Origin of the sequence: Falsiroseomonas sp. E2-1-a4, assembly GCF_051433165.1 — a bacterium.
In the GTDB taxonomy this organism is placed as follows: domain Bacteria; phylum Pseudomonadota; class Alphaproteobacteria; order Acetobacterales; family Acetobacteraceae; genus Falsiroseomonas.
This window is the reverse complement of the sequence record NZ_JBHMFS010000013.1, coordinates 1-56,215: the sequence shown is the minus strand read 5'-3', so window position 1 is coordinate 56,215 and position 56,215 is coordinate 1. Positions and strand designations below refer to the sequence as shown.

49 protein-coding genes and 1 tRNA gene (1 of these 50 cut by a window edge) are annotated in these 56,215 nt (G+C 70.0%); 17 read left to right on the top strand and 33 right to left on the bottom strand.

The features are described 5' to 3' along the window. A protein-coding gene (locus ACFHNC_RS15205) for an HpcH/HpaI aldolase family protein (protein WP_304813413.1) crosses the window boundary here: on the top strand, window positions 1-723 show its 3' portion. Its footprint begins 33 nt before the window's first position; only the last 723 of its 756 coding nucleotides appear in the window; its start codon lies beyond the left edge, outside the window; the stop codon is at window positions 721-723. A 42-nt stretch (window positions 724-765) separates the two neighbouring features. Here ACFHNC_RS15205 and ACFHNC_RS15200 read toward each other — a convergent pair whose 3' ends face one another. The 3 genes from ACFHNC_RS15200 to ACFHNC_RS15190 all read right to left on the bottom strand — a co-directional run bounded on the left by ACFHNC_RS15200 (window position 766) and on the right by ACFHNC_RS15190 (window position 3,788). After that, window positions 766-1,767, bottom strand: coding sequence for an SMP-30/gluconolactonase/LRE family protein (locus ACFHNC_RS15200; protein ID WP_437170073.1), 1,002 nt, complete (start codon window positions 1,765-1,767; stop codon window positions 766-768). A gap of 181 nt (window positions 1,768-1,948) precedes the next feature. Continuing rightward, complete coding sequence (locus tag ACFHNC_RS15195) at window positions 1,949-2,893, bottom strand: ion transporter (protein WP_437170072.1); 945 nt, start codon at window positions 2,891-2,893, stop codon at window positions 1,949-1,951. A gap of 13 nt (window positions 2,894-2,906) precedes the next feature. Further along, window positions 2,907-3,788 carry a PfkB family carbohydrate kinase gene (locus ACFHNC_RS15190; RefSeq protein ID WP_437170071.1) on the bottom strand — a complete coding sequence of 294 codons (882 nt, stop codon included), beginning with the start codon at window positions 3,786-3,788 and terminating at the stop codon, window positions 2,907-2,909. Window positions 3,789-3,912: 124 nt separating this feature from the next. On the opposite strand from ACFHNC_RS15190, the gene ACFHNC_RS15185 reads away from it, so the two are divergent. Continuing rightward, window positions 3,913-4,614, top strand: a complete 702-nt coding sequence (locus tag ACFHNC_RS15185) for an RluA family pseudouridine synthase (protein WP_437170070.1) — start codon at window positions 3,913-3,915, stop codon at window positions 4,612-4,614. On the opposite strand, the gene pbpC is transcribed toward ACFHNC_RS15185, so the two are convergent. The 20 genes from pbpC to ACFHNC_RS15085 form a co-directional block, all read right to left on the bottom strand. Beyond that, window positions 4,559-6,514 (bottom strand): penicillin-binding protein 1C, encoded by a 1,956-nt coding sequence (gene pbpC, locus ACFHNC_RS15180; RefSeq protein WP_437170069.1) that lies wholly within the window; start codon window positions 6,512-6,514, stop codon window positions 4,559-4,561. The two genes, ACFHNC_RS15185 and pbpC, sit on opposite strands and share 56 nt — an antisense overlap. Then, window positions 6,514-11,637, bottom strand: a complete 5,124-nt coding sequence (locus ACFHNC_RS15175) for an alpha-2-macroglobulin family protein (protein WP_437170068.1) — start codon at window positions 11,635-11,637, stop codon at window positions 6,514-6,516. Before ACFHNC_RS15175 ends, pbpC begins: the two co-directional genes overlap by 1 nt. A gap of 116 nt (window positions 11,638-11,753) precedes the next feature. After that, on the bottom strand, window positions 11,754-13,820 hold the full coding sequence (locus tag ACFHNC_RS15170; RefSeq protein ID WP_437170067.1) for a putative bifunctional diguanylate cyclase/phosphodiesterase: 2,067 nt from the start codon (window positions 13,818-13,820) through the stop codon (window positions 11,754-11,756). 279 nt (window positions 13,821-14,099) lie between these two features. Then, a tRNA-Leu gene (locus ACFHNC_RS15165) sits at window positions 14,100-14,181 on the bottom strand. Window positions 14,182-14,270: 89 nt separating this feature from the next. Then, complete coding sequence (locus tag ACFHNC_RS15160; RefSeq protein WP_437170066.1) at window positions 14,271-14,876, bottom strand: GNAT family N-acetyltransferase; 606 nt, start codon at window positions 14,874-14,876, stop codon at window positions 14,271-14,273. Between the two features lie 18 nt (window positions 14,877-14,894). Then, entirely contained in the window at window positions 14,895-16,250 is a 1,356-nt protein-coding gene (locus ACFHNC_RS15155; RefSeq protein ID WP_437170065.1) for an aldehyde dehydrogenase family protein, read from the bottom strand. Further along, window positions 16,250-17,491 carry a hydroxysqualene dehydroxylase gene (locus ACFHNC_RS15150; RefSeq protein ID WP_437170064.1) on the bottom strand — a complete coding sequence of 414 codons (1,242 nt, stop codon included), beginning with the start codon at window positions 17,489-17,491 and terminating at the stop codon, window positions 16,250-16,252. Before ACFHNC_RS15150 ends, ACFHNC_RS15155 begins: the two co-directional genes overlap by 1 nt. Next, complete coding sequence (locus ACFHNC_RS15145) at window positions 17,488-19,098, bottom strand: squalene/phytoene synthase family protein (protein ID WP_437170063.1); 1,611 nt, start codon at window positions 19,096-19,098, stop codon at window positions 17,488-17,490. Before ACFHNC_RS15145 ends, ACFHNC_RS15150 begins: the two co-directional genes overlap by 4 nt. A gap of 82 nt (window positions 19,099-19,180) precedes the next feature. Beyond that, window positions 19,181-20,293: a glycosyltransferase gene (locus ACFHNC_RS15140; protein WP_437170062.1), complete on the bottom strand. Its 1,113-nt coding sequence runs from the start codon at window positions 20,291-20,293 to the stop codon at window positions 19,181-19,183. Window positions 20,294-20,296: 3 nt separating this feature from the next. Further along, entirely contained in the window at window positions 20,297-21,148 is an 852-nt protein-coding gene (locus tag ACFHNC_RS15135) for a lysophospholipid acyltransferase family protein (RefSeq protein WP_437170061.1), read from the bottom strand. A 7-nt stretch (window positions 21,149-21,155) separates the two neighbouring features. Continuing rightward, window positions 21,156-22,742: a phytoene desaturase family protein gene (locus tag ACFHNC_RS15130; protein WP_437170060.1), complete on the bottom strand. Its 1,587-nt coding sequence runs from the start codon at window positions 22,740-22,742 to the stop codon at window positions 21,156-21,158. A gap of 281 nt (window positions 22,743-23,023) precedes the next feature. Then, window positions 23,024-24,619, bottom strand: coding sequence for a phytoene desaturase family protein (crtI, locus tag ACFHNC_RS15125; RefSeq protein WP_437170059.1), 1,596 nt, complete (start codon window positions 24,617-24,619; stop codon window positions 23,024-23,026). A gap of 57 nt (window positions 24,620-24,676) precedes the next feature. After that, on the bottom strand, window positions 24,677-26,299 hold the full coding sequence (locus ACFHNC_RS15120) for an acyl-CoA dehydrogenase family protein (RefSeq protein ID WP_437170058.1): 1,623 nt from the start codon (window positions 26,297-26,299) through the stop codon (window positions 24,677-24,679). After that, complete coding sequence (locus tag ACFHNC_RS15115; RefSeq protein WP_437170057.1) at window positions 26,296-27,447, bottom strand: FAD-dependent oxidoreductase; 1,152 nt, start codon at window positions 27,445-27,447, stop codon at window positions 26,296-26,298. The genes ACFHNC_RS15120 and ACFHNC_RS15115 overlap by 4 nt, the downstream gene beginning before the upstream one ends. 49 nt (window positions 27,448-27,496) lie before the next feature. Further along, window positions 27,497-28,339, bottom strand: coding sequence for an aldose epimerase (locus ACFHNC_RS15110; protein WP_437170056.1), 843 nt, complete (start codon window positions 28,337-28,339; stop codon window positions 27,497-27,499). Window positions 28,340-28,466: 127 nt separating this feature from the next. Further along, window positions 28,467-29,309, bottom strand: coding sequence for an NAD-dependent epimerase/dehydratase family protein (locus ACFHNC_RS15105; protein ID WP_437170055.1), 843 nt, complete (start codon window positions 29,307-29,309; stop codon window positions 28,467-28,469). 12 nt (window positions 29,310-29,321) lie between these two features. Next, the gene (locus ACFHNC_RS15100; protein ID WP_437170054.1) at window positions 29,322-30,197 is read right to left on the bottom strand and encodes an SMP-30/gluconolactonase/LRE family protein; all 876 of its coding nucleotides are present in this window, start codon (window positions 30,195-30,197) and stop codon (window positions 29,322-29,324) included. Next, window positions 30,194-31,492: a TRAP transporter large permease gene (locus ACFHNC_RS15095; RefSeq protein ID WP_437170053.1), complete on the bottom strand. Its 1,299-nt coding sequence runs from the start codon at window positions 31,490-31,492 to the stop codon at window positions 30,194-30,196. Before ACFHNC_RS15095 ends, ACFHNC_RS15100 begins: the two co-directional genes overlap by 4 nt. Before the next feature lie 6 nt (window positions 31,493-31,498). Beyond that, entirely contained in the window at window positions 31,499-32,014 is a 516-nt protein-coding gene (locus ACFHNC_RS15090; RefSeq protein ID WP_437170052.1) for a TRAP transporter small permease, read from the bottom strand. Window positions 32,015-32,085: 71 nt separating this feature from the next. After that, the gene (locus tag ACFHNC_RS15085; protein WP_437170051.1) at window positions 32,086-33,093 is read right to left on the bottom strand and encodes a TRAP transporter substrate-binding protein; all 1,008 of its coding nucleotides are present in this window, start codon (window positions 33,091-33,093) and stop codon (window positions 32,086-32,088) included. 144 nt (window positions 33,094-33,237) lie between these two features. Here ACFHNC_RS15085 and ACFHNC_RS15080 point away from each other — a divergent pair, with 144 nt between their 5' ends. The 3 genes from ACFHNC_RS15080 (at window position 33,238) to ACFHNC_RS15070 (ending at window position 35,145) form a co-directional block, all read left to right on the top strand. Beyond that, window positions 33,238-33,393 (top strand): hypothetical protein, encoded by a 156-nt coding sequence (locus ACFHNC_RS15080; protein ID WP_437170050.1) that lies wholly within the window; start codon window positions 33,238-33,240, stop codon window positions 33,391-33,393. 82 nt (window positions 33,394-33,475) lie between these two features. Next, window positions 33,476-34,825 carry an amidase gene (locus ACFHNC_RS15075; protein WP_437170049.1) on the top strand — a complete coding sequence of 450 codons (1,350 nt, stop codon included), beginning with the start codon at window positions 33,476-33,478 and terminating at the stop codon, window positions 34,823-34,825. Beyond that, on the top strand, window positions 34,822-35,145 hold the full coding sequence (locus ACFHNC_RS15070) for a hypothetical protein (RefSeq protein ID WP_437170048.1): 324 nt from the start codon (window positions 34,822-34,824) through the stop codon (window positions 35,143-35,145). The genes ACFHNC_RS15075 and ACFHNC_RS15070 overlap by 4 nt, the downstream gene beginning before the upstream one ends. On the opposite strand, the gene eutC is transcribed toward ACFHNC_RS15070, so the two are convergent. Further along, complete coding sequence (gene eutC / locus ACFHNC_RS15065; protein WP_437170047.1) at window positions 35,127-35,864, bottom strand: ethanolamine ammonia-lyase subunit EutC; 738 nt, start codon at window positions 35,862-35,864, stop codon at window positions 35,127-35,129. The two genes, ACFHNC_RS15070 and eutC, sit on opposite strands and share 19 nt — an antisense overlap. After that, window positions 35,861-37,219 (bottom strand): ethanolamine ammonia-lyase subunit EutB, encoded by a 1,359-nt coding sequence (locus tag ACFHNC_RS15060; protein WP_437170046.1) that lies wholly within the window; start codon window positions 37,217-37,219, stop codon window positions 35,861-35,863. The genes eutC and ACFHNC_RS15060 overlap by 4 nt, the downstream gene beginning before the upstream one ends. An 85-nt stretch (window positions 37,220-37,304) precedes the next feature. Between ACFHNC_RS15060 and ACFHNC_RS15055 the strand changes: the two genes are divergently transcribed. From ACFHNC_RS15055 to ACFHNC_RS15045, 3 genes are read left to right on the top strand one after another with little or no spacing between them, the layout of a single operon-like run. Beyond that, window positions 37,305-37,856 (top strand): phosphonopyruvate decarboxylase, encoded by a 552-nt coding sequence (locus ACFHNC_RS15055; protein ID WP_437170045.1) that lies wholly within the window; start codon window positions 37,305-37,307, stop codon window positions 37,854-37,856. A 3-nt stretch (window positions 37,857-37,859) separates the two neighbouring features. Next, entirely contained in the window at window positions 37,860-38,453 is a 594-nt protein-coding gene (locus ACFHNC_RS15050; protein WP_437170044.1) for a thiamine pyrophosphate-dependent enzyme, read from the top strand. A gap of 10 nt (window positions 38,454-38,463) precedes the next feature. Further along, window positions 38,464-39,444: an NAD(P)-dependent oxidoreductase gene (locus tag ACFHNC_RS15045; RefSeq protein ID WP_437170043.1), complete on the top strand. Its 981-nt coding sequence runs from the start codon at window positions 38,464-38,466 to the stop codon at window positions 39,442-39,444. Between the two features lie 30 nt (window positions 39,445-39,474). Here the strand turns inward: ACFHNC_RS15045 and ACFHNC_RS15040 are convergent, their stop codons facing one another. Both ACFHNC_RS15040 and ACFHNC_RS15035 read right to left on the bottom strand, forming a co-directional pair. Then, window positions 39,475-40,446, bottom strand: a complete 972-nt coding sequence (locus ACFHNC_RS15040; protein WP_437170042.1) for a Bug family tripartite tricarboxylate transporter substrate binding protein — start codon at window positions 40,444-40,446, stop codon at window positions 39,475-39,477. Window positions 40,447-40,489: 43 nt separating this feature from the next. Further along, window positions 40,490-41,266, bottom strand: coding sequence for an enoyl-CoA hydratase/isomerase family protein (locus ACFHNC_RS15035; protein ID WP_437170041.1), 777 nt, complete (start codon window positions 41,264-41,266; stop codon window positions 40,490-40,492). A 93-nt stretch (window positions 41,267-41,359) separates the two neighbouring features. On the opposite strand from ACFHNC_RS15035, the gene ACFHNC_RS15030 reads away from it, so the two are divergent. Together ACFHNC_RS15030 and ACFHNC_RS15025 are read left to right on the top strand one after the other, a co-directional pair. Beyond that, a complete protein-coding gene (locus tag ACFHNC_RS15030; protein WP_437170040.1) occupies window positions 41,360-42,538 on the top strand; it encodes an enolase C-terminal domain-like protein in 1,179 nt (392 codons plus the stop codon). Then, window positions 42,538-43,674: a 2-methylaconitate cis-trans isomerase PrpF family protein gene (locus ACFHNC_RS15025; protein ID WP_437170039.1), complete on the top strand. Its 1,137-nt coding sequence runs from the start codon at window positions 42,538-42,540 to the stop codon at window positions 43,672-43,674. The genes ACFHNC_RS15030 and ACFHNC_RS15025 overlap by 1 nt, the downstream gene beginning before the upstream one ends. Before the next feature lie 3 nt (window positions 43,675-43,677). On the opposite strand, the gene ACFHNC_RS15020 is transcribed toward ACFHNC_RS15025, so the two are convergent. Then, window positions 43,678-44,730, bottom strand: a complete 1,053-nt coding sequence (locus ACFHNC_RS15020; protein ID WP_437170038.1) for a lysophospholipase — start codon at window positions 44,728-44,730, stop codon at window positions 43,678-43,680. A gap of 53 nt (window positions 44,731-44,783) precedes the next feature. On the opposite strand from ACFHNC_RS15020, the gene ACFHNC_RS15015 reads away from it, so the two are divergent. From ACFHNC_RS15015 to ACFHNC_RS15005, 3 genes are read left to right on the top strand one after another with little or no spacing between them, the layout of a single operon-like run. Beyond that, window positions 44,784-45,008, top strand: a complete 225-nt coding sequence (locus ACFHNC_RS15015) for a zinc-finger domain-containing protein (protein ID WP_437170037.1) — start codon at window positions 44,784-44,786, stop codon at window positions 45,006-45,008. A gap of 1 nt (window position 45,009) precedes the next feature. Further along, a complete protein-coding gene (polA, locus tag ACFHNC_RS15010; protein ID WP_437170036.1) occupies window positions 45,010-47,838 on the top strand; it encodes a DNA polymerase I in 2,829 nt (942 codons plus the stop codon). A 21-nt stretch (window positions 47,839-47,859) separates the two neighbouring features. Next, window positions 47,860-49,065: an MFS transporter gene (locus ACFHNC_RS15005; RefSeq protein WP_437170035.1), complete on the top strand. Its 1,206-nt coding sequence runs from the start codon at window positions 47,860-47,862 to the stop codon at window positions 49,063-49,065. A 45-nt stretch (window positions 49,066-49,110) separates the two neighbouring features. Here ACFHNC_RS15005 and ACFHNC_RS15000 read toward each other — a convergent pair whose 3' ends face one another. Both ACFHNC_RS15000 and ACFHNC_RS14995 read right to left on the bottom strand, forming a co-directional pair. After that, window positions 49,111-49,488, bottom strand: a complete 378-nt coding sequence (locus tag ACFHNC_RS15000; RefSeq protein ID WP_437170034.1) for a group III truncated hemoglobin — start codon at window positions 49,486-49,488, stop codon at window positions 49,111-49,113. Next, window positions 49,485-49,637, bottom strand: coding sequence for a hypothetical protein (locus tag ACFHNC_RS14995; protein ID WP_437170033.1), 153 nt, complete (start codon window positions 49,635-49,637; stop codon window positions 49,485-49,487). Before ACFHNC_RS14995 ends, ACFHNC_RS15000 begins: the two co-directional genes overlap by 4 nt. Window positions 49,638-49,719: 82 nt before the next feature. Between ACFHNC_RS14995 and ACFHNC_RS14990 the strand changes: the two genes are divergently transcribed. Further along, complete coding sequence (locus ACFHNC_RS14990; RefSeq protein WP_437170032.1) at window positions 49,720-50,151, top strand: Rrf2 family transcriptional regulator; 432 nt, start codon at window positions 49,720-49,722, stop codon at window positions 50,149-50,151. Window positions 50,152-50,242: 91 nt separating this feature from the next. Here ACFHNC_RS14990 and ACFHNC_RS14985 read toward each other — a convergent pair whose 3' ends face one another. Further along, window positions 50,243-51,010, bottom strand: coding sequence for an SDR family oxidoreductase (locus ACFHNC_RS14985; protein ID WP_437170031.1), 768 nt, complete (start codon window positions 51,008-51,010; stop codon window positions 50,243-50,245). 126 nt (window positions 51,011-51,136) lie between these two features. Here ACFHNC_RS14985 and ACFHNC_RS14980 point away from each other — a divergent pair, with 126 nt between their 5' ends. Further along, a complete protein-coding gene (locus ACFHNC_RS14980; RefSeq protein WP_437170030.1) occupies window positions 51,137-52,300 on the top strand; it encodes an oxygenase MpaB family protein in 1,164 nt (387 codons plus the stop codon). A 24-nt stretch (window positions 52,301-52,324) separates the two neighbouring features. Here ACFHNC_RS14980 and ACFHNC_RS14975 read toward each other — a convergent pair whose 3' ends face one another. Next, a complete protein-coding gene (locus tag ACFHNC_RS14975) occupies window positions 52,325-53,920 on the bottom strand; it encodes a phosphoenolpyruvate carboxykinase (RefSeq protein WP_437170029.1) in 1,596 nt (531 codons plus the stop codon). 149 nt (window positions 53,921-54,069) lie between these two features. Beyond that, window positions 54,070-54,783, bottom strand: a complete 714-nt coding sequence (locus ACFHNC_RS14970) for a HugZ family protein (RefSeq protein ID WP_437170028.1) — start codon at window positions 54,781-54,783, stop codon at window positions 54,070-54,072. Between the two features lie 94 nt (window positions 54,784-54,877). Between ACFHNC_RS14970 and ACFHNC_RS14965 the strand changes: the two genes are divergently transcribed. Both ACFHNC_RS14965 and ACFHNC_RS14960 read left to right on the top strand, forming a co-directional pair. After that, window positions 54,878-55,579 carry a response regulator transcription factor gene (locus tag ACFHNC_RS14965; protein WP_437170027.1) on the top strand — a complete coding sequence of 234 codons (702 nt, stop codon included), beginning with the start codon at window positions 54,878-54,880 and terminating at the stop codon, window positions 55,577-55,579. Between the two features lie 50 nt (window positions 55,580-55,629). After that, window positions 55,630-56,202: a hypothetical protein gene (locus tag ACFHNC_RS14960; protein WP_437170026.1), complete on the top strand. Its 573-nt coding sequence runs from the start codon at window positions 55,630-55,632 to the stop codon at window positions 56,200-56,202. Window positions 56,203-56,215: the final 13 nt, after the last annotated feature.

Here is a 56,215-nt window from a genome sequence, read left to right as displayed (position 1 = left end):
GGCAAGCCGGTGGTGAATGGGTGGCTTGCCATCCCGAGTGGCTTCACCGCCGAAGTGATGGCGCTCGCCGGCTGGGACAGCCTGACGGTCGACATCCAGCACGGCCTGCAGGACTACATGTCCATGGTCGCCTGTTTCCAGGGCATGCAGCCGCACGGCGTGACGCCGATGGTCCGCGTGCCGTGGAACGAGCCGGGCATCATCGGCAAGGTACTGGACGGTGGGGCCAAGGGCGTGATCTGCCCGATGGTGAACACCGAGGCCGAGGCCCGCGCCCTGGTGTCCTATTGCCGCTACCCGAACAAGGGCACGCGCAGCTTCGGCCCGATCCGCTCCGGCATGTATGGCGCCGCGGCCGATACCAACGCGGCGAATGAAGACGTGCTGGTGATCCCGATGATCGAGACCAAGACCGCGGTCGACAATCTGGAAGCCATCGTCAATGTGCCCGGCGTGGATGCCATCTATATCGGCCCGTCCGACCTCAGCCTGTCGCTCGGCATGGCGCCGCTGCAGGACCGGCAGGAGCCGGAATTCCTCGCCGTGCTGGACAAGATCCGCAACACCGCCCAGGCGGCCGGCGTGAAGGTCGGCATCCACACCATGACCGGCGCCTATTCCAAGCAGATGTTCGAGCGGGGCTTCAACCTGGCGACCATCATGAACGACAGCGGCCTGATGCTGACCGCCGCCAAGGCGCAGGTGGCGATCGCCCGCGGCTGATCCAGTGTCCCTCCCCCGCTTGCGCGGGGGAGGGACACTGGCTCACCCATACGGTGTGCCCTGCGTATTCACATAAAGGCTGTAGAGCGACTGGCTGGCCGGCATGAACAGCCGGTTGCGGAAACGCCCGCCAAAGGCGAGGTTGCCGCAGCGTTCCGGCAGCCGGATATGGCCGATCGGCACGCCATCCTTGTTGATCACCCGCACGCCATCCAGCTCCGCTGAGCCCATGCCCCAGCCGCACCACAGATTGCCGTCGACATCGACGCGGAAGCCATCCGGCGTCTCGCCTTCCTTGCATTGGTAGAAGACGCGGCTGTTGGACAGGCGGCCGTCATCGCCGACATCGAAGGCGCGGATCACCCGCGGCGTCGCCGCCGCCTCCACCACATACAGGATGCGTTCGTCGGGTGAGAAAGCTAGGCCGTTCGGCCGGCCGACATCGCCGGTGGCGACGCTGACGCGCCCATCGGGGGTTACGCGGTAGACGTTGGTCGGCAGCTCCGGGTCCGCCCGCTCACCCTCATAGAAGCCAAGGACGCCGAAGGGCGGGTCGGTGAACCAGATGCTGCCGTCGGACTTCACCACGATGTCGTTCGGGCTGTTCAGCCGCTTGCCGTCGTAGCGGTCGGCGATGACGGTAATGCTGCCATCGGGTTCGGTGCGCGTGACGCGCCGGGTCAGGTGCTCGCAGGTCAGCAGGCGGCCCTGGCGGTCGCGGGTGTTGCCGTTGCTGTTGTTGGAGGGCGCGCGGAACACGTCCACCTGGCCGGTCGTCTCGCTCCAGCGCATCATCTTGTTGGCGGGGATGTCGGACCAGATCAGGCAGCGCTGGTCACCGAGCCAGACCGGCCCCTCGCTCCAGCGGAAGCCGGTGGCCAGGCGTTCCACCGCGGCGAGCACCAGGCGGTAGCGGTTGAAGGACGGGTCGAGCACCTGGACGGCCGGATCGGGGTAGCGGCCGGGTGCGTCCCGTTGCGCGAAAGCGGGCGTGGCGAGCACGGCCCCGGCGGCGCCCAGCAGGGCGCGGCGGCTGGCTTGCATGATTCGAGTTTTCCTTCCCTTTGCCACCGGCCTCTGCGGGCGGGCCGAGAAGGCTGGCATGGGCGTGCGCGATGCGGCCACCCCGGCGCGGTGCCGCGGCCCTGCAACGTCGCGTGATGCTGCATGCCAAGACCCGCGGCGTGCGACCTGAACCCGCGGATGCGGGCGAATGGCGCAGCACTCAACTCTCGTTGGGCGAAGTCCGTTCCGCGCCGTGGGACTGCGGCGGTAGCAAGCGTTGAAGATCTTCGCGCAGCGCCGCGATGTCTGCGCGCAAATCGGCAATCTCCCGCGCGCCGCCGACCTCTCCGTCCGGCGCCGCCGCCTCCTGGCCAATGAAGAAGGTGGCGAAGCTGGCGGTGATGTAGCCGAAGACCGCCAAGCCGTAGATCGACAGCAGCAGCGCGAGCACCCGGCCTTCGGGCGTCACCGGCCAGAAGTCCGAACCCATGGTCGAGACCAGCATCGCCGTCCACCACAGCGCATCGCCGTAGCCGGAAAACCCGCCGCTGATCTCGCCCGCGGGTTCAAAGGTCAGCATCCCCCCGCCGCCGAGCAGGATGACGACGGCGGTCGTGGCAAGCACATATCCAAGCCCCCGCCGGTCGAAGCTTTTGCGCAGCGCGTTCAGGCCGCGATTGGCCGTGCCGACGATCCTGACGAGCCGCAGCCCGCGACCAAGCCGCAGGAAGCGCAGCACGCGCAGGAATCGGAACGCCGGCGCCGCCAGCGCGATGATCGTGATGGGATTGCGCCGCAGGAACTGGATCTTCTGCGGCGCCAGGGCGAAACGCAGCACGAATTCCAGGATGAAGATGATCCAGATGATCGTGCCCAGCAGTTCGAACACGCCCGAGGTCGTCCAGATCAATTCGACCAGAACCAGGCTCAGCCAGATGAAGGACAGCATCAGCATCGGCCGCTCGAGCCAGTCTTCCAACTGGCTCAGGACCCGCCAGCGTTCCTGTTCGGTTTCAGGCGCATCGACCTGCGGATCGGAGTTGTCTGTCATGGGCCTCTCCCTTTCCCGGGTATAAGAAGCCCCATCCCGGATCGTTGATCCGAAGTCTTCGCAACACATGGTGCGCTGCACTGATTTCTCGTGGGTGCGCGCGTGACGCACCATCGGGACGTGGGTATCAGCCGCGCAGCAATTCCTCGACCATCGCGCGCGTCGGCGTCGCGCCGTCCCGCGCCCGCAGGCCGCCGGCGGCGGAGGCGAAGCGCATGGCCTCCGCCACACCCTGGCGCTCCGCCATGGCCAGCGCATAGGCGCCGTGGAACACATCGCCGGCGCCGGTGGTGTTGGTGGCCTGGACGCGGAAGGCGGGGGTGACGCGCGGCTCCGGATCTTCGGCCGTCAGCCAAAGCGTGCCCTTCTCGCCGCGCGTCACCGCCGCGGTCCGGCAGCCGGCGGCGATCGCCTTGCGAAGCCCGTCCACCGGGCGGGCGCCGGGGGCGTAGTTGGTGAGGCCGGGCTGGGAGAAAATGGCGTGGTCGGCGCGGGGGATCAGGTCCAGCAGCAGGCGCGTCTCGCTTTTCTCGCCATCGATCACGGTCGGTACGCCACGCTGGCGCGCGTGGTCCAGGGCGCGTGCGCTGCCCTCCGGCCAACGCGGGTCGCACAGGAAGGCCTGCGCCGTATCCAGCAGATGCAGCGGCAGCCAGTCCGGCTCGGTGCCGAGGTTGTCGCCCCGATAGGAATAAATACTACGCTCCCCCACCGGGTCCACCAGCACCGCAGAAACCGGGGTCCGCGCCTGGCTCGCCACATGGCAGTGGGAGACATCGACCCCCTGCGCGCCCAGCGCCTCCAGCAAAGGTGGGCCGTTGAGGTCATCCCCCACCCGCCCCCAGAAGATGCAGCGCCCGCCCAGGCGCGCCACGCCGACGGAGGCATTGGCCGCCAGCCCCCCCGCGCCCAGGCTGTAGCCGGTGGCGCGGTTCTTGGACGGGGGCTGCACGATATCCTGCACGAGGAAAGTGTGGTCCATGACGACACTGCCGAGGCAGACGACCATCGGTCGGAAGTCAGGCGGTTGGAGATCAGGCGGTCGGAGATCAGGCTCGTTCATGCCACCCAGGGTTCCACCAGCCGGCAGGTTTCGCCAAGCGAAGAATGCTGCACCGCCCAATCTTCACCCAATGGATCTTCCCCAGTGGTTAAAAGCCCGCATCCTGCATCTGGGGCCGGAGCTGATGGTGCTGGACAAACCGGCGGGGCTGCCCGTTTCCGCGCGGCAGGGCGAGACGCTGGAAAAGTGGCTGCCGGCGCTCCGCCTCGGCAAGAAGCGCCTGCCACAGCCGGCGCACCGGCTGGACACCGACACCGCCGGCTGCCTGGTGCTGGGCCGCACTGCGCCCATGCTGGCGCGGGTCAACGCGCTGTTCGCGGCGCGGCAGGTCGGCAAGACCTATTGGGCGGTGGTGCGCGGCGGCCCGGCAGGCGACTCGGGCGTGGTGGAGGCGCCATTGGCGAAGGTCAGCAGCGCCGCGCGCGGCTGGCGGATGCAGGTGGATGCGAAGGGCGACCCGGCCCGCAGCGCCTGGCGCGTGCTGGGCCGCGGCGGGGGGCTGACCTGGCTGGAGCTGGTGCCGGAGACCGGACGCACGCATCAGTTGCGGGTGCATTGCGCGCATCTCGGCTGCCCGATCCTGGGCGATGCGATGTATGGCGGCGGCGATGCGGGCGGGCTGCATCTTCTGGCGCGGTCGCTGACACTGCCGTTGGAGCCGACGCTGCATGTGGAAGCGCCTGTGCCCGCGCATATGCAGGCGGCGATGGCGGCCGTCAGCGCACCCGCAACTCCGCCCCCGCCGCCACGCCATCCGCATCCAGCACGGTAACGCGGTAGAAGCCGGGCCCCGGCGGCACCCAGGCGGCCTCCCGCCGCGCCCGGTGATGGTCCAGCGGCGCGCCATCCACCAGGAAGACCAGGGGGCGGCGGCCGCCGGCGGCGCGCAGCGTCACGGGTCCGCCCTCCGCCAGCACAGCGCCGGGCATGGGGAACAGCAGCCGCAGCCGGTCCGCGGCCTCGGCGAAGGGGCGCGGCGTGGCGCGCACGGCCAGCGGCTGGCGCGGCGCGGCGGGCAGCCGGGCGAAGATCGCGGCCAGCGCCGGCAGCGCCGCGCCGCGCCCGGTCAGGCCCGGTATCGGCGTGCCATCCGGCCGCCCGACCCAGACGCCCGCGACATGCCGCGCATCCAGCCCCAGCGCCCAGCCATCCCGCCCACCCCAGGATGTGCCGGTCTTCCACGCCACCCCCTGCGGCCCGCCGCCCGGGAAGGGGTTGACCATGATGCCCGCCACCGCTGCCGCGGCGCGCGGCAGCACCACTTCCGGCCGCTCAGCCGGTGGCCCCGGCAGCGCCACCAGCGGCGCGGCGCGGCCGGCATCGCCGAGCAGCGCATACAGCGCCACCAGCTCCCGCAGCGTGGTCCCGGCCCCGCCGAGCGCCAGCGGCAGGGATGGCTCCGCCCCCCGCGCCAGCCGCGGCGGACTGCCGGCCAGCTTCAGCGCGGTGGCGTAGCGCAGCACGCCGAGTTCACTCAGCAGCGCCACGGCGGGCAGGTTCAGCGATTGGCGCAGCGCATCAGCGGCGGTGATACGGCCGACGAAATCGCGCGAGAAATTCTCGGGCGCATAGCTGCCGAAGCGGAAGGGCAGGTCCGCCACCAGCGTTTCGGGCCGCGCCACGCCCGCCTCGAAGGCCAGCGCATACAGGAAGGGCTTTTGGGCCGAGCCGGGGGACCGCACGGCGCGCGTCAGGTCCAGCATGCCGGCGCGGGTCTCCACACCAAAACTGCCGCCGACCAGGGCGCGGATCTCGCGGGTCTCGATCTCCGCCACCACCATGGCCATGGCGGCGTGGTCGGACAGGGCCAGCAGGCGGTCCTCGGCCAGTGCCTCCGCCGCACGTTGCAGGTCGCGGTCGAGCGTGGTGACGATGCGGGCACCGGGGGCGGCATTCCGCGCCAATTGGCGGGACAGGTGCGGCGCCAGGCGGGGCATCGGGTGGCGCGCGGTCGGCACCGGGGTTTCCAAAGCCAGTTCGCGCTCCGCCGGGCTGACCTGCCCGGCGCCGGGGGCGCGGTGGCGCAGCATCGCATCCCGCGCCGCGCGTGCGGCTTCCGGGTGCCGGTCCGGCCGCAATGCCTCCGGCCGCCTGGCCAGCGCCACCAGCAGCGCGGATTCCGCGGCATCGAGCTGGCCGGGCGCGCGGCCGAACCAGGCGAAGGCGCCGGCGCGCAGCCCCTCCAGATTGCCGCCCTGCGGCGCGAGGGTGAGCCAGATGCCGAGGATCTCGTCCTTGCTGAAGCGTGCCTCCAATTGCAGGGCGCGCAGGATTTCGATGGCCTTGCTGCGGAGCGTCCGCGGGCGCGGTTCCAGCAGGCGGGCCGCCTGCATGGTCAGGGTCGAGCCGCCGGAGACGATGCGGCCGGCACGGACCCACTGGAAGGCGGCGCGGGTCAGCGCCAGCGGATCGACGCCCGGGTGCCAGCGGAAGCGCGCATCCTCGGCGGCGACCAGCATGGCGACCAGATGCGGCGGGACGTCGGCCGTGGCGGTGGGCAGGCGCCAGATGCCGCCCGGCGCCGGCAGGGTGGAGAGGGTGCGGCCGTGGCGGTCCAGAACTTCCACGCCCGAATGCAGGCGGGAGAGGTCGGGGGGCAGGGCGCGGTCGAGCGCGAACACCCCGACCGCCAGCGCGCCGATCCCGAGAACCAGGCGCCCCGCGCGCCGCATCACTCGCTCGGCAGCACCGTGATGCGCGCTGCGTTCTGCCGCGCAAAAATACCGGGGCGGTACATGTCCTGCGCCTCCATCCCCGGCAGCTCGAAGCTGCCCGCCGTCACCGCCCGCACCCGCACGGCGAAGCGTGCCAGCGGCGCTTCCGGGGTCAGTTCCAGCGCCGCGGCATAGCGGTCATCCCGCGCCGGCTGCGCGTCCGGCTCCGTCAGCGTGCCGAGCCAGGGCATCCCCTGCACTTCGCCCGGGCCGAGCCGCCCGGCAATCTCCCACCCCGCCGGCAGGCCCTGGATCACCATGGCCAGGTGGCGTTCATTGCTGGTGGCCCGCGCTTCCATCAGCAGCACGAAGCCGGTGCCGGCGCGCAACGCATCGAGGTTCAGCGGCTGGCCATCCAGCGCGAAGAAGCGCCGCGCCAACCGCATGCCCTGGGACGCCGCGGGCAAAGGCGACGTCGGCACGCCGGCGATGGACACCGCCTGCACCACCGGCGCATCGCCGCGGTTGCGCGCCTGCCCGGCCGCCATCAACGGCGTGGTCACCACGCCCGCCACCGGCAGATCCCGGCCGTCCAGCGTGATCCGCGCCGGGCGTCCGTCACGCCCGAGCACGAAGGCCGCGGCGACGGCCCAGGCCTGTTCCTGGGTGTTGCTGACGGCCGGCGTGAACTCCGCCCCCGGCAGGCGGGCCAGCAGCGCTGGCAGCCGGTCCTGCGCCACGCCGGATTCGCGCAGCAGCAGGGCCGTGGCCAGCGCATCCCGCGCCGCGCTGCCGAAATCGGCGTGCCAGGTGTTGCGCGCCGGGCTGGACAGGCTGGCGGCGAAGATCGCCTCCGCCCGGTCGCGGTCCCCGGCACGGGCGAAGGCGCTGGCGAGCTGGGCCTTGGCGAGCGGCGTCGGCAGCTGGTCGAGCTGTTCCGCCAGCCGCCGCGCCGCGCCGAGCCGGTTGCGCCCGGCCAAGGCCAGCACATGCACGCGGTAGGCCTGGGCAGCGAGATACTCCGGCGAATTGCCGCTGTTCTCCAGGTCATCCTCCGCCGCCTGCAAGGCCGCATCCAGCGCCGCCTCCGGCACCGGGGCACCATTGGCGCGCGCCCGCAGCAGAGCCTCGGTGGCATACAGGCTGGCCCAATTCTGGACGTTGCCCTCGGCGCTCCAATAGCCGAAGCGGCCGGAATAGGTCTGCCGGTCGAGCACCGAGGCAATCGCCCGGCCGAGCAGCGCCGCATCCTCCTGTGCCGTATCCGGGTTGGCCGGCGCATAGGACAGCGCCAGCAGGCGAGACCCGGCCTGTTCCACACAATCCAGCGGGAAGCGGCGCAGGCCCGCCAAAAGTGCCTGCGGGTCATAGCGCACCGGCGCGCCCCAGCTTGCCGTGGCGCGCCAGCTTCCCCCCAGGAAGCGCGAAGACGGCAGCGCCACGGGGGCGGTGGCCCCCGGTGCGAGGGTGCTGATGGCGACCTCGCTGACCGCGGGGCGGGAAGATCGGACGGTGATCTCCGCCTCCCTTTCCGTCCGGAACCCGCCCGGCCCGGTGACGGCCAGGCGCAGCATGCCCTGCCCCACACTGACGCCACGCAGGATGGTCGCCGGCACCGCACGGGCGCCGGCGGCGAGCTTCACGTCCAGCGTATCCGGCCCGGCCAGCGCAATGGCGCCGGTCGCCGTCAGCGTGGCGCGGAAATCACCGGCCGGCAGTTCGACATTGTGCAGCAGCACAGGCAGCCGCACCTCATCGCCCGGGGCCAGGAAGCGCGGCAGCAGGGCTTCGGCCACCGCCTGTTCGCGGATGGTCATCGGCCTGGAGGCGCTGCCGATGCGGGCGCCGTCCCAGGCCACCACCATCAGCCGCACCTCCCCGGCGAAATCCGGCAGGTCGAGCGGGATGGTCGCGGTGCCGTCGGCGGCCACCGCCACCGGCCCCTGGAACAGCGCCACCACGCGCTGCGGCACCTGGAGCAGCGCGCCGGCCTCCATGCCGTCGCCACCCTGGCGCAGCACCGCCGCCTCGCCCTCGGCCGGCGCGATCAGACGGCCGTAATCGTCGCGGATATCGAGGCCCAGCCGGCGCCGCGCCAGGAAATGCGCCACCGGGTCGGGGGAGGCGAAGTTGGTAATTCGTAAAATGCCCTCATCCACCGCGGCCAGCGTCACCATGGCGGAGGCACCGGCGCCGGGGATGCGGACCGGCACCTCGATGCGCGTGCGCGGCCGGGCCAGCGGCGGCGTATCGATCGCCACCTCCAGCCGCCGTGCCGCCGGGTCCAGCCCGAGCCAGGCGAGGCCCAGCGCGCGACCCGGCCGCCCGGCCGCGGCGCCCGGCCGGAAGACGGTGACGGCGACATGCGCGCCGGGACCCCAGGCGGATTCCACCGGCACCTCGATGTCGGCGCCCGCTTCCGGCACCTCGATCTCGCGCAGCGACACCACGCGATCCGTCAGCACGGCGATGCTGGCCCGCCCGGCGAAGGGCGGGGTGATGCGCAGCCGGGCCGTGTCGCCCGCGCTGTAGGCTTGGCGGTCCGCGGCGACATCGACGCGGTCCGGCACCTCCGCCGATTCCGCCTGCGCCCAGCCGGCGCGGAAGCGGTAGCTGGCGATGCCGAGGCCGTTCGGCTCCGTCACCTCCAGCCGGTAGCGGCCGAAGGTCAGGCTGCGGGCGAAGCGGGCCGGCTGGCCGGGGGCCACCTGCACATCGGTGGAATCCACCGGCTCGTCGCGCCACACCGTCTCGTAGCGGGCCAGGCGCTCCCGGGTCACGATCCGCCAGTCGGGGCGCTCGCGCATCAGCCGCACGCGCAGCGTGCCGGCGATGGCGACGCCATCCGGGTTCACGGCGGCGATGTCGAAGGCGGCCTCGGCGCCGTCATTCACTGCGCCACCCTCAAAGGCCGGGCGGATGGCGAGCAGCGTGCCGCGCGCGCGCACCGGCAGGGACAGCCGCGTGCCGCTGGTCCGGCCACCCGGTTCGGCCATCAGCACCGCCACATCGGCGCGCAGCGGCCGCGTGGTGTCCGGTGCCTGGGGCAGCAGCAGGGCGAGCACCGCCTTACCCTCCGCATCTGTCTCCGGCACGTCGAACACCTGGAGGTCCGGGGTGAAGCTCTCGTCCATCAGGCCGAAGCGCCAGCCGCGCCAGGCCTCGAAGGGCTGCGGGTCGACGGACAGGCGCAGTTCCGCCGTCCCCGAAAGCCCGGCGCCGGGCGCGCCATACAGGAAGCGGGCGGCGACGGGGATTCGCATCTCCTGGCCCGGCACCAGCGTGCCGGGGGCAGGGCCGGCGATGACTTCCAACCGTTCCGGCACGAAGGCATCCACCCGGAAGCTTGTGGTGCCGATCGGCGGCGCGTTCGGGTCCGCCAGCACCTCCACCGTCCAGGCCCCCGCCGGCGCGCTGGCGGAGAGCGCCACGGGGGCGACGAAGGCCGCGCCCTGCACACGGTCTGGCACGCTCTCGAAAAACACCTGGCCGTTCGGCCGCTTCACCCGCAGCCGCACCGGCAAATCCACCGGCTGCCCTGCGCCATCGCGCAGCAACGCGCCCACCTGCACCACCTCCCCCGGCCGGTAGATGCCGCGGTCGAGCCACAAAAAGGCATCGAGCGGCCCCGGATGCGGCCGTCCCTCCGCCCCGCGATCGGTCAGGTCGAAGGCGGCGCTTTCCAGGTTGAGCGTGGCGAAATCCTCGCCCGAGAAGGCCTGCACCGCGACCGGCGCCAGATTGCCCGCACCGCGCAGCACCGCGGCGTTAAAGCGCGCCAGCCCATCCGCATCCGTCTGCGCTTCCGCCAGGATGTCGTTGTTGCGCGCCAGCAGCGCCACGCGCACGCCATCCCGCACCCTTGCGTCCGAAAATCCGCGAAGCTGCACCGCCAGCCCCTGCGGCCCGCGCCAGGCGGTGATGCCGAGATCGGTGGCGAGCACCGCCAGCGAGGCGCTGCGGCCACGCGGGGTGCCATCGCCGGGCCGCGCCACCAGCACATACATGCCAGGGCCGGCGCTGCGCAGCGCCTCCGGCAGCGGCAGGGCGGCGCGGGACATGCGGTTGGGCTCGGCCCGCGGCAGCTCCGCACGGCCTTCCCAGACCACGCGGCCGAGATCCTCGGACAGGTTCTCGCCGATCCATTCCTCCATCACCTGGCCCGGGCGCCAGTCGCGCATCAGCGGCACCAGGTTGCGCTCCGTCACCCGCACCAGCGTCAGGTTCAGCGCCGCGACATTGACGGTGGCGACCGTCACGCGCGGGTCCTGACCTTGCGGCAGCAGGAAGGCGCGGCTGTCGAAGGCGATGCGGGCCGGGCGGTTCGGCATGGCGATGCGGTAGCTGCGGTCGCGCTGCACGCGCAGCCCGTCCTCCCCCGGCATCCCGGCGCGCAGCACCAGCCGCGTCGTCTCGCCCCAGGGCAGGCCGGCGACGCACAGCACATCACCCTCCCGCGTCACAGCCATGCTCGGCATCGCCGGTTCCGCGCGCAGCCAGTCGGCGGGCTGCCAATCCGTGCGCCGCGCGGGGGCGGAGGTGAAGGCGAGGCAGGCGCGCGCCGGCTCGGCATCCGGCTCCGTCGTGATGCGGCGCACCAGCAGGCCGGCGCTGCGGCGGGCGCTGGCCAGCGCCTCCCGCTGCCGCACATCCTGGGGCGCGCGATCGACCACGGCTTCCAGCGCCTCGATCTGCCAGACCGGCTGGTCCAGCCGGCCCAGCGCCTCCGCCATCGCGAGCAGGGAGGGGATTTCAGGCGCGCCGCCGGGCACCATCATATAGGCGCGCCAGGCCGCCTGCAGCGCCCGCCGCGCCTCCGGCGGGGTGCGCGAAAGCTGGGCGCGGGACAGAGCCAGCCAGGTGTCGCCATTGGCATCGCCGGCGCCGACCCGTTCCTCCCACGCCGCCGCCGCGGCCACCCAATCCTTGCGGGCCTCCGCGGCACGCGCGCGGGCCTCGGCCTGGGCGCGCTGCTGGGGTGTGCCGCCAGCCGGGAAGCGGCGGCTCAGCGCGCTGTCATATTCGCCCGCATCATTGGCGAGGCCCGGCGGATCGAAGGCCAGGGCCGGCAGCGGAAGCAGCCAGGCCAGCAGCAGCACCAGCGGCAGCAGGCGCAAGGGCAACAACAAGCGGGGCGACATGGCAGGCTCCTGCGCGGCGTTTCCCGGCAGCATGGCATGGCCGCCGCGGCCCGTGCAGCCATGCCGGATTCGGCACGGCGAAACTCTGTTTCGTGCCCTTTATGCCTATTTGCGCCTCAACCCATCGCAAGTTGAAGCGGCGCAGTGGCCTGGCCCATCAGCAGGCACGCCGCCGCCTCGGCATCGACGGGGCCGCTGTAGAAATAGCCCTGCAATTCATGGCAGCCGAGGCGTTGCGCCCATTCGGCCATGGCGAGGGTCTCGATCCCTTCCGCGACGATGACGACCTGCATGAAGTTGCACATGGCGATCACCAGGCGGACGATCTCCTCGTTGCGGGGCAGGCCCTGGATCAGGCTGCGATCGATCTTGATGCAATCCACCGCCATCCCGTTCAGGCGGGCCAGGTTGGAATAGCCGGTGCCGAAATCGTCGATTGCGATGCGGATGCCGAGGGTGCGGATCGTCGCCAGATTGGCGCGGACCGCCGGGTTGTCCTCGATCAGCAGCGTCTCCGTGATCTCCAGCTCCAGCCGCCGCGGGTCGCAGCCCTGTTTATCGAGGATGCGCTGCACGGAGGCCGCGAAATCCGCCTCGCAGAGTTGCCGCTGGGAGACGTTGACCGAGACGAACACATCGAGGCCCTGGCGCGCCCATTCGCAACGCTGCCGCACCACCTGTTCCATGATACTGGCGCCGATCTGGTTGATCAGGCCTGATTTCTCCGCGATCGGGATGAAGGCGGAGGGCAGGATCAGGCCGCGTTCGGGATGCTGCCAGCGGGCCAGCGCCTCGACCGCCACGGCGCGCTGCGTGCCGGGGGCATAGCGCGGCTGGTAGTGGGGCACGATGTGGCCGTTCCGCAGCGCATCGCGCAGGTCCGACAGAAGCTGCAATTCCTCCTCGCGCTGGTTCCGCATGCCCTCGTCATAGACCCGCATCTGGTTCCGCCCGCCGGCCTTCGAGGCGTACATGGCAAGGTCGGCGCGCTGCATCAGCAATTGCGCGTTCGTGCCGTGCTGGGGAAAGCAGGCGATGCCGATGCTCGGCGTCACCATCAGCTTGCGACGCTCGCCATGCACCGGCAGCGCCAGGCGTTCCAGCACCAGCCGGGCCAGCGCATCGATCCGCCCCGGCTCCTCCGGCCCCTCGGTCACCAGGAACAGGAACTCGTCGCCGCTCAGGCGGATCACGGTATCGTCGCCAACGCGAAGCGCCGAAAGCCGTTTGGCGACCTCCATCAGCACGGCGTCGCCATGCAGGTGTCCGAGCGTGTCGTTGATGGCCTTGAACTGGTCGAGATCGATGAACAGCACGCCGATCCGGGCGCCACGCTGTTCCGCCTTCCGGACCATGGCATTGAACCGCAACGGCATGGCGAGCCGGTTCGGCAGGCCGGTCAGCGGATCATGATGCGCCCGGTTCTGCGCCAGCGCCTCCGCCTCCTTCAGCTCCGTCACATCGGTCTCACTGACCAGGATGGACGGGCGGCCGGAGACCGGGTCGTGGCAGGCGCGCACCGTCAGCTCATGCCAGCGCTGGCCATGGGCGCCGACAACCTCGGCGATCATGCTGCCTTCCGCGGCGCTGCGGATCTGCGCCATCATCCGCTCATAGTCCCGCCGGTGCAGGAAGCGTGAGGCCAGGTCCAGCCGGGGCTGGTCGAAGCTCGCGCGGGCGGCCGGGTTGCAGTACAGCGTGCGCCCGTCGAAATCATGCAGCGAGATCATCAGGCTGGTGTGCAGCAGCGCATCGGCGCTGCGAATCGCCTCCGGCTGCAGGCGCGTTTCGTCGCGTGCCTCGCAGAGCATGGCCATGCGGCCATCGGGCAGCCTGGCACCGCTGAGCCGCGCCTCCAGAGGCCGTGGCGCGCCGCGCGGATAAAGGGTCCACATCTCAGTGAAGACCGCGTCGTGGCTGATGAAGTCGCCCTGGTACTGCCGCAGCCGGCGCGCCACGGCGGGGGACATATCCGCCTTCAGGTCCCGCGCCACCAGCTCATCCAGCGTGGCCGCATTCCAGACCTCGAGCGCCGCGGCATTTGCCCAGACCACCCGGCCATGATCAATATCGAAGATCCAGACCGCGGTGCTCAGCCGGTCCAGAATCCAGCTAGGATTGCGCCAGTCATGCGGCGCCGACGTTTCCGGCGGCATTGGCGCCATGGCGCTGGCGGTGCTCACCCGAAGTCGGCCGGCAGGTCACGCCCGGTCGCCTGCATCGCCGCGCAAGGCCGCGGCACGGCCGGTGCTTGCGTGAGGCTGGGAGCAGCCTCGAATGCAGGGAATAATGTATACACCCGGCGTCTCGATCTTCATTCCTGATCTTCAATATATGAGCATTCTTACGTATTGGTTACTACTTCTCCGCATCCCACCGCTCCGGTCCGACGCGGGGAAGCCTGCGGTGTGCCCCCGGGGGCCATCGCTGCATCGCTGGCGCGAACCGCAGCGGGAGGAAAATGCGGGCGGCGGGGATCGAACCCGCATGGCACAGGGCCGAGGGTTTTTAAGACCCTTCCGTCTACCGTTCCGGCACGCCCGCCTCGGCACGGATTATGACGCGCCGGACCTCCGCTCGCCAGGGCGGCTTACGGGCCAGGCATCGGGCCTTCGCCGACGCCGGCGGCGGGGCTACCCCGCTGCGGCCGGCAGGCTGTCCCCTGCGACATCGGTCTGCGGCAGGATCGTCTCGATGGGCCGCAGCACGGTCCACCACTCGCACTGCTCCTCCCGCCCCCTCGCCGCGCACCAGATGTGGCCCAGGCCAAGCGGTCGCATGCCCAGGCCGCGCAGCACGGCGCGGGAGGCGGCGTTGTCCGGCTGTACGGCGGCGCGCACCTCGCTGACGCCCATCTGGCTAAAAATGGCGGCCAGCGCCGCCGGCGCTGCCTCCCGCATCAGCCCCTCGCGCTGGAAACGATCTCCCAGCCAGTAGGTCAGCACGGCACGGTTGCGGTCCGCCTCCGATCGTGCGGCACTGATCCAGCCGACAATTTCCCCCCCATCACGCCGGGTGATGACCAGGGGCAGCGCCAGCCCGGCCATGGCGGCGGCCCGGGCCTCACCCAGGCGGGCAGCCGCGGCCTCCGGCGCCAGATGAACCGGCCAGGATGCAAGTCGTGCACTGATGTCCGGCCCCATCAGGCCAGCAAGTGCCGCGGCATCCTCGGAGAAGGGCAAACGCAGGCACAGCCTTTCCGTGCACACATCCCGACGCTGTTCTTCTGATGCGTTCATGCATCGAGTTTGGCACCGTTAACGAGTGCCTACCAGCCTGGAGATCAACCGATGCGCGAGTCTTTTTCTTGGAAGATCAAAGAGGCGCGCAAGGCTCCAGGGGCCATGCCGAACATGTGAACGAATCTCGGAAAAGGTTAAAAAACCTGCCTTTCCGTGATAACGCCCCTGCCCCGAGCCGCCCGTACCGCCGAATCCGAGCGCCGGAAAGGCGGCATATTCCACCGTTCGGGCCGTGACGAGCGCGCCGGAGCGGGTGGCGGCAGCCACCGCCGCCGTCTCCGCCGGCGTGGCGCCGAACAGGTAGATCGCCAGCGGCGCCGGGCGGGCGGTGATCCAGCCGATCGCGGCCGCGAGACCCACCATGGGCTCCACCGCCAGGACCGGGCCGAACGCCTCCTCCCGCGCCAACGCGTCGGCGGGCTTGGGGAAGGCGAGCGCCAGGGCGCGTTGCCGGCCGGGGCCATCCGGGCCAAGCGGTTGCAGCGCCACGCCTTCCACCAGCCGGTCCAGCCGTGCCGCCTGGGCGTCGCTGGCCAGGCCGGTCTCCGGCAAGGCGAGGCCGCTGGCGCGGCAGGCTGCGATGAAGGCTTCCGGGGCGTGGCCGACCAGCAGCACGGTGTCCGGCGCCACGCAGGTCTGCCCGGCATTCACCGCCTTGCCCACCAATATGTCCCGCGCCGCCACCGCCAGATCGGCGCCGGGAAGCACCAGGGCCGGGCATTTGCCACCGAGCTCCAGCGTCACCGGCACCAGGTTGCGCGCGGCGGCCACGGCCACCTTGCGGCCGGTCTCCGTGCCGCCGGTGAACATCAAATGGTCCCATTGCTGCGCGGCGAAATCCGCCGCCACATCCGGCCCGCCGAGCACGGTCGCGGCGATCTCCGGGCCGAGGGCGGCCTCCAGCACCTCCGCGATCAGGGCTGCGGTGCGGGGCACGCCCTCGCTCGGCTTCACCACCACGCGGTTGCCGGCGGCGATCGCATCCACCACCGGCACCAGGGCCAGCTGCACCGGGTAGTTCCAGGGCGCCATGATCCCGATGATGCCCTTCGGCACCGGCTCCTCCCACGCCCGCGCCGGCCAGAAGGGGTAGGGCACGGCGGCACGGCGGGGCCGCGCCCAGCTTTTCAGGTGGCGGCGCGAATAGCGTGCGGAATCGACGGTGCACAGCACATCCGCCAGCAGCGTCTCCAGCCGGGATCGCCCACCGAAATCGGCATCCAGCGCCGCGGCCAGATCCTCCGCCCGCGCCAGCAGGGTCTTGGCCAGGCGGTCCAGCAGGTCCCGCCGCTGGTCCAGCGAGAGGCGGCCATCCCGCGCCTCCGCCGCGCGCAGCCGCGCGAGCGCGCCGGACGGTGTCTCGGCCGCCATCACGCCGCGACGGCCTGGCGGGCCTGGGCGGAGAGCAGCGCGGCGGCGGCGGCCTCGCCGGATCGGATGGCGGCCTCGATCGTTGCCGGCAGGGCGGCAAGCGTCCAGTCGCCGGCCAGCGCCAGATTCGGCAGCGGGCAGCGCGGCGGGGCGGGGGGCGGGTTCAGCCCGTGCCGCGGCGTGGCGCGGCGTTCGCGCACGGCGCGCGCCGGGGGTGGCTCCACCGGCCAGGCGCCGGGCAGGCCGAAGCGCAGCGCGGCCTCCCGCACCTCCGGCCAGATTTGCGACACGGCCTCCGCATCGCTCAGCCCGACGCTGTTATCCGCCGCGCTGACGGTGACGGAGACGCCGGTAGGGCGCACCAGCACCCATTGCGCCAGCCCGCCGAGCAATCCGATGAAACGCACCTCGCCCTCCTCGATCCGGGTGAAATGCACGTTGAGGATCGGCGCATGGCGGGCCGGTACCGGCAGGCCGGGCAGCAGGCGCACGGCCTCCCACGGCGGCAGGGCCAGCACCACGGCGTCGGTGGGGCCAATCGGCTGCGTTGCCGCGCCAAAATCCAGGCCGGTGACGCGGCCGCCTTCCTGCACCAGCGCGCGCAGCCGCGCCCCGGTGCGGAGGTTGGCGCCATGGCAGGCGAGTGTCGCCAGCGCCGGCGCCACCAGATCCGGCCCGAGTCCCTGGCGCGCCACCAGCAGCCGCGCCGCGCCCTTGCCGCCCAGCCGCCGCAGCACGGCACCAAGGCGGCTGGCGGAGGCCTCGCCCACCGGGGTGTTCAGCGCGGCCACCGTCAGTGGCTCCACCAGGGCGCGCAGCAGCTTCGGGTGGTGGGCGAACACCTCCGCCACGCTGCGATCCGGGCCCGGCAGCGTCAGGCGCAGCAGGGCGAGCAGGCTGCCCAGCGTCACCCCCTCCGGCCGTTTCGCCGCATCCCCCCAGCCGAGCGGGGACAGCGCGACGCGGCGGGCATTGCCGTTTTCCAGATCCAGCACCGGCAGGCCAGTGGGTTCGGGTTCCACCCACCCGTCCCGCGCGCCGATCTGCACCAGGAAGCGCAGCGCCGCATGGTTGGCGCCGAGCAAGGCGTGGGTGCCGTTGTCGGTGCCATCCGGCAGCGCGCGGCAGCGGCCACCGGCCACCGGCGCGGCCTCATGCAGCGCCACGCGACGGCCGCCGCGCACCAGGGCCAGCGCCGCCGCCAGCCCGGCCACGCCGGCGCCGACCACATGCACGGTCATGGTCTTACCGCCAGCCAGGCCATATGCAGCTTCTCACCCCGGGTCAGCCGCGGCCGCCGGCGCGGATGGGCGAAGCCGGTGGCGAGCATGCGGTCCAGCAGCCGGCGGTAGCCCCACATCATGATGCGCGCCGGTTTCATCGCCTGGCCGTCATGCTCCCGCAATTCGAGTTCCGCCCGCGCGAAGCCGGCCGCCGCGCGCGCCGCGAGGTCTTCGCAGCATAGCGCGAAATGCGGGTGGGCGACGATGGCAGAAGGCGTGCCGGGCGGAACACCATGGCGCGCGAGCAGGGAGGCCGGGACATAGACGCGGTCGATCGCCGCATCCTCATCCACGTCGCGTACGATGTTCACCAGTTGCAGGGTACGGCCGAGCGCCAGGCCGAACGCCTCCGCCCCCGGCGCGCCGAAGATCCGCACCGCCATGGAACCGACGCTGCCTGCGACGCGGCGGCAATAGGCATCCAGCGCCGCCTCATCCGGCAGGCGCAGGCCGGGGGTGGCATCCGTCTCCATGCCGTCGATCATCGCGACGCATTCGGCCAGCGGCAAAGCGAAGGCCGCGCGGGCCAGGGCGAGTTCGGCGGAGAGCGCACAATCCGGCTGCACCAGCTTGCCGCGCCAGGCGGCCAGCAGGCGGCGCTTTTCCGCCTCCGGCATCGCGCCATCGGCGATATCGTCCACCGCGCGGCAGAAACCGTAAACGGCATAGAGCGCCCGGCGGCGTTCGCCCTTCAGCACCGCCATGCCGCGGCCGAAGCTGCTGCCGGCGCGGTCCACGCGGGCGCGCACCACCGCAGCATCGCCGGGCGGGGCGCGCAGCAGGCCGCCAAAGGCGGCGGCGAAATCGGTACGGCGGAGGGCAACGCGCCCGGCCACCGGGTCCGCCGCGCGCAGCCGGGCCAGCAGGCGCCAGGCCAAGGCGAGGGTCACCGCCGCCTGACGCCGCAAGCGGGATTGCAACAGGCGCGGCAGCGGCGCCGCCGCTTCCAGCGCCGCCTCCACCCGATCCAGCGCCGCATCCAGCACGGCACGGCGCAGCGGGTTGGCGGGGGCGAAGAAGGCGTCTTCCCCACCCGCGAGAGCCATCCAGGATTCGGGCAGGTAGATGCGGCCCATCGTGGCGCGGTCCGGCACCAGATCCTGCAAATGGTTCAGGATCTGCAAGGCGGCGCACAGCGCATCGGCGGCAGGTGCGGCCTGCGGATGCGTATCCCCATGCAGGCGCAGCAGCATGCGACCGACCGGCGCGGCGGAACGCTGGCAGTAGTCCTCCAGCGCCGGCCAATCCGCGTAGCGCGACTGCACCGCATCCTGGCGGAAGGCGGAGAGCAGCACCCGCGCCTCCGCCGTGCCGACCTCGGCCAGCGGGCCGCGCGGGTCGTCCAGCAGGCGTTCCATCGCATCCAGCCGCGCCAGCTTCACGTCAGGCGACAGGTCCGGCGCATCGGCAATGTCGTCCGCCATGCGGGCGAAGCGGTAGAAGGCGATGACCTTCGGCCGCAATTCGGGCGGCAGCAGGCGGGATGCGACAGGGAAATTTTCCGTCGTTTCCGTCCGGTTCGGTGGCCCTGCGGCAAGCCCGGCCGTGAACGCGGACTGGTCCATGCGCAGCTACGGCCGTTTCAACGTGCCGGGGCACGGCGAACCGCCCCCAGCTGGTTGTTGTAGCGCATAGTCCGAAACTGCTTCAGACGGGCTCATAGGCCCGCCCCTTCCATCCGGCCGGCTTGCCCATCAGCCCGCGCGCCAGCGCCACCCATTGGATGGCGAGTGCCACCAGCACCGTCAGCGGATGCAGCGGAATGGTCCACCACGGCTCCCGCACCCGTAGCGTGACGGCGGCGCGCAGCGCGAAGCCCAGCGCCAGCGCCAGGATCGCGGCGCTGCGCGGCAGGAAGAAGAACGGCCAGAGATGCGCGCCGGCCAGCATGACGGTCCAGATCGGCAGCCCCACCGGCGTCGCCATGCCCTCCCGCGCATTCTTGATGAAGCCGGCCCAACTATCCCGAAAATTCGTGTACATGCGGCAGGTGGCCAGCGCGTGGCCCTCGACGATTTCCGTCGCCAGGCCGTGCTCGCGCATGCGGCGCGCGAGCGCCAGCCCGTCATGCAGGACGCCGCGCACACCCTCATGCCCGCCCGCAGCAAAATATCCCTCCCGCTCCACCAGCAGAAGCTGGCCACAGGCGGCCGCCATGCCGGAGCGCCGGGTGAAGGCGCGGCCGCCGCCGGGCAGGTAGCAGAAGATCAGGAAATTGATCATCGGCACCGTCAGCGCCTCACCCAGCGAGCCGATGTTCTGCTTCGGCACGCCGGTGACCATCGCCGTGCCGGTGCGCGCGGCGTGGCCGGCCATGGTGGAAGCAGCCTCCGGCGCCAGGCGCACATCGGCATCGATGAACAGGAAATGCGTGCCGCGCGCGGCATCCGCCAGGCGGGCGCAGGCATGCACCTTGCCGGTCCAGCCCGGCGGCAGGGCGGGCGCCGCCTCCAGCCGCACCCGCGCATCCCGCGCCGCATAGGAACGCACGATCTCCGCCGTACCGTCGGTGGAGCCGTCATCCATCACCACGACTTCGACCGCCACGCCGGCGGAGGCCAGCGCGACATCGAGGCAGCCGGCGATGTTCGCGGCCTCGTTCCGCGCCGGGACCAGGATGGAAACCAGCGTCCCATCCGCAGGCGTGCCGCGGGGCGGACGGACCAGGAACAGGTTCACCACCCCCATGGTGGCCGGGAACATGGCCAGCGCGAGCGCTATCCAGGCCCAGGTGAAATCCCAGGTGCCATCCGTATCCATCGCCTAACGCGCCCCCCCCGTGGGATCATGTCTTGGGTCAAATGATTGTCCCTTCACCGCGGAAAGCAAGCGTCGCCAGAGCTGATAGATGCCACCCATGCCTTCGGGGCCCTGTAGCAGCGTCTCGAACCGCGCCGGGTCCCGCGCGATGGCATCCTGCGCCAGGCGGTCCATGGTGGCGGCCAGCGCGCCCGACAGCACTGCCAGCCGGTCCTCCCGCGGCAGCGCGGCCAGTGTGGCGGCTTCGATCGGCGGGCCGAAGGCGCACAGCATTTCCGCCTTGCGCTCGGACCAGAAGGGGTAGTCGAGCGCCAGCGGCACGAACAGCGCATCGCGCGCCATCTCCGGCAGGCGGGACATGCCGGGGGCGATCGGCACCGGGCGTTCGCGCACATCGCTGAAGCGGCCCGGCGCGTTCATCCACAGCATCCGGTCCGGCGCCGCCAGCACCTGCCGCGCGGTGCGCAGGAAGGCCACGGCACCGCGCGGCGTGCCGCCCTCCACGCCGAAAACCCCGATGCGCGTCATGAAGCGGTATTTGGTGATCGCCCCGGCATCCATCGGCACGAACATGCGCCGCCCCGGGAACAGCCGGTTCGACAGCAGCATGAAGGCGACCCCGTCCCACCAGCCCGGATGGTTGGCGAAAACCACCAGCGGCCGCGCGCCGTAATCCCCCGGCAGGCCCCAGCGCGCCACCCGCCCGGCGCGCATATGTGTGCGGAAGAAGCGGCTGAACATGTAGTGGAAGAACGCCATGCGGCGCGGGTCGTACAGCGTGACCGGGCTGTCGCCCGCCTCGCCCCGTTCACCGCCCCGTTCACCGCCCTGGGCCGCTGGCGGCATGGCGTTCATGGCATGGCTACTCCGCCGCGGCGGGCAGCTCCGCCTCCCGCCGCCCGGCCTCGCGCGCCGTATCGGACATGCCACGGCCGCCGCGGTCGCGGTCCAGCGCATCCGCCGCGATCCAGCCGGACATCATCACCATCGGCATGCCCGGCCCCGGATGCGCGGCGCCACCGCACAGATACAGGCCCTTCACCATTTTGGACCGGTTGCCCGGCTTGAAGGCGCCGGTGAAGCTGCCATGGCTGGCAAGGCCATAAATCGCACCGTCCAGCACCTTGTAGCGCTCATGGATATCGACGGGCGTGAGCTGGCTTTCGACCACGATCCGCTCCTCGATATCCTCCATCCCCGCGGTGCGCTTCAGCTTGTCCAGGATGGTCTGCCGATACTTCGGGAACATCTTCGACCAGTCATGGTGCGGGCGCAGATGCGGGGTATGGACCAGCACATACAGCGCCTCCCCCCCCGCCGGCGCCGTGCCGTCATCGCTGCACGACGTGGCCGCCAGGTAGGCGGTCGGGTCGGGGGCCGGCTCACCCTTCTTGTAGATCGCGTCGAACTCCTCCTCCGCATCGCGGGAGAAGACGAAGCAGTGATGCGCCAAATGGTCGTAGCGCTTGTTCAGGCCGAGATAGAGAACCACGCCCGAACAGGCCGGCTCGAAGTTCTTCTTGGCGTATTTCCGGCCCGGCTCGCCGCCCACCAGTTCCTTGTAGGTGCGGATGGCGTCCATGTTGGAGATCACCGCATCGCAGGCGATCGTCTCGCTGCCCATGCGGACGCCCTTGATGGTGCCATTCTCGATGTCGAAGCCCGTGACCTCGGCATTGGTGCGCAGCTCCGCGCCCAGCTCGCCGGCCAGCTTCGCCAGACCCTCCGCCACCGCGCGGGTGCCGCCCACCGGGTACCAGACACCCTCGCTCGCCTGCATGTCGCCGATCGAGCACACCACCGCCGGCGCCAGATAAGGCGAAGACCCGATATACTGGCAGTAGTGGTCCAGCATCTGCGCCAGGCGCTCATCCGGCACATGACCGCGAATGATCTTGGCCGCCGTCTGGCCCATCTTCAGCGACAAGACATCCCGCAGCGTGTTCGGGTTGAGATTCGCCTTCATGTCGATGGTGTCCGTCACACCCTCGACCGGCCGCCAGAAGAAGAACTTCTCCGACACCCCATGCAGGTGCCGGCTCTCCTCCTGGAACTTGCGATAGCCCTCGCCCAACCCACGGCCCGGGGCGAACTTCTCGATCTCCGCCTGCATGGTCGCCACATCGGCCATCAGGTCGATCTGCGTGCCATCCTCGAAGAAACAGCGCCACTGCGGGTCCAGCCGGATCAGCGGCAACTCCTTCGCCTGATCCCGCCCGGCCTCCGCATAAATCCGCCGCAATACCCGCGGCACCGTCAGAATCGTCGGCCCCATGTCGAACCGGAAAGACCCGGACCCATCCGGCGCCTCCAGATTCAACACCGCCGCCTTCCCCCCCATCCAGGGGTTCTTGTCCAACACCGTCACCTTGTGCCCACGCGCCGCCGCCACACACGCCGCGGCCAGGCCACCGAGGCCACCCCCCACCACCACCACCCGGTCTGCCATGCGCGTTCCTCCGTGTCGTCCGAAGTCTTAGCCGTTTTCGCGGGTGGTATTGCAGGGGGCGCTGCCCCCTGCACCCCCGCCAAAGGGACAGTGGTCCCTTTGGAATCCCGTTAAGGGGTAGGTGGAAGGTGGGGCTCGGCGCGACCGCCTGGCCCCGAACGCCCTCCACGCCCCTCCTTCCACCTACCCCTCATCCATGGGTTCGAAGGGGCCACTGCCCCTTCGCGGGAGGGTGCAGGGAGGGCAGAGCCCTCCTTGCAAGGCCACCCGCCCGAACCTGGTTAAGGCTCCGCCGTCACCGGGGTTGCCGCCTGGAAGCCGCTGTCGGCGGTGGGGCGGCTGGGGGCGCCGGACAGGCCGAGGTCGGCGGCGAGCAGGCCGGTGGTGATGCGGGCGCCTTCGTAGATCACCGGCAGTCCGCTGCCGGGGTGGGTGCCGCCGCCGACCAGGTACACGCCCTCCACATCGCGGAAGCGGTTGCCGGGGCGGAACAGCAGCATTTGCGGCAGTTCGTGGGACAGGTTGAAGGTAGCGCCGAAGCCCACGTTGTAGTCGCTTTCCCAATCCTGCGGCGCGACGATGCGTTCGTATTTGATGTGGGGCCGCAGGTCGCCAAGGCCGAGCACCTTCAGGCGATCGAGGGCGATTTCGCGGAAGCGTGCGCTTTGCTGCGCCCAGTCGGGCTGCAGGATCAGGTTCGGCACGGGGACGAGGACGTAGAGGGCGGAGTGGCCTTCGGGGGCCATGGTCGGGTCCGTGGCGCCGGCGTGCTGGACGTAGAGGGAGGGGATTTCCGGAATCTCGCCAGATTCAATCTGGCCGATATTCTGGCGATACTGCTCGGACAGGATGACGTTGTGGTGGGCGACGCCCGGCAGCGTGCGGTCCAGGCCGAGGTAGAGCATGAAGGTGGAGCAGGAATAGCGCGCCTTGCCGATCTTCTTGTCGGTCCAGGTCTTCCGCAGATGGTTCGGGATCAGCTTCGGGATGGTCCCGGCGAAGTCGCCATTGACCACCACCGCGTCGGCGTCATGCCGCGTGCCGCCGATCTCCACGCCCTTGGCGCGCTTGCCGTCGAAGGCGATGCGGTCGATCGGGCTGTTCAGGCGAATATCGGCGCCGAGGCGTTCGGCGACGCGCGCCATGGCGTTGGAAACGGCGCCGCAGCCACCGATCGGGTGGAAGACGCCGTGTTCGTATTCCAGGAAGGACAGGATGGTGAACAGCGCCGGACATTTGAATGGCGACATGCCCAGGTATTTGGTCTGGAAGGAGAAAGCGAGGCGAACCCGCGGGTCCTTGAAGTGCCGTGCCAGATCCTTGTCCACGGTGGACCAGGGCTTCATCAGCGGCAGCGCCTTGATCATGTCCGGTCGGATCATGTCGGCGGCGGTGGAGAAGGCGCGTTCGAGCACCGGCCGGAAGGCTTCCAGCTTGGCGCGGTTTTCCTGCATGAAGGGGCGCAGGCCCTTGGCGTCGCCAGGCGAGATGCGGGCGATCGCGGCTTCCATGCGCTCCAGATTGGCGCTGGCATCCAGCGTGGTGACCTCACCACCCTGTTCAAACAGCAGCCGGTACTGCGGCTCCAGCCGCCGCATATCGACTTCCTGTTCGAGATCCGCGCCGCAGCGGGAGAAGATCTCTTTCAGGATGCGCGGGTACAGGAAGAAGGTTGGGCCGAGGTCGAAGCTGTAGCCCTCCGGCGAGGTCAGGGTGCGGGTACGCCCGCCCACCACCTCATCCTTTTCATAGACCGTGACCCTGGCGCCGGAGGCGGCCAGCAGCATGGCGGCGGCGAGACCCCCGGGCCCGGCGCCGATAATGGCAACCTTGGGGCGGGAGCGGTGAAGGGCGGGGGAGGACAAGGATGCGGTCATATCGGTTGGCAGCAGATGCGTCCGGTCGGCCAGCGCGCAAGAGGCATGATGGATCCGTTAATGCTGCGGCGGCAGGGGCAGCAGTGCGCCCTGCTCAATTTCAAGGCAACGCGCCTCGGCCCGGGGAAGCAGGCGGGCGAGGTAGAATCCTGTCAGGGCGGCCCGATCCGGGCTGGCGGCAGCGGCGCGGGCGAGCATCCAGCCGCCCAGCAGCCAGCCGCACGCATCGAGATAGGCGGCCGCCAGGGACTGCGCCGCATCCGCGTCGCGCGCCTGGAGGCCCAGCAGCAGGTCCGTGACGGCGCCCAGGCGGGCGCTGGGCTGGGCCAGGCGCGGATCGGTGGCGGCAACCTCGGCCAGCAAGGCGCGCATGGCCACACCCTCGTCCCGGGCCAGCTTGCGGACCAGCAGGTCGATCGCCTGGATGCCGTTGGTGCCCTCATAGATCGGCGCGATGCGGGCGTCCCGCATCACCTGGGCGGCGCCGCTGTCTTCCACGAAGCCCATGCCGCCATGCACCTGGATGCCGAGACTGGCATTCTCCACCCCCCGATCCGTGCACCACGCCTTGACGATGGGGGTGAGCAGCGCGAGGCGGGTGGCGCCTGCCTCATCCCCCAGCAGGTGGTGCCGATCGAGCGCCGCGGCGGCTTCCAGCGCCAGCAGGCGGCCGGCGAGCGTGGTGGCGCGCATCTCCGCCAGCATGCGGGCGACATCCGGGTGCCGGTCGATGTTGCGGCCATTCTGGCTGCGCTGCGCGGCATAGGTTTCCGCCAGCGCCAACGCCCGCGCCCCCTGCCCAACGCCCTGCACGCCGACGGCGAGACGGGCGGCATTCATCATGGCGAACATGGCGTTAAGGCCGCGGCCCGGCTCACCCACCAGCTCCGCCTCGGCGCCGTCGAACAGCATGATGCAGGTGGGGGAGGCGTGGATGCCCAGCTTGTGCTCGATGCCGCCACAGCGCAGCGCGTTGCGGCCGCCCTCGGCCAGCATCTTGGGCGCGGCGAACAGCGAGATGCCGCGCGAGCCTTCCGGCGCACCGGGCAGCCGGGCCAGGACCAGGTGGAGGATGTTCTCCGTCAGGTCGTGCTCGCCCCAGGTGATGTAGATCTTCTGGCCGTGCAGGGCGTAGCGCCCCTCCGCCAACGGCTCCGCCCGGCAGCGCAGCGCCGAAAGGTCGGAGCCCGCCTGCGGCTCCGTCAGGCACATGGTGCCCGTCCATTCGCCGGAGACCAGTTTCGGCAGCCAGCGCTCCGCCTGGTCCGGCGTCGCATGGCCCACCAGCAGGTCGATGGCGCCGGCGGTCAGCACCGGGCCGAGGAAAAAGGCCATGTCAGCGGCCGAGGCCAGCTCCGTCACCGCGATCCACAGCGCATGCGGCAGGCCCTGCCCGCCATGTTCGACCGGCGCGGCAATGCCCTGCCAGCCGCTGTCGATCCAGTCCCGCATCAACGGCGTGTAGTGCGGCGGGCAGGTGACGGTGCCGTTGGCGTAGCGGGCGCCGTGGCGGTCCGCTTGCTGCCAGCCCGGTGCCATCTTCTCCCCGGTGAAGCGCGCGGCTTCCTCGACCAGGGCGGCGATGTCGTCGGCACCCAGCCGCGCGCCGGCGGCCTCCGTCAGGCCGGGCAGGTCGATCACCCGGGTCAGGCCGAGGACCAGATCATCGGTCACGCTCATGTCGTGGCAGCCTGTTGCAGATCGGCCAGAAGCCCTGGCGGCGGCGGGGTGGCACCGGCGGCCCAGGCAGCGAGGCCCGGCGCCAGGGACGGATCGGCCGCCGCGCGCGCCAAAGCGAGGCCGAGCAGGCTGCCGAATTTGAAGCCGTGGCCGGAAAAGCCGGACATCACGAAGGCACGCTCCCCCAGCTTCTCGACCACGAATCGCTCCTCCGCCTCCACATCGTAGTAGCAGGCGGCGGCGGAGAGTACGCGATAGCTTTCGAGATCACGGATCCGGTGGCGGGCCAGCCCGAGGATTTCCGCCGCCTCGGCCGGCGTGGCGTCCCGCGGTGCATCGGGGTCGGAGGCGGGGGCGAAGCGGTGGTCGCCGATCTTCAGCGGCGTGCCGGCCACCGGCGGCACGGCGTAGAAGCCGCCATCCTCGGCGAGGTCCAGCAGCATCGGGGCTGCCTGCCAGCCGGCCGCATGCGCGGGTGGCGGGGCCACGCGGACGATGATCTGCCGCGTCGGCCGCACCCGCGCGGCCAGCCCCGGCAGCAGCCGTGGCGCCCACGGGCCGGCGGCCACCACCAGAAGGTCGGCCTGCAAGCGCGTGCCATCCGCCAGCGTCACCGCGCCACGGGCGGGGTCCACCCCGATGGCCTGGCCGCGGCGGATATCGATGCCGCGGGCCGCCAGGCAGCGCGCCAGCAATTCCACGATCCGCCGCGCCAGCAGCACGCCGCCGGAGGGCAGGTGGAAGGCGGCGGCGATGCCATCCGGCGCCAGGAAGGGGTGGCGCGCCGCGACGGTCGCGGCGTCCAGTTCGGTCACCACATGACCATCGCCTTGCAGCGCGGCGCGGCTTTCCGCCAGCCAGCCGCCGGGGGCATTGGCCAGGGCCAGCACGCCGGTCTGGACATAGGGGCGTTCCCCGGCCTCGGCGAAAAGCAGGTCCCAGGCGGCATAGGCCGGGTCGATCATCCGCATGTAGCCGGTGGCGGCGCCATAGGCGTGGCGGATCAGCCGGTGGTCATCCACCGAGCTGCCGCGGGGATTGGGCACCACATCCTGATCCACCACCCGCACCGCCCAGCCCGCGCGGGAAAACGCCCAGGCGGCCGACAGGCCCATGACACCGGCACCGAGCACGAGAGCGCTTTGCATGCGCCCAGTTTGGCCTGCCGCGCCTGGGTTGTGGAAGGGGGTGCGGCGCTTACACCAATAGCAGGGTTGCCTCGCCCCGCAGGGATTCGCCCGGGGCCAGGACATGCATCGGGCCGTTGGCTGCGATGTGGGGGCGGTTCACCGCATCCGGCGCGTGGCTCACCGGCTCCACGCACAGCACCGGGACGCCGCGCGGGGCGTAGATCTGCAGGTTGTGTGCCCAATCGCCGGTGGCGCGCAGCGCGAGGTCCGGCCCGCCCGGGCGGGTCATCACCGCCACGCCATCCCAGCCGGCGAAATGCGTATCCAGCCCTTCCAGCACCTCCACCCCGCCCTGCAGGCCGGCGCTGGGGCGCGGGGAGATGGCCAGGTTGCGGGCATCGCGGCCGAAGACGGTGGTGGCGGCGAAGCGCAGGCGCAGGCCGGCGGGACGGGTGAAGAAGGGGTGCCAGCCGATGCCCATGGGCGTCGCCGCTTCCCCGCTATTGGTCAGGGTCAGCGCCAGGCTCAGCCCCTGCGGCGCCAGCGCCACCTCCAGCCGCGCGGTGCAGCGGAAGGGGGGATGGTCCACGGCACAGGTCATCACGGCGCGATCCGGCCCCTGGGCCTCGATGGTCCAGGCCAGTTCGCGGACAAAGCCGTGCAGCGCATGGCCTTCCAGCGGCCGGTTGATCGGCATGACGTAGTCCTGCCCACCGACGGAGATCCGCCCCTCCGCCAGCCGGTTGGTCCAGGGCGCCATCAGGAAGGCACTGTGCAGCCCGCGATTCGGGCTTTCGCCCTCGGGCACCGGCTGCACGATGTCCTGGCCGCGCCAGGACAGGGCGCCGATGGCGGCGCCCTGGCTGACCAGGATGGTCGCGTCCCAGTCGCCGGAAGCCAGCCGGATCATGTCCTGCCCTCAGTCGTGCCGCAGGCACGCCAGGGGCGTGACGGATGCCGGCCTGGCTGCGCGACGGGCAACCGGCCGCTCGGCCGGCAGAGCTGCCGGCCGCAGGTCGGAACCGCGGGCACAGCCATTACTCCAGGTCGAACTGGTCGCGCGGCGAAAAGCCGCCCTTGCGGGAGTATTCGATCGAGCAGTAGCCGCCGCCCTGGTAGCGTTCCTCCACGGCGTCGCCGGAGACGATCTCGCCGACCTCGGCGCGGAAATCCTCCGCCGTATCCTCCGGCGCCCAGCCCAGCCGGTCGCGGTGATCCTCGGCCCAGAAGGTATCCGGGTTCTTCGACGCGCCCCAGACGACGCAATGGCCGACGCGTTCGGCCTCAATCGTGCGGGTGATCAGTCGGGCGAGATCGGCGTAGGACAGCCAGGTGGCCAGCATCCGCTTGTTGATCGGCTTCGGGAAGCAGGAGCCGATGCGGATATTGACGTTCTCCACCCCATGCTTGTCCCAGTACATGCGGCCCAGCAGCTCGCCATACACCTTGGACAGCCCGTAGTAGCCGTCCGGGCGAAAGGCGCAGTCCGCATCCAGCTTGCCCTGGTTGCCCTGCGGCCGTTCATGAAAGCCGATGGAGTGGTTGGAACTCGCGAAAACCACGCGGGCGCCGAACATCCGGGCGGCCTCATAGATGTGGTACAGCCCGTGCAGGTTGGGGCCGGCCACTTCCTCGAAGGGCCTCTCCACGCTGACGCCGCCGAAATGCAGGATGGTGCCGCAGCCCTCCGCCAGGCGGACGATGGCGAGCGATTCGGTCAGATCCGCCTTCACGAAACTCGCACCCTTCGGCAGCGGGTCCGGGAAGGGCACGATATCGGTCAGGCGCAGCGTGTAGCCCGCGGCCGCAAGCTCCTTCGTCAGCATGCGGCCGAGATTGCCGGAGGCGCCGGTCAGCAGGATGGGCTTGGTATCGGGCATGGTGGGACTTCCTCAGTCGGCGAAAAGCGTGATGGCCGCACCCTGGCCCAGACCCTCGGCGCGGAACAGCCCACCGAGCGTCGGAAAGGTGGCCAGCGTCGCCGCATCCTGGCCGGCGCGCAGGCTGGTGACGAACAGCGTGGTGAGGCCCGGCCCGGCAAAACAGGGCATGGTGGGGGCGGGCACGGGAAAGTCGAAATGGCGCAGGATCGCACCGTCGGGCGCGATCACGCTGATGCGCCCGGCGGAGACGCCGGCAGACCAGTAATGGCCCTCGGCGTCACAGGCGGCGCCATCGGGGCGGCCGGTCGCGTCATCGAAATCGCGCACCCGCTGCCAGGGGCCGATGTCGCCTGTGGTGGGGTCGAAATTCGCGCGGTCGAGCACGGCGCGGCGGCTGTCCGAATGCCAGATGGTGCGCCCATCCGGCCCCCAGGCCAGGCCGTTCGAGACCACCAGCCCATCCCGCCGGCGTTCCACGCCGCCATCGGGCCTGACGCGCCAGAGGATGCCGGTGGCCTGCTTCTCCGGCCGGTTGTCCATGCTGCCGACCCAGAAGCAGCCATCCGGTCCCACCTTGCCATCGTTCAGCCGGTTATGCGCCGGCTCATCCGGCATGGTCGCGAAGGGCGTGATGGCGCCGCTATCCGGGTCCAGCCGCACCACGCTGGCGCGCTGCGCTACCAGCAACGCGCCGGAGCGGCACAGCGCGAGGCTGCCGCAGACCTCCGGCATCGGGATGCGGCGGGTCACGCCGGTGGTGGGGTCGAAGCGGATGACGCAGGGGGCCAGGATGTCCACCATCCACAGCACGCCGCGCGCCGCATCCCAGACCGGGCTTTCGCCGACCTGCGCGCGCAGGTCGGCGGCCAGCGCGAAGCCGCTCAACCGGTGTAGCCGAGCAGCAGACGCGGCAGGGTGAGGGAGATCGCCGGGATGTACGTGGTCAGCATCAGCGCGAACAGGATGGCGGCGTAGAAGGGCAGGATCGACTTCATGATCTGCTCCATCGGTATCTTGCCGATGGCACATCCCACGAACAGCACCGCCCCCACAGGGGGCGTGGTCAGGCCCAGGCCGAGGTTCATCATCATCACCATGCCGAACTGCACCGGGTCCATGCCGATGGCCATCACCACCGGCAGGAAGATCGGCGTGGTGATCAGGATCAGCGCCGCCATGTCCATCACGCAGCCGAGCAGCAACAGGCAGACATTGATCATCAGCAGGATGACGATGGGGTTGGAGCTGATCGCCAGCATGCCATCCGTCAGCAGATCCGGCAGCCGGTAGAGCGCCAGCAGATAGGCAAAGGCGGTCGCCGTGCCGACCAGCAGGAACACCACGGCAGAGGTCCGCACGCTGGCGGCGACGCAGATCTTGAAGCTGTCCCAGCTCAGGCTGCGATAGACCAGCACGGTGACCAGGATGGCCCAGATGGTGCCGAAGGCAGCGCTTTCCGTGACGGTGAAGATGCCGGACAGCACGCCGCCCAGGATGATCACCGCGGTCAGCATGCCGGGCAGCGCATCGACGAAGGTCCACAGGATGTGCCGGATGCCCTGGAACTGCTCCGCCGGATAGCCGCGCTTCACCGCCACGACATAGGCCGCGATGCCGAGGCAGAGACACATGATGAGGCCGGGGATGAAGCCCGCGATGAACAGCGCGCTGACCGAAACGCCGCCGCCGGCTGCCAGCGAATACAGGATCATGTTGTGGCTCGGCGGAATCATGATGCCGGCGATCGAGCTGGTGACGGTGACGCTGACCGAATAATCGGTGCCGTAGCCGCGCTGCTTCATCGCCGGGATCAGGATGGTGCCGAGCGCCGAGGCATCCGCCACCGCGCTGCCCGAAATGCCACCGAACAGCATGGAGGTCGCGACATTCACCACGCCGAGCCCGCCGCGCATCCAGCCGAAGATCGAGGAAGCGACGGAGATCAGCCGGCGCGCGATGCCGCCATGCATCATCAGCTCGCCGGCGAAGACGAAGAAGGGAATCGCGAGCAGCGAGAAGATGCTCATCCCCGAGGTCATCTGCTGGAAGGCGACCGCCGGGTTCAGCCCCTCATACAGGAAGCCCACCACCGCGGCGATGCCGAGCACGAAGGCGACCGGGATGCCGGAGACGATGCCAAGCGCGAAGATGGCGAAGATGATCAGAAGGCCGGTTTCCACCGCGGGCTACTCCAGGAAGGCCGCGGCGGCGCCGCGCTGTTCGGGGCCCTCCGGGTTGAGGATGTCGAGCAGCACCTGCTCCACCGCGAACATCACCGTCAGCACGCCGCAGACCACCATCGGCGCATAGGTCCAGCCCTGGCTGAAGCCGAGCAGCGGAATCTTGAAGGGCGCGACCATGCCGACCATTTCCCAGCCCCAGATCACCATGGCCAGGCCGAACAGCCCGACCGCGGTATCGCAGGCCACCGCCACCCAGCGCTGGATGCCGATCGGCAAGGCCTCCCGGAACCCCAGCACCGAAAGATGAAAACGCTCCCGCACACCGACGGCGGCGACGGGCAGCGCGATGGCGAGGATGGCCAGCGTGGCGCTGCGCTCGATCCATGTGGGGGTATCGTTCAGCACGTAGCGACCGAAGACCATCCACCCCATCATCGCGACCAGCCCGACCAGGGCGAAGCCAGCGACGAGGACGACGATTCGCGACAACAGGTCCAGCAGGCGGGAATACAGCGCCATCCGGGGGGCATCCTGGCAGGGAGGGGACAAACGCAGGAAGGGGGCGGCGCACCGCCCCCCGGATCAACGGATCAAGGCAGGGCGCGAATTGCCTGCACCATGCCCGACAGGCGCGGCGTCGCGGCATACTTGGCGTAGACCGGCTCCATCAACTGCGACCACGGGCTGCGGTCCGTGAGCTCGATCACGGTCACGCCCGCGGCCTCGACCCGCTGGCGCGAAACCTGCACCCGCTCCGCCCAGAGGCGACGCTGCAGCGTGGCGCTTTCACGGGCGGCGTCGCGCACGATGTTGCGCTCCTGCTCATTCAGCCGGCGCCAGCGCTGCTGGGAGACGGCGAGCACTTCCGGCACGTTCGAATGTTCGGTCGTGGTGTAGTAGCGCGCCACCTCGAAATGCCGGGTGCTCTCGTAGGACGGGAAGTTGTTCTCCGCCGCATCGATCACGCCGGATTGCAGGCTGGTGAAGACCTCGCCGAAGGGCAGCGGCGTGGCATTGGCACCCAGCGCGCGCATCAGGTCGATCCACAGGTCGCTGGTCTGCACACGAATCTTCAGGCCGCGCATATCGGCGGGCGTGCGGATCGGGCGGGTGGCGTACACGCTGCGCGCGCCGCCATCATACCAGGCGAGTGCGATGATGCCGATCGCCTCCAGGTCCTTGGCGATCTCCTCCCCGGCGATGCCATCGATCGCTGCATGGCTGTGCGCCACGTTGCGGAACAGGAAGGGCAGCGTCACCACATTGGTGGACGGCGCCAGGTTGTTGAAGGGCGAGAGGTTGAAATTGGCAAAGTCGATGGAGCCCAGCCGCATCTGCTGGATGGCCTCATCCTGCTGGCCGAGCTGCGCGGAATGGTAGGTCCGCATGCGGATGCGGTTGTTGGTCCGCTCCATCACCAACTGGCCGAAGCGGTCCAGGCCCTGGCCGTTCGGATAATCCGCCGCATGGATGTTCCAGCCGCGCCATTCCTGCGCGGTGGCGGGGGTGGCTGCCCAGGGCAGCAGGGCGGCGGCCGCCAGGGCGCCCGCGCAGAAGGCCTGGCCAGCCTTGGCGCGGATGGCGCGCAGAGCTTTCATGGAATGTCTCTCCTTCCCCTCCCGCTGACTTCTGGCCGCGGGTTATACGACATCATACGACTCGCTCGCGGCGTCTTGTCAATTCGTCCGCAAACCCGTCGCACCCTGCCGCGCTGACCTTCTGCGGGATGCCAGGAGGGCAGCATGGACCGAGGTACCACCATCGAGGAAGCGGAAGCAGGGGGGGTGCGCCTGCTGCCTGCCGGATTGATCGGCTTTCTGGTCTATCCAGCCGTGCTGGAGCTGATCGTCGCCCATCCGCCCGCCAACGACCAGGTGCCCCCGCCCGAACAGGGCTGACCCGGCCCATCGCGGCCTGCGGCTTGCCCGCGGCCCCGATCCTGGCCAGCATCCGGCGCATCCCAGCCGGAAGCGCCCGCCCATGCCGCATGCCACCCTCGCCGAAGCCGCCGCGGACCTCGCCGCCGGCCGCACCACCGCCGCGGCGCTGACCGAGGCGGCGCTGGAGCGAATCGCCGACCCCGCCGGCGAAGGCGGCCGCGCCTTTCTGGTCGTGCAGGCGGAGGCGGCCCGTGCCTCGGCACGCGACATGGATGCGCTGCGCCAGGCCGGGCGGGCACCAAGCCCCTGGGCCGGCATCCCGATCAGCATCAAGGATCTGTATGACGAGGCGGGCCAGCGGACCCGGGGCGGGTCCAAGGCATTGGCGGATGTGCCGCCGGCGGCGGCCACCGCGCCATCGGTCGCGCGGTTGCAGCGCGCCGGGTTCGTGGTGCTCGGGCGCACCAACATGGTGGAATTCGCCTTCTCAGGCCTCGGCCACAACCCGCATTTCGGCACGCCGCGCAGCCCGTGGGATCGCGCCACGGGGCGGCTGCCGGGCGGGTCTTCTTCCGGCGCTGCGGTCGCCACGGCAGATGGGATGGGTTTTGCCGGGTTGGGCTCCGACACAGGCGGGTCCTGCCGCATCCCGGCCGCGCTTTGCGGGCTGGTGGGGTGGAAGCCGACGGCGAAGAGGGTGCCGCTGACCGGCACGCTGCCGCTGTCCTTCACGCTGGACAGCCTGGGCCCCATCGCGCGCTCCGTCGCCTGCTGCGCGGTGATCGACAGCCTGATGGCCGGCGAGGAGGCCTGGCCGCCCGGCCCGCCCATGCCGGTGGCCGGGCTGCGCCTCGGCGTCTTGCAGGGCTATGTGACCGAGAGCTGGGATGCCAGCGTGACCAGCGCCTTCGAGGCGGCGCTGGCCAAGCTATCCGCGGCCGGGGCGCGGGTGGAGAAGCTGGTGGTGCCGGAGCTGGCGGAGATTCCGAAGGCCAATGCCACTGGCGGCTATGCCTCCTCCGAGGCCTTTGCCTGGCATCGCGGGCTGATCGAGCGGCAGCGGGATGCCTATGACCAGCGCATTCTGTCCCGGATTCTGCGCGGCGGGCAGATGTCGGCGGCGGAGTATATCCAGCTCGGCCAGGACCGCGCGCGGATCATTGCTGGTTTCGCGGCGCGCACGGTGGGGTTTGATGCCGTGGTGTCCCCGACCTGCGCGCTGGTGCCACCGGCCATCTCCGAGATCGAGGATGAGGCAGAGTACGGCCGCATCAACCTGCTGCTGCTGCGCAACACCAGCGTCGGCAATTTCCTCGACCGCTGCGCCATCAGCCTGCCCTGCCACAAGCCGGGTGAGGCGCCGGTGGGCTTTCAGCTGATGGGCGAGCATGGCGGCGATGCGAGGCTGTTCGCGGTGTCCCAGGCGGTGGAGGCGGCGCTGGCGGCATGACCCCGCGCTTCGGCAGGCTGGCGGATGGCGAAGCCCCGGCAGAGGGCGCCGAAAGCTTTGCCACGCTGCTGGCGGAAGGCGGTGTGAGGGTGGAGCGCATCGCCTCCCACCGCGCCGCCAGCCCGGCGGGCTTCTGGTACGACCAGCCGGGCACGGAATTCGTGCTGCTGGCGCGTGGCGCTGCGACGCTCGGCTTTGCCGATGGCGTGCGCGTGATGGCGGCGGGGGATTGGGCGGTGCTGCCGGCGGGGTGCCGGCATCGCGTGGTGGCGACCAGCGCGGATGCGCTGTGGCTGGCGGTTCACCTACCGTCCGGGTGAACCTCCAGCTGCTTCACCGGCGGCTGCTCATCCTTCAGCGCGACGCCCGTCGCGCCCAGCCCGCGCGCGGCGGCGACCAGCCACAGCAGTTTCGCCGCCGCCTCCGCCACGCTCAGCCCGCCGGGGCGGATGTTGCTGATGCAGTTGCGCTCGGCATCGCGCAGGCCGGGGCGCGGGGCGTGGGTCAGGTAGATGCCCATGCTGTCCAGCGCCGACAGGCCCGGCCTTTCGCCGATCAGCACCGCGACCATGGCGGCGCCGAGCGCGTGGCCGATGGCGTCCCCGATCGCGACGCGCGCCTGGGTGGCGATGATGGGCGGCGCGACATCCCACCCGGCGGCTTGCAGGCCGGTGGTGAGTGCCGCGACCAGGGCCGGTGCCTGTGCCTGCACGCCGGTGGCGCAGAGGCCATCCGCGACCACCAGGGCGAAGCAGCCGGGGCGCGACGTGAGCGAGACACCTTCCGCCAGGCGCCGGCCGAGATCTGGGCGCAGCAGATAGGCGCGGCGATCCGGCGCGGCGCTGGCGACCACCTGCGCGCCCAGCGCATCGCGCAGCGCAGGCACATCCAGCGTGGACCAAACGGCATCGCGCGCCTGGGCATGCGCTTCCTGGAAATCGAGATGCGCCGCGGTGGGCAACCCGTTGCCCACGCGGCCGAGTGCGACGCGCGCCGCCGTGAAACGCCGCAAATCGCGCCAGAGGACAGGGGCGCTCACAGCAGCCCCGCCACCGCCATCGGCAGACGATCCGGCGTGTGGTCCACCAGGCCCATGCCGTGCAGCCATCTGGCAAATTCGGGCGCGGGCGTCTTGCCGAGCGCGGCGCGGACATAAAGCCCGTCATGGAAGGAGGTGGATTGGTAGGCGAGCATGGTGTCATCCGCCCCCGGCACGCCCATCACATAGGTCACGCCCGCCACGCCGAGCAGCGTCAGCAGCGCGTCCATGTCGTCCTGGTCGGCCTCCGCGTGGTTGGTGTAGCAGACATCGACCCCCATCGGCAGGCCGAGCAGTTTTCCGCACATGTGGTCCTCGAGACCGGCGCGGGTGATCTGCTTGCCGTCGAACAGGTATTCGGGGCCGATGAAGCCGACCACGCTGTTCACCAGCAGCGGCCGGAACCGGCGCGCCACGGCATAGGCGCGGCATTCCAGCGTCTGCTGGTCCACGCCGTGATGGGCATCGGCGGATAGCGCGCTGCCCTGGCCGGTTTCGAAATACATGCAGTTGTCGCCGAGCGTGCCGCGCTTGAGCGCCAGCGCCGCCTCATGCGCCTCCGCCAGCAGGGAGAGCGACACGCCGAAGCTTTCGTTCACGCCCTGCGTCCCACCGATGGATTGGAACACCAGATCCACCGGTGCGCCGCGCTGCATGGCCAGCAGCGTGGTGGTGACATGCGCGAGCACGCAGGTCTGGGTCGGGATCGCGTAGCGGTCCCGCACCGCATCCAGCAGGCCGAGCACGCGGCACAGATTGTCCACATTGTCGGTGGCCGGGTTCACCCCGATCACCGCATCGCCGGCGCCCAGCAGCAGCCCATCCAGCACCTGTGCCGCGATGCCCTTCGGGTCATCCACCGGGTCGTTCGGCTGCAGGCGGATGGACAGCGTGCCGGGCAGGCCGAGCGTGTTGCGGAATTTCGTGACGACACGGCACTTGGCCGCGATCGCCACCAAATCCTGCAACCGGCAGATTTTCGATACGGCCGCAACCATTTCGGGCGTCAGGCCGGGGGCGAGCGCGGTCAGCGCGGCCGCATCGGCCTCGCCCAGCAGCCAATCCCGGAATCCGCCGATGGTGAGGTGCGACACGGGCGCGAAGGCGGCGTGGTCGTGGCTGTCCAGGATCAGGCGCGTGACCTCATCCGCCTCATAGGGCACCACCGATTCGGACAGGAAATGCCGCAGCGGCAGGTCCGCCAGCGCCCGTTGCGCCGCCACGCGCTGCGCCGCGGATTCGGCCGCGACACCCGCCAGCGCATCACCCGACCGAAAGGGCGTGGCGCAGGCCAGAAGCTGGCGCAGATCGGCGAAGACATGCCGCGTGCCGCCTACCATCGCGGAGAAACCCATGCCGCCCTCTCCCTCGCCCCAACCCGCGCCCGGGTTGCCAGTCAGATCGCGCGGGGGGAGGATGCCACAAATCAGGAGGAACGGCATGGATCGCCAGAAACTGGAAATGCGCCCGGATGCGGCGGCGGCATGGCCAGACCACATCTACGACGCGCTCAAGGCCAATGGCATCACCCAGGTCGCCCTGGTGCCGGATGCCGGGCATAGCCGGCTGATCAAGCGCTGCCTGGCGGACAATGAAATGACCGTCGTCACCCTGACGACGGAGGAAGAGGGCGTCGCCCTGGTCTGTGGCGGCTGGCTGGGCGGCGTGAAGGGCGTGCTGCTGATGCAGTCCTCCGGCGTCGGCAACTGCATCAACATGCTGTCGCTGCCGCATATCCACCGCACGCCCATGCCGATGATCGTGACTATGCGCGGCGACTTCGCCGAGTTTAACCCGGCGCAGATCCCGATGGGCCAGGCGACGCAGACGGTGCTGGAGGCGATGGGCACCATCGTGCACCGCGCCGACCGGCCGGAGGATGTGGCGGAGACGGTGGATGCGACGCTGCGCCTCGCCTTCAACACGTTTCGCCCGGCAGCCACGCTGCTCGGCCAGCGCCTGATCGGCGCCAAGACCTTCGGGAAGGACTGACCCATGGCCGAATACCCGAACCGGCGCGACCTGGTGCGCGCCCTGCTGGAAGACCGTGGCGAGTTGATGGTGATCGCCGGCCTCGGCGCCTCCGCCTGGGACATCACCGCCATCGGCGACACGCCGCGCAATCTGCCCCTGTGGGGCGGCATGGGTGGCGCGGCGATGATGGGGCTTGGCCTCGCCCTGGCGCAGCCTTCCGCCAAGGTCTTGGTGATCACCGGCGATGGCGAGATGCTGATGGCGCTCGGCGCGATGGCGACCATCGCGGTGCAGCGGCCGAAGAACCTGTCGATCGTGGTGCTGGACAATGAGCATTACAGCGAGACGGGCAACCAGGAGACGGCGACCAAGCATGGCGTGGACCTCGCCGCCATGGCGCGCGGCGCGGGCCTTGCGGGCGCGCGCACGCGGACGACACTGGCGGAAATCCCGGCGCTGCGCACGGAAATCCACGCTGGCACCGGCACCATCTTCGCGGTGGCAAAGATCGCGCCCGGCAACCTGCCGCTGGTGCTGCCGCCGCGCGATGGCGCCATCCTGCAGGCGCGATTCCGCGAGGCCCTGCTCGGCCCCGCCGCCCACCACCAGCTTTGAAGGCCCGACCATGCCGCATGTGATCTGCGTCCGCCCGATCCACGAGGAAGCCATCGCGCGGATGCGGGCGACGCCGGGGGTAACGGTGGATGTCCTGATGGACCTCTCGCCCGAAAGCCTCGCCGCCAACCTGCCCAAGGCGGATGCGCTGATCGTGCGGACCATCCGCATCGACCGGGCCTTCCTGGCGCATTGCACCAATCTGAAGATCCTGGTCCGCCACGGCGTCGGCTACGACATCGTCGATGTGCCGGCGCTGACGGAACGCGGCATTCCGCTGGCCATCACGCCGGAGGCGAATGCGGTCTCAGTCGCTGAACATGCGCTGATGATGATGCTGGCTTGCGCCCGCAAGCTGACCAGCTTCAACGCGAATATGCGCGAGACCACGCCGGTCTGGGGCGCGCAGACGGGCCTGCCGACCTTCGACCTGCAGGGCAAGACCGTGCTGGTGGTGGGTTTCGGCCGCATCGGCACGCGCGTGGCCAAGCTCTGCGCCGCCTTCGGCATGCGCGTGCTGGTGCGCGACCCGAATATCGGCAAGGGCAGCATTCGCGGCCTGGGCTTCGAGCCGGTGGATGACGCGGCGACCGCGGCGGCGGAGGCCGATATCGTCACCGTGCATGTGCCCAGCGGCCCGGCCACGCGCAACCTGATCGACGGCGCCTTCATGGCCCGCATGAAGCCCGGCGCCGTGCTGGTGAACACCGCGCGCGGCACCATCGTGGACCAGGTGGCGCTGGAGGCTTCGCTGCGCGCCGGCCACCTTTCCGCCGCCGGGATCGACGTGTTCGAGGAGGAGCCAGTGGAGACGCCGATCAGCCTGCTGTCCACGCCGAACCTGATCATGACGCCGCATGTCGCCGCCAGCACGGCGGAGGGGCTGCGGCGCATGGCGCTGGATTCCGCGGCCGCCGCGCTCGCCTGTTTCGCCGGCACGCTGGACCCCGACGTCATCGTCAATGCCGAGGTCCTGGCGCGCCGGAACTGAACGGGGGCCGGGCGCGGCCCCCGCCTGGCTTCAGTCGAACTGGATGTTCGCGCGGCGGATTACCTCGGCGTATTTCGCGGCGTCGCGGCGCAGCAACGCCGCCGCGTCCGCGCTGGTGCCGCCGCCGGGGATGAAGCCGGCATCGGCCACGCGCTGGCGCAGGCCGGGGTCGGACAGTGCCTTGTTCACCGCCTGCACCCAGCGCTCGCTGATGGCGGAAGGCAGGCCGGGCGGGCCCATCACCATGTACCAGACCGCCGCATCGAAATCCGGGAAGCCGCTTTCGGCCACCGTCGGCACATCGGGCAGCGTCGGCACGCGCTGTGGCAGGGTGGTGGCCAGCGCCCGCACGCGGCCGGCGCGGATATGCGGCAGGTAGGTGGGCAGCGTGTCGATGGCGATGTCGATCCGCCCGGCCAGCACCTCATTCACCGCCTGGCCGGTGCCGCGGAAGGGAATATGGGCCATGTCCAGCCCCGCCGCGAAGGACAGCGCGGCGGCGGCCAGGTGCTGCTGCGTAGCAACGCCGGAGGAGGAGTAGTTGAGCTTCCCCGGGTTCGCCTTGGCATGGGCAATGAACTGATCAAAGGTTTGCGCCGGCGAAGACAGCGGCACCACCGCCACCAGCGGCACGGTGCCGGCCAGTACCACGGCGGTCTGGTCCGCGATGATGTCGAACGGCGGCGGCTTCATCGTCGGCGGCACGACGGCGGAGGCGCTGACGGTGGTCATCAGCATCTGGTAGCCATCCGGCCGGCCCCGCGCATTGGTCGTGGCCGCGATGGTGCCGGACCCGCCGGCGCGATTCTCGATGGCGATGGCCTGGCCGAATTCCTCCTGCAGCGCGGGCTGCAGCAGGCGGGAGATGATGTCCGTGCCGCCGCCCGGCGCGAAGCCGACCAGCAGGGCAATGGTGCGGGTGGGGTAGGCACCTTGAGCCAAGGCGGGCAACGGCAAGGCGGTGGCGCCCGCCGCCGCCATAAGGCCGCGTCGTGAAAGCATGGTGTTCCTCCGGTTTTTAGTATGACCGGAGGATGGCGCGGCGCTACCTGCCCGTCCAGACCGGCTTGCGCTTGGCGAGGAAGGCCTCGACGCCCTCCCGGAAATCGTTGCTGCCGAAGCACATGGTCACCAGGTCGTCGCCCTCGATGGTTCCGGCGGCCAGGCGAAGGCGCTTGAGGGCCACCTTGGTCGCGGTCAGCGTCAGCGGCGCCATGCCGGCGACGTCTTCCGCCAGCTTCAGGGCGCGCTCGGCCAGGGCTTCGGGCGTGTCCAGCATCTCGGTGATGAAGCCGGCGGCGAGCGCTTCCGGCGCATCCATCAGCCGCGCGGTGAAGATCAGATCCTTCAGCTTCGCCGGGCCGATCAGCGCGGCGAAGCGGGAGATGTTCATGGTGGACAGCGTGTTGCCGAGCGTGCGCGCCACCGGCACGCCGAAGCGCGCATTGGCGCTGGCGATGCGGATGTCACAGACGCCGGCGATGCCAAGCCCGCCACCGACACAGGCGCCGGCGACCGCGGCGATCACCGGCTTCGGGCAATCCTCGATGGCGGACAGCACGCGGTCGATTCGCGTTTCGTAATCCAGCGCGTCCTGGCCGGTGGAGAAGTGCTGGAACTGGCTGATATCGGTGCCGGCCGCGAAGGCCTTGCCACCGGCGCCGGTGATGACCCAGCAGCGGATCGCGGGGTCCTTCGCCACCGCGGCGGCCTGTTCGAACAGGCCTTCGTACATGGGGAAGGTCATGGCGTTGCGCTGCTCCGGGCGGTTCAGCGTCGTCCAGGCCACGGGGCCGCGGGTCTCGTGCAGGATGTCGGGCATATTTGGTTCTTCCTCCCCCTCTTGTGCGCCCCCTCTTGTGCAGTGGTCCGGTGCGGGGCGACAAGTCGGACAACCGGATGAAGGGCGACAATTATGCGTATCGTCAGCGTCAAGCAGGGCATTGCCCCGATCGCGAGCGACATTGCCAACGCCTATATCGACTTCTCGAAGATGACCGCCTCTATCGTCGCGGTTACGGTTGAAGGGGATGGCAAGCGCGCCACCGGCTACGGCTTCAACTCCAATGGCCGCTACGCCCAGCCCGGCCTGCTGGCCGAGCGCTTCGTGCCGCGGCTGCTGGAGGCGACGGAGGCCCAGGTCACAGGCGCGGAGGGCAAGCTGAACCCGCAGGGCGCCTGGACCGCCATGATGAAGAACGAGAAGCCCGGCGGCCATGGCGAGCGCAGTGTCGCCGTCGGCGTGCTGGACATGGCGCTGTGGGATGCGGCGGCCAAGCTGGAGGGTGTGCCGCTGTGGCGCCTGCTGGCGGATCGCTACAATGGCGGCACCGCCGATGATGCGGCCTGGGTCTATGCGGCGGGTGGCTACTACTACCCCGGCAAGGGCGTGGATGCGCTGGTCGAGGAGATGAAGCGCTACCTCGGCATGGGCTATGCGACCGTGAAGATGAAGATCGGCGGCGCCCCCGGCACCCCCATCGCCGATGCGCTGGCCGAGGATACTGCGCGGATCGAGGCGGTGGTGAAGCTGCTCGGCGGCGATGGCAGCAAGCTGGCCGTCGATGTGAATGGCCGCTTCGACCTGCAGGCGGCACTCGCCTATGCCGCGGCCCTGGAGCCGATGGGGCTGCGCTGGTACGAGGAACCGCTGGACCCGCTGGATTACGCCACCCATGCGACGCTGGCCGAGCATTACGGCCCGCCGATCGCGACCGGCGAAAACCTGTTCTCCATGCTGGATGCGCGCAACCTGATCCGCCATGGCGGGCTGCGGCCGGACCGCGACATCCTGCAGATGGACCCGGCGCTGTCCTATGGGCTGTGCGAATACCTCCGCACGCTGGACATGCTGGCCGCCCATGGCTGGTCCCGCCGCCGCTGCGTGCCGCATGGCGGGCATCAGTTCGCGCTGAATATCGCGGTGGGGCTCGGGCTGGGTGGCAATGAGAGCTACCCGGAGGTCTTTGCGCCTTTCGGCGGCTTCGCCGATGACGTGCCGGTGGTGGAAGGCCGCGTGGCGATGCCGCACATACCGGGCATCGGCTTCGAGGCGAAGAACAAGCTGTACGACGTCTTCAAGAGCCTCGCCTGATGCCGCAGCGCGCCATCCCCGCCGTGTTCATGCGCGGCGGGACCAGCAAGGCCATCATGTTCCACGCGCGCGACCTACCGAAGGATCGCGCGCAGTGGGATGCGATCTTCATGGCGGCGCTGGGCACGCCGGACCCGTATGGACGGCAGCTCAATGGCATGGGCGGCGGGGTTTCTTCCCTGTCCAAGATCTGCGTGCTGGCGCCCTCCGCGCGGGATGATGCGGATATCGACTACACCTTCGCCCAGGTGCTGATCCGCGAGGCCCGCGTCGATTGGAAGGGCAATTGCGGCAATATGAGCGCGGCCGTCGGCCCCTTCGCGGTGGATGAGGGGCTGGTGCGGGCAGAGGGCGAAAGCGCCACGGTCCGCATCTACAACACCAACACGAAGAAGATCATCCACAACAGTTTTGAACTGGAAGGCGGCAAGGCGAAGGTCGCGGGCGACCTGGGCATTCCGGGCGTGGGCGGTACGGGTGCGCCGGTACGGCTGGATTTCGTGCAGCCGGGCGGCGCCACCACAGGCCGCCTGCTGCCGAGCGGGCAGGTGGTGGATGTGCTGGAGGTGCCGGGCTTCGGCCGCATCGAGGCCTCGCTGGTCGATGCCGCCAATGCGGCGGCCTTCATCCGGGCGCGGGATATCGGCCTGACCGGGCGCGAATTGCCGGAGGAGTTGGAGGCGCGGCCCGAGATCCTGGCGCTGCTGGACGCCATCCGGTTGCAGGCCTCCATCCGCATGGGCATCGCGCCGGATCTGGCGGCGGCGAGGGCGATCAGCTCCGTCCCCTTCATCGGCTTCGTCAGCCCGCCGGCCGCCGCACCGACCCTGACCGGGGAGAGCATCGCGGCCTCGGAGATCGACCTGGCGGCGCGCATCATCTCCAGCGGCCAGCCGCACCGGGCGCTGCCGCTGACCGGGTCGCTGTGCACCGCCGTCGCGGCCCGCATCGCCGGGACGCTGGTGGCGGAATGCGTCGGCGCCGGGACAGGGCCGATCCGCATCGGCATGCCGTCGGGCGTGCTGACCGTGGGGGCGGATGTGGCGCAGGAGGGGGGCGAGTGGGTCGCCCGTGCCGGGTCCTTCTACCGCACGGCGCGGCGGCTGTTCGATGGCAGGGTCTGGATTCCGGGCTGAACGTCAGCGCGCCAGCCAGCCCGGGGCAAACCGGTCGGCGCCGGAGGGCAGCGGCGCCGAAGGGTTGGCGGTAAAGGAAAGAATATCCTCCACCACCGCCGCCCGGTTGCTGTCCGTCAGCAACAGGTGAAAACCCTCCTCATGGATGCCGATCCGCACCGGGCTGTCCGGCGGCAGGCGGCGCAGGGCGGCGCGGACCGGGCGGGCCGGGATCACCGAATCCTTGCCACCATACAGCACCAGTACCGGCACCGGCCGCTGCGTCGCGTCGCGGCAGCAGGTGGGCAAGGCGGAGGTCGCCGCATCCATCAGATCCACCAGCCCCACGGCGGCATCGACGCGCGTGCTGCGCAGCACCAGCGGGTCCCGGCCTAGCCGGCGCAGCGCGGCCGGGTTGTCGCTGGCGACGATGCCGCCCACCCCGCCCTGGAAGCCCAGGACCGGCATGGTCCGCGCCGCCACCCACAGCCCGCCGCGCATCACCGCATTCATGCTGGCCCGGCCCCACAGGGCGGGGGCGAGCAGCACATAGCCATCCACCGGCGGCGGCGCCGCGCTGGTGCCGGCCACCACCGCCACCGCGCCGCCCATGCTCTCCCCCATCAGGAACAGGGGCAGGCCGGGGTGGCGGGCGCGCAGCAGGCGGGCGGCGGTGGCGGCATCGCGCGCCAAAGTCGCCTCCCCCGGCCAATAGCCGCGATTGGGGGACCGGCCGAAGCCGCGCTGGTCGTAGGCATAGACCAGCAGCCCCCCCGCATTCAGCGCAGCGATGCTGTCGGCCAGGAAATTGCCGGAGTGGTCGTTGAAGCCATGCAGCGCCAGCAGCACGGCCCGCGGCGGTCCTTCCGGCGGATAGGCGCGCATCGGCAGCCTGGCGCCATCGGCCGCCACCACCGCATCCGGCGCCAAAGCGGGCGGCGCGATGGCCGGGCCCATGGGCATCACCACCGGCGTGCAGCCGGCGCCCAGCAGCAGGGCGAGGCAGGCCAGGACCACCCGGGGGGAGGCGATGGGACGCATCGCCAAGGGGTAGCAAGGCGGGCCGGGCTGGTCCATTGCCCTCGCCCCCCCTATGTTCCCGGTCGCCACACAGCCCACCAAGGACCGCCATGCGCGATGCCCGCCAGACTGGCTACACCCCGGTCGCCCTGCCCGGCGTGACGCCGGAGGAGACCGTCACAGTCACGTCCCGCGTCATCGGCTGCGATGGCGACGGCGGCGCGTTGGGGCACCCGCGGGTGTTCCTGCGGATCGAGCAGCACCAGGTGACCTGCCCCTATTGCTCCCGCACCTATGTCCTGGCCGAAGGCGCGGGCGACGACGGCGGCCATTGAGATGAGCGAGGTCGCCGCGACCCCGAACGGCACCGAGGCGGTTCCGCCGGTCGCACCGGGCCAGAAGCGGCTGATCCTGGTGGATGGCTCGGGCTACATCTTCCGCGCCTTCCACGCCCTGCCGCCGATGACGCGGCCGGACGGGGTGCATGTGAACGCCGTGTTCGGCTTCACCCAGATGCTGTCGCAATTCCTGTCCCGCCACGCCGCGACCCATATCGCCGTGGTGTTCGACAGCGCGCGGCTGACCTTCCGGAATGATTTTTACCCCGACTACAAGGCGCACCGGCCGGAACCACCGCCGGAGCTGGTCCCGCAATTCGCCCTGATCCGGGAGGCGACGGAGGCGCTCGGCGTCTGCCAGGCGGAGCAGCCGGGCTTCGAGGCGGATGACCTGATCGCGGCCTATGCGCGCGCCTTCGTGGCGGAAGGCGGCGAGGTCGCCATCGTCTCCTCCGACAAGGACCTGATGCAGCTCATTGGCCCCGGCGTGCAGATGCTGGACCCGATCAAGCAGAAGCCGATCCGCGAGCCGGAAGTGTTCGAAAAGTTCGGCGTGACGCCGGACAAGGTCGTGGAAGTCCAGGCGCTGGCCGGCGACAGCACGGACAATGTGCCGGGCGTGCCGGGCATCGGCATCAAGACCGCGGCCCAGCTCATCAACGAATATGGCGACCTGGAGACGCTGCTGGCGAACACCGCCAAGATCAAGCAGCCGAAGCGGCGGGAGGCGCTGGAGCAGAACGCCGAGAAGGCGCGGATCAGCAAGCGACTGGTGCAGCTCGACGCGAATGCGCCCCTGCCCTGCCCGATCGAGAAGATGCTGACACGTGCGCCGAACCCGATCACGCTGGAGAAATTCCTGCGCGACAACGGTTTTCGGAGTTTGCTGGCCCGCCTCGGCCTGGGCGATGCCAGCGCCGTCACGCGCAGCAATGGCTACCGCCCGCCGGCCCCGCTCGCCGAGGCCCCGGCCCTCCCGACCGAGGCGCCGCCCTTCACCGGCTATGAGACCGTCACCACGCTGGACGCACTGCGCGCTTGGGTGGCGGAGGCCACGGCGGCGGGCGTGATCGGTTTCGATACGGAGACCGACAACCTCGATGCGATGAAGGCCAGCCTGGTCGGCTTCTCGCTCGCCACCGCGCCGGGCCGCGCCTGCTACGTGCCGCTGCGGCACGAGGGCAGCGGTGACCTGATGGGCAGCGGCACGCCGGAGCAGATAGCGCCGGAGGCCGCGCTGGAGGAGCTGAAGGGGCTGCTGGAGAACCCGGCGGTCCTCAAGGTGCTGCACAACGCGAAGTATGACCTGGAGGTGCTGTGCCGGGCGGCGAATGGCGGCATCGCCGTGGCGCCGGTGGATGACACCATGATGATGTCCTACGCGCTGCGCGCGGGGAAGCATGGGCATGGCATGGATGAGCTGGCGGGCCAGCATCTGGGCCATGTCTGCATCAGCTTCGACAGCGTCACCGGCACCGGCCGCAACCGCATTCCCTTCGGCAAGGTGGCGCTGGACAAGGCCACCGCCTACGCCGCCGAGGATGCCGATGTGACGCTGCGGCTGTGGCACGCGCTGCGGCCCGAACTGCGCCCGGCCCGCGCGCTGGCGCTGTATGAGCAGGTGGAGCGCCGCATGGTGACGGTGCTGCGGGACATGGAATTGGCCGGCATCAAGATCGACGCCGCCGAACTGTCCCGGATCGGCGCCGACTTCACGGAAAAGCTGGCGCGGTATGAGCGGGAGATCCACGAACTCGCCGGCAAGCCCTTCAATGTCGGCTCGCCCAAGCAGCTCGGCGAAATCCTGTTCGACGAACAGAAGCTGCCCGGCGGCAAACGCAGCAAGCTGACCGGCGCCTGGGGCACGGATGCGGGCGTGCTGGAGGAATTGGCGGCCCAGGGCCATGCCCTGCCCCGCCGCGTGCTGGATTGGCGGCAGATCGCCAAGCTGAAATCCACCTATGTCGATGCGCTGGCCCAGGCGGCGGATGCCCATGGCCGGGTGCATACGGATTTCGCCATGGCGGTGACCTCCACCGGGCGGCTGTCCTCCACCGACCCCAACCTCCAGAACATCCCGGTGCGGACGGAGGAGGGCGCGCGCATCCGCACCGCCTTCGTGGCGGAGCCGGGCCATGTGCTGCTGGCGGCGGACTACAGCCAGATCGAGCTGCGAATCCTGGCCCATGTCGCCGATGTGCCGGCGTTGAAGGAGGCGTTCGCCACCGGGCAGGACATCCATTCCCGCACGGCGGCCGACATATTCCACCTGGCGCCCGATGCGGTGGACAAGGAAGCGCGGCGGCGGGCCAAGACGATCAATTTCGGCATCATCTACGGCATGTCCGCCTTCGGCCTCGGCGCCCGTCTGGGCATCGGGCCGGGCGAGGCGCGGGCGATCATCGACGCTTATTTCGGCCAGTATCCCGGCATCCGCGCCTGCATGGAAAAGCTGAAGGAGGATGCACGCACCACCGGCTATGTGCAGACCCCCTTCGGCCGCAAGCTGTGGATCGCGGATATCGCGTCCAAGGATCCGGTGCGCCGGGGCGGGGCCGAGCGCGCCGCCATCAACGCCCCCTTCCAGGGTGGCGCGGCGGAGGTGATCAAGCGCGCCATGGTGCGCCTGCCGCTGGCGCTGCAGGAAGCCGGCCTCGGCGCGCGGATGCTGCTGCAGGTGCATGACGAGCTGGTGTTCGAAGTGCCGGAGGCGGAGGTGGAGGCGACCGCCGCCTTGGTGAAGCGGATCATGGAGGGCGTCGCCAGCCTCACCGTGCCGCTATCGGTCGAGATCGGGCATGGAAGGTCCTGGGCCGAGGCCCACTGATCACATACGGGTGGAAGCGCAGTGAGCATAACGGCGGAAACCAGCCTTCCCGGCGCAAGCTGGAGCGCCACGGAACGGCGCACCCTGGGTGCGATCGGTGCGGCGCATGCCGTCAGCCACCTGCATATCCTGGTGCTGCCGCCGCTGTTTCCGCTGTTGCAGGCGCGGCTCGGCGTCAGCTTCATCGAGCTGGGCCTGGCGATCACGCTGTTCAGCATCGTCTCCGCGCTCACCCAGGCGCCGATGGGCTTCCTGGTGGACCGGATCGGGCCGCGGCGGGTGCTGGCGGCGGGGCTGGTGGTGGGCGGTGCGGCCTTCGCGCTGGTGGGGCTTTCACCGAGCTACCCGATGGTGCTGCTGGCCGGCGCGCTCGCCGGGTTGGCGAATGCCGTTTACCATCCCTCCGACTACGCGATCCTGAATACCACCATGGCCGGGCCGCGCATGGGGCGGGCGTTTTCGCTGCACACTTTTGCCGGTTTCGCGGGCGGGGCGGTGGCGCCCTTCCTGATGCTGGGGCTGGCGGCCTGGCTGGGCTTGTCCGGCGCACTGCTGGTGGCGGGAGGCATCGCCTGGGTCGTTGCGGCCTGGGTGCTGGCCACCTGCCCGGCGGACCCGGTGAAGGGCGTGGCGCCGAAGCCGATCGCCGGGCAGCAGACGCGGGTGCTGAACCCGGCGGTGATCTCGCTCACCGGCTTCTTCGTGCTGATCTCGCTGTCCGTCGGCGGCATGAACGCGTTTGCCATCGCGGCGCTGGTGGCGGCGGGCGGGATGAGCCTCGGCATGGCCTCGGTCGCGTTGACGGCCCTGCTGGCGGGCTCCGCCGTCGGCGTGCTGTTGGGCGGGGCGCTGGCAGACCGGGTGACGCGGCACGGGCTGGTGGCGATGGCGGGATTCGGGCTGGCCGGCGTGCTGACCATCGGCGTCGGACTGCTGGCGCTACCGGCCTGGCTGGTGGCGGTGGTCCTCGGGCTGGCCGGCGTGTTGACCGGACTTTGCATGCCGTCGCGGGACATGATGGTGCGCGCCGCGGCGCCGCCGGGGCAGGCCGGCGCGGTGTTCGGCGTGGTCTCCACCGGCTTCAACATCGGCGGGATGATCGCGCCGCCGATGTTCGGCTGGCTGGTGGATACCGGTCGGCCGGAGGGCGTGTTCCTGCTCGGCGGCGCCTTCATGCTGGCGACGGCGGCGATGGCCCTGGCGCAGGAGATGCGGCGGAAGCGGTGAGCATTTCCAGGCCGGGCGGCTTCGCCTGGCGACCCGGGAAATGCGTCAGGACGGCAGCGGCAGCCGCTCGAACAGCCCCATCCGCAGGCTGCGCGCGATGCGCTGCGCCCGTTCGATGAAGGCCTGCGCCGTATCCTCCGGGAACAGGTCCCTGCAACTCGCCTCGAACAGCCCGAGCCAGGCATCGAACATCGCCGGCGTCAGTCCCGGCAGGCGCAGATGCGCGGTGAAGGGGTCGCCGTGATAGGCGCCGCTGCGCAGCATCACCGCGGACCAGAAGCGGCGCAGCTTGGCCAGATGGGCATCCCAGTCCGAGCCGATCGCCCCATCGAACACCGGGCCCAGCATCGGGTCGCGGCGGACCCTGGCGTAGAAATGGTCGACCAGCCGGGCGATCTGCGCCTCGGTGATCTGTTCGCTCACAGGAAGGGCAGGATGGCGAGCACCGCCACCAGGTTCCAGACCAGCATGTTGACCAGGGTACGCAGCATGACGCGGCTGTCCCGGTCGCTGATGTGCAGCGCGTCGCTGACAAGGTTGCCGGGCAAAAGGAACAGGCCAACGGGGCTCATCGAAGCCTCCTAAGATGTATCGTCCATACATCTTAAGTCGCGCCGTGCTTGCAAAGCAATATGAAAAATGCATCTTTAACCCATGCGCCTCACCACCCTCACCGACTACGCCCTTCGCATGCTGATCCACCTGGCGATCACGCCGGAGGGGCGGCCCACCATCGCCGAGGTGGCGCAGGCCTATGGCGTCTCGGAAAACCATCTGATGAAGGTGGCGCATCAGCTCGGGCAGTCCGGCCATGTCCGCACCCTGCGCGGCCGTGGCGGCGGGCTGGCGCTGGGCCGCCCGGCGGAGGCGATCACGGTGGGGGAGGTGGTGCGGCGGATGGAGCCGGATCTGGCGCTGGTACCCTGCCTGGGTGGTGGCGCATGCGCCATCCTGCCCGCCTGCCGCCTGAAACAGGCGCTGCATCAGGCCAGGGCCGCGTTCCTGGCGGTGCTGGATGGCACCACGCTTGCCGATATCGCGCAGCCCCAGGCGGAGCTGCGCGAATTGCTGGGCTTGTCGGGCTGACCCGTACCAAATCCTATTGATCGCGACCTGCGCCCGAATGCGCCGCGCCGGCGCGTGAGGGCGGATTGGTCGTGATGCGCGGGATTTCGTGTCAGGTCATGCTGGCCGTGACGCCGCCATCGACGAACAGCAACTGCCCCGACACGAAATCCGACGCCGGGGAGGCCAGGAACACCGCCGTCCCCGCAATCTCCTCCGGGTCCGCATAGCGCCCGGCGGGGCAGCGGCGCTGCACCATGGCCAGCCAATCCGGGTTGGTCAGCAGCGCCTTGTTCATGTCCGTGTCGAACCAGCCCGGCCCGATGGCATTGCACTGGATGTTCCACGGCCCGAGTTCCACCGCCAGCGCGCGGATGAACATCTTCAGGCCGCCCTTGGCCGAGGCATAGGGCGTGATGGTGGCGCGGCCGAGGTCGCTGGCCAGGCTGCCGGTGGCGATCACCTTGCCGCGGCGGCGCTCCTTCATCCCCGGGACGATCAGGCGGGACAGGCGCCACAGCGCGGTCAGATGCGTGTCGATCACGCTGTGCCAGCCTTCCTCCGTCGTCTCCTCGATCGGGGCGCGGTGCTGGTTGCCGGCATTGTGGAGTAGGATGTCGATCGGGCCGAGCCCGGCCACCGCCGCCTCAACCGCCTTTCCATCCGTCACGTCGAAGGCGCTGATGCGGCAGGCCAGGCCCTCCGCGCGCAGCGATTCGGCCTGGGCTTCCAGCGCGGCCTTGTCGCGGCCGTTCAGGATGACCTCCGCCCCCGCCTGGGCCAGCCCACGCGCCATGGCGGCACCGAGGCCGCGAGAGGCGCCGGTGACCAAGGCAACCCGCCCCGTCAGGTCGAATTTCTGCAAATGCGCTTGATTCACGCGCGTTTCCCCCCATTGATTTACGGTTAGTTTGAGTTTGATCGGCGGCATCGCTCCAGGCCCCGGTTGGCGGTTCGCGGCGGTGGGGCCGTGGAACTGACCCAAAGTGGAACGACACCGCCGGCCATGAACATCCCGACCGAATATGCCGCCGGCTTCGCCGAGGCACGCAAGCACGATCCGCAGATGGCGGAAACCTACCTCCGCTTCATCTCCGAAGGCGACCCCCTGGCCGATGCCGCCCTGGCCTCGCTCAAGCCCGGTGAGGAAAAACTCTGGATCCAGCGGGGCATCGAGGAGGGCGGCGCAGCCCTGGCCGAGGCGCCGGAGCCGATGCGCGCCCTGTTCGCGGAGATCGAGCGCGTGCCGGACTGGTACGATCCCAAGGCCACGCGCGCCGGCAGCCATGCCTTCCATGCCAATCTGGAGCTGCTGCTGGGCGCCTTCGTCGGCGCCGTGCTGGTCGAGGGCTTCGCCACGATGATCAGCAAATCCTTCGCTATCACCGGGCGGGTGACGGATACGGGGGTGTCGCGGATGCACCAGAACAACCGCCACCTTGTCGAGATTTTCATGATGGGGGGGCTGGACCGGCAGGCGGAGGGCTGGAAGCTCTCGGTCCGCATCCGGATGATCCATGCGCGCGTCCGGCAGATGCTGAACCGCTCGGAGGAATGGGACAAGGCCGCCTGGGGCGTGCCGCTCAGCGCGTCCCACATCGCCTTCGCCGCCTCCGCCTTCTCCGGCCAGTTGCTGATGCGCGGCATGCAGCTTGGCCTGAAGATGACGCAGGAGGAGGTGGACAGCTTCATGCACACCTGGCGCTATTCCGGCCATCTGATGGGCGTGCCGCTGGAGATGCAGGCGGTGACGGCCGAAGATGCCCAGCGCATCGTCCGGATCGGGCGGATGTGCGAGCCGCCGCCGCATATGGAGGCGATCCTGGTCGCCAATGGCCTGATCAACTCGGCCGCCCTGGTGGCCGGGATCACGGACCCCGACAAGCGGCGCAAGCTGGCGCAGTATGTCTATCGCGTGTCGCGGGCCCTGCTGGGCGATGAGATGGCGGATCAGCTCAATTTCCCGAAGCTCTCGACCTTCGGGGTGCTGCCCTTCTTTCGGCTCCGCGCCCGCACGGACCGGCTGATGCGGAAGTGGATCCCGGGGCAGGAAGGCCGCCGGCGGGCGGGGCAATACGGCAACATGCTGGGCATGTCCTACGACGACAAGGGCCCCATCAACTACCGCCTGCCCGCCAAGCTGCATGCGGAGACGGACCGGCCGGACTGATCCCGGCCGGCCTGCTCCGGGATATCAGGCCGCTGCGCGGATCGCGGCGGCCTTCACGTCTTCGCTGACGGCACCGGCAAACGTCTCGAAATTCTGCTCGAACAGGGAGACGAGGTGGTTGGCCTGCTTGTCATAGGCCGCCTTGTCCGCCCAGCTTTCGCGCGGGTTCAGCACATTCGCGGGGATGCCCGGCACCACCTTCGGAATCGACAGGCCGAAGAAGGCGTCCGTCTCGAACTCCACCTGGGCGAGTGAGCCATCCAGCGCCGCGCGCAGCAAGGTGCGGGTGTGCTGGATGGACATGCGCTTGCCGGTGCCATAGGCGCCGCCGGTCCAGCCGGTGTTCACCAACCACACCTCGGCGCCGTCCTTGGCGATCCGCTCCGCCAGCATCTTGCCGTAGACTTCCGGGTGGCGCGGCAGGAAGGGGGCGCCGAAGCAGGTGGAGAAGGTGGCCTGCGGCTCCTTGCCCAGGCCCTTTTCGGTGCCCGCCACGCGCGCCGTGTAGCCAGACAGGAAGTGGTACATCGCCTGCGCCGCCGTCAACTTGGCGATCGGCGGCAGCACGCCGAAGGCATCCGCCGTCAGCATCACAACGGTGCGCGGCTTGCCCGCCTGACCGCCCTGCACCGTGTTCGGGATGAACTCGATCGGGTAGCAGGCGCGGGTGTTCTCGGTCAGGCCGTTGTCGTCGAGGTCGAGGCTGCCGTAATCGTCGCCGACCACATTCTCCAGCACCGCACCGAAGCGGTGGCTGGCGTTCCAGATCTGCGGCTCCGCTTCCTGGGACAGCTTGATGACCTTGGCGTAGCAGCCGCCCTCGAAGTTGAAGACGCCCGTGTCGCTCCAGCCATGCTCGTCATCGCCGATGAGCTGACGCTCCGGGTCCGAGGACAGCGTGGTCTTGCCGGTGCCGGACAGGCCGAAGAACAGCGCCGTGTCGCCACCCTTGCCGAGGTTGGCGGAGCAATGCATCGGCAGCACGCCGCGATCCGGCAGGATCCAGTTCATCACGGTGAAGATCGACTTCTTGATCTCGCCCGCATAGCTGGTGCCGGCGATGCAGATGGTGCGCGCGGCGAAGGACAGCGCGATCAGCGTGCTGGTGCGGCAGCCATCGACAGCGGGGTCCGCCTCATATTCCGGGGCGTGCAGGATGGTGTAGTCCGGCTTGAAGCTCGCCAGTTCCTCCCGCGCCGGGCGGATGAACATGTTGCGGGCGAACATCGCGTGCCAGGCATTGGTGGTGACCAGCCGGACCTTGATGCGATGCGCGGGGTCGGCGCCGGCATACAGGTCCTGCGTGAACAGCTCCGGCTTCTCGCCGAGCCAGGTGCGGACCTTGGCGGTGAAGGCCTGGAACTTGTCCACCGGCATCGGGCGGTTGACCTTGCCCCACCAGATGGCGTCATGCACCTCCGGGTCGTCCACCACGAACTTGTCCTGGACCGAGCGGCCGGTGTGCTGGCCGGTCACGGCCATGAAGGCGCCATCCGCCGAAAGCCGCCCCTCGCCCCGCCGCAGCGCATGGGCATAGAGGCCCGCCGCCGTCAGGTTGGCGTGGATGGTCGCCGAGCCGGCAACGCCGGTCCCGGACAGGGCGGATACGTCGGATGTCATCGTTTGCCTCCAAATGGGGTGCGTCAACAACGCAAACGCGCCAGCCGCACCGTGCGTCCCCTGATGGGCGCCCAAGGCGGCCAGATTACGGCGGGTAAGCCGGCGCAGGCAACGCGAACCGCCTGGTTACTTTGTTCACCCTTCGATGTTTAGCTCATCCTGGCCCGGGCGTCCCGTGTCGCCGCCACCAGCGCCAGGCGAACCCCATTGGCGTCGGCCACCGGTGCAGGCCAGTCGAGTCGCGCCACAGCCTCACCCGCCGCGAGGTCGCAGCCATCCGGGTCCACGCCCGTCATCTGCCACGCACCCGGCGCCTGGCCGAGCAGGCCGGTGGCGATGGCATCCAGCGCATCCGCATGGTCCGCGTTCACATGGCCGAGGATGCCGCCCTCCGCCGCCGCCAGGGCCGCGACCGCGGCGGCATCGGGCAGCAGGTCGGCCTGGCGCAGCCGCGTGGCGCGGGCGAATCCGGCCACCAGCAGGGCGGCGGCGGGGCGGATGCGCCACAGGTGGAAATCGCCGAAATCGGCGTAGAAGGCCGCATAGGGGTGGCGCGCCAGCCAGCGCGGCTTGAGTTCCGCCGGCGCAAGCTCCGCCAGACCCGTGATGGTGACGCGCGGGGCCGTCTGCGGGTTGGCAGTCTCCGCCGCGCCCTGCACCAGCAGCGCGCAGCGGGGCTCCGCCTTCAGATGTCGGGTGTGCTCGGACAGGTCGGACAGCAGCAGCAGCACGGTCAGGTCCGGCAGCACCGCGGGTGTCACCAGGCTGGCGAAGGGTTGGCCCTCGGCGGAAGTCGCCAGCATTGCGCCCGAAGCCCCGCGCAGCAGGCGGCGGGCGGTCAATCCGTGGTCATCCTCGCTCATTTCCTCGTCAACCCTTTGCCTGACCCGGCGTTGCCACAATCTACGGTTACAGAGAGCTGGATCGGCGCCCTTGCGCCCCTGAGGAGCACCCGCTGTGCCGCACACCATTGCCCTGGTGGATGACGACCGCAACATCCTGACCAGCGTCTCGATGACCCTGGAGCAGGAGGGTTTCACTGTCCGCACCTTCACCGACGGGGAAAGCGCCTTGCAGGGGCTGATGGCCCGGCCGGCGGACCTGGCGGTGCTGGATATCAAGATGCCGCGGATGGATGGGATGGAGCTGCTGCAGCGGCTGCGTCAGCGCAGCGCCATGCCGGTGATCTTCCTGACCAGCAAGGATGACGAACTCGATGAGCTGATGGGCCTGCGCCTGGGCGCGGATGACTACATCACCAAGCCGTTCAGCCAGCGCCTGCTGCTGGAGCGCATCCGCGCTTTGCTGCGCCGCAACGAGGCCGGCCGCGCCGAGGGCAGCGGCACCCCCGCCGGCGGCATCATCGCCCGCGGCGACCTGGTGCTGGATGAGACGAAACACACCTGCATGTGGAAGGGGAAGCAGGTGCAGCTGACCGTCACCGAATTCCTGCTGGTGAAGGCGCTGGCCGTGCGCCCCGGCATGGTGAAGAACCGCGACCAGCTGATCGACGGCGCCTATGGCGAGAACATCTATGTCGATGACCGCACCATCGACAGCCATGTGAAGCGCGTGCGCAAGAAATTCCGCCAGGTGGATGACGATTTTGCCCAAATCGAGACGCTGTACGGGTTGGGGTATCGCTACAAGGAGGCATAAGAGCGCGTCAGGTTCGGCGCTCTCGATTGCTCGAGGACCGGGGGAAAACCGTGGCAGGCTTCGGCAGCATTAATGCGCATGTCTTCGGCCCGCGCGATGATTTTACACGAAGCCTGTTCTGGGTTCTGCGCCTTGGTTTCGAGGTCCAGCCTGACGCATCTGAAGCCCAGGATGCGATACAAGCCGTCAATTGCGACTGGATGACCTTCCCAATCCAAGACTGGCGGCGTCTTGATGGGTGTTCGGCGGCAGATTTCGTTCGGCCCAGCCTGGTAGAGTGCTCGTTCTATATGAACGGTGAACATTTCCTGGCTGGAGTTCGTTCTTTGTCGATCGAGGCGACGAGCCGACACGCGGAATTCTGCGTGTCTCTCGACATCGATGTGCCATGTGGCGATGACCTCGATCCACTTCCGCCTCTGCATTTTGACGCCGTAGTGCGTTTTGAGAGTTGCCTTGTCGTACCAGAAAATCTCCATCCGAAGGTCGAGAATGAAGCAGAGGCAGCAGCGCTCCTCGCAGGTTTTACTGATCTCGCGTCGCTGGCCACACCCGTCTGGGATAGGTTCCGCTTCGTCTTCAAACCCTGGAACAACGAGCTGAGCCCGGCGAACCCGAACTGAGCTCTGCGACAAG

Coding starts and splice junctions, on each gene's coding strand:
- ACFHNC_RS15200 (WP_437170073.1), bottom strand. CDS start 1,767: ATGCAAGCCAGCCGCCGCGCCCTGCTGGGCGCCGCCGGGGCCGTGCTC.
- ACFHNC_RS15195 (WP_437170072.1), bottom strand. CDS start 2,893: ATGGTGCGTCACGCGCGCACCCACGAGAAATCAGTGCAGCGCACCATG.
- ACFHNC_RS15190 (WP_437170071.1), bottom strand. CDS start 3,788: ATGGTCGTCTGCCTCGGCAGTGTCGTCATGGACCACACTTTCCTCGTG.
- ACFHNC_RS15185 (WP_437170070.1), top strand. CDS start 3,913: ATGGATCTTCCCCAGTGGTTAAAAGCCCGCATCCTGCATCTGGGGCCG.
- pbpC (WP_437170069.1), bottom strand. CDS start 6,514: ATGCGGCGCGCGGGGCGCCTGGTTCTCGGGATCGGCGCGCTGGCGGTC.
- ACFHNC_RS15175 (WP_437170068.1), bottom strand. CDS start 11,637: ATGTCGCCCCGCTTGTTGTTGCCCTTGCGCCTGCTGCCGCTGGTGCTG.
- ACFHNC_RS15160 (WP_437170066.1), bottom strand. CDS start 14,876: ATGAACGCATCAGAAGAACAGCGTCGGGATGTGTGCACGGAAAGGCTG.
- ACFHNC_RS15155 (WP_437170065.1), bottom strand. CDS start 16,250: ATGGCGGCCGAGACACCGTCCGGCGCGCTCGCGCGGCTGCGCGCGGCG.
- ACFHNC_RS15150 (WP_437170064.1), bottom strand. CDS start 17,491: ATGACCGTGCATGTGGTCGGCGCCGGCGTGGCCGGGCTGGCGGCGGCG.
- ACFHNC_RS15145 (WP_437170063.1), bottom strand. CDS start 19,098: ATGGACCAGTCCGCGTTCACGGCCGGGCTTGCCGCAGGGCCACCGAAC.
- ACFHNC_RS15140 (WP_437170062.1), bottom strand. CDS start 20,293: ATGGATACGGATGGCACCTGGGATTTCACCTGGGCCTGGATAGCGCTC.
- ACFHNC_RS15135 (WP_437170061.1), bottom strand. CDS start 21,148: ATGAACGCCATGCCGCCAGCGGCCCAGGGCGGTGAACGGGGCGGTGAA.
- ACFHNC_RS15130 (WP_437170060.1), bottom strand. CDS start 22,742: ATGGCAGACCGGGTGGTGGTGGTGGGGGGTGGCCTCGGTGGCCTGGCC.
- crtI (WP_437170059.1), bottom strand. CDS start 24,619: ATGACCGCATCCTTGTCCTCCCCCGCCCTTCACCGCTCCCGCCCCAAG.
- ACFHNC_RS15120 (WP_437170058.1), bottom strand. CDS start 26,299: ATGAGCGTGACCGATGATCTGGTCCTCGGCCTGACCCGGGTGATCGAC.
- ACFHNC_RS15115 (WP_437170057.1), bottom strand. CDS start 27,447: ATGCAAAGCGCTCTCGTGCTCGGTGCCGGTGTCATGGGCCTGTCGGCC.
- ACFHNC_RS15110 (WP_437170056.1), bottom strand. CDS start 28,339: ATGATCCGGCTGGCTTCCGGCGACTGGGACGCGACCATCCTGGTCAGC.
- ACFHNC_RS15105 (WP_437170055.1), bottom strand. CDS start 29,309: ATGCCCGATACCAAGCCCATCCTGCTGACCGGCGCCTCCGGCAATCTC.
- ACFHNC_RS15090 (WP_437170052.1), bottom strand. CDS start 32,014: ATGGCGCTGTATTCCCGCCTGCTGGACCTGTTGTCGCGAATCGTCGTC.
- ACFHNC_RS15085 (WP_437170051.1), bottom strand. CDS start 33,093: ATGAAAGCTCTGCGCGCCATCCGCGCCAAGGCTGGCCAGGCCTTCTGC.
- ACFHNC_RS15080 (WP_437170050.1), top strand. CDS start 33,238: ATGGACCGAGGTACCACCATCGAGGAAGCGGAAGCAGGGGGGGTGCGC.
- ACFHNC_RS15075 (WP_437170049.1), top strand. CDS start 33,476: ATGCCGCATGCCACCCTCGCCGAAGCCGCCGCGGACCTCGCCGCCGGC.
- ACFHNC_RS15070 (WP_437170048.1), top strand. CDS start 34,822: ATGACCCCGCGCTTCGGCAGGCTGGCGGATGGCGAAGCCCCGGCAGAG.
- ACFHNC_RS15060 (WP_437170046.1), bottom strand. CDS start 37,219: ATGGGTTTCTCCGCGATGGTAGGCGGCACGCGGCATGTCTTCGCCGAT.
- ACFHNC_RS15055 (WP_437170045.1), top strand. CDS start 37,305: ATGGATCGCCAGAAACTGGAAATGCGCCCGGATGCGGCGGCGGCATGG.
- ACFHNC_RS15050 (WP_437170044.1), top strand. CDS start 37,860: ATGGCCGAATACCCGAACCGGCGCGACCTGGTGCGCGCCCTGCTGGAA.
- ACFHNC_RS15045 (WP_437170043.1), top strand. CDS start 38,464: ATGCCGCATGTGATCTGCGTCCGCCCGATCCACGAGGAAGCCATCGCG.
- ACFHNC_RS15040 (WP_437170042.1), bottom strand. CDS start 40,446: ATGCTTTCACGACGCGGCCTTATGGCGGCGGCGGGCGCCACCGCCTTG.
- ACFHNC_RS15035 (WP_437170041.1), bottom strand. CDS start 41,266: ATGCCCGACATCCTGCACGAGACCCGCGGCCCCGTGGCCTGGACGACG.
- ACFHNC_RS15030 (WP_437170040.1), top strand. CDS start 41,360: ATGCGTATCGTCAGCGTCAAGCAGGGCATTGCCCCGATCGCGAGCGAC.
- ACFHNC_RS15025 (WP_437170039.1), top strand. CDS start 42,538: ATGCCGCAGCGCGCCATCCCCGCCGTGTTCATGCGCGGCGGGACCAGC.
- ACFHNC_RS15020 (WP_437170038.1), bottom strand. CDS start 44,730: ATGGACCAGCCCGGCCCGCCTTGCTACCCCTTGGCGATGCGTCCCATC.
- ACFHNC_RS15015 (WP_437170037.1), top strand. CDS start 44,784: ATGCGCGATGCCCGCCAGACTGGCTACACCCCGGTCGCCCTGCCCGGC.
- polA (WP_437170036.1), top strand. CDS start 45,010: ATGAGCGAGGTCGCCGCGACCCCGAACGGCACCGAGGCGGTTCCGCCG.
- ACFHNC_RS14995 (WP_437170033.1), bottom strand. CDS start 49,637: ATGAGCCCCGTTGGCCTGTTCCTTTTGCCCGGCAACCTTGTCAGCGAC.
- ACFHNC_RS14990 (WP_437170032.1), top strand. CDS start 49,720: ATGCGCCTCACCACCCTCACCGACTACGCCCTTCGCATGCTGATCCAC.
- ACFHNC_RS14980 (WP_437170030.1), top strand. CDS start 51,137: ATGAACATCCCGACCGAATATGCCGCCGGCTTCGCCGAGGCACGCAAG.
- ACFHNC_RS14975 (WP_437170029.1), bottom strand. CDS start 53,920: ATGACATCCGACGTATCCGCCCTGTCCGGGACCGGCGTTGCCGGCTCG.
- ACFHNC_RS14970 (WP_437170028.1), bottom strand. CDS start 54,783: ATGAGCGAGGATGACCACGGATTGACCGCCCGCCGCCTGCTGCGCGGG.